Raw genomic sequence first — 53,235 nt, 5'->3', positions numbered from 1 at the left:
TTGTTGGTCTGCGTAAAGTAAACACTATAGGCTTAAGACAAGCTAACAAGTGTATGCAGCTCTCAGCTATAGCCTACAACCTCAAAAAATACCTCAAGTTCACTCAAAACCGGGTGAAAAATGGAGCAGGAATGTTCGCCTTGTTTTTTAAAGTTCACAATGACCTTAAATCAGGAGTATACGTCATTTTAAAAACACTTCATTCTTCTAATTTGCAAAGGATATAAAAACAAAAAACCTCCTAAAAGCGGTTTAAATAAGTGAGATTTTCTAAGAATTAAAGGCTTGTGCAACGGTTACCATTGTTGTGCAACGTTTTTTATTTTCTTTACCACGAATGAAAGTAATACATAAAACTTCCATCGTTTTTTAAATATAGTGTAAATCTTTCTCCTTCTGAATACATATGAGCAACAGTCGCAACAGAATTATATTCCATTGGATTTTCGGTAAAATGTAATTCGGTTAAATTTCTGTCCGACAGTCCAGTAATTGACTTCTGCCAAATTGTGTTTCCGTTTTTATCTTTACTCGCAAGTATTGTTTTATCATCAGCTTTTGAAACAACTAAAGTTCCAAATTCAGTTTCCTGGGTTTTGATTGGTTTTAATTCCGATTTTTCTGTGTAGTCAACTCCGTAAAAAGGTCCGTCATCAAAAGTTGCTGTCATTTTCGGCAAATAATCCACATTTTCGACTTGCGAATAGAAGTCAGCACGCAAAAAGTCAATCTTTTCAGCGATTGATTTTTTTAGAAATTCGGTTGAATCAATTTCTCTAATTTTTAAATAGATTTCTGAAATTTTATTGAAATAATTTGTGTCAATATTTTGATTGCAATTCGGATGATATTCAGCTAATTGGTAAACAATCATCGGAATTATAAAGTTAGTCTTAATTTCAGATTTGCCTCTGTCTTTGGCAAAATCCATTTTGGATAATCCTTCAAGTTCAGATTCTGGCCATTTTATAATTTCCATTTTGTCCAAACCAAAAAAGTCGAGATACTTTATTTCATAACAGTCTTGAGCATCTTGACCGAATAAAGTCAGATTTATAGCTAAAAATAATATTGTTAAAATTCGATTTTTCATTTTTTGGTCAAATGTTGCACAACGGTCTTGTATAACAAATGTAGCGGGTTAAAATGCGCTGATCTGTCCGTTGTGTTTTGGTTTGCTGTTTACTTTATTTGGCGGCGAAACAACTTAACCGCTATTTTTGGTATACGATGTTGGCTACAGTTTTTATGAAATCTCTAAGTCTAATTGGGTATTTTTCACTCTCTGTTTAGAGGTCAATCTCGATTTGTCATTTTTAATTCTTGATTTCATTTCTGAATTTGATATACTATCTTTTAACTCAACGTTAGATAATAAAGCTTCATAGACTGCATTTCGATTAGTTTCTTTACCTCCAACGTGGTAGAAATGTTCTTTTGTAGCTACATAACAATTTTCCCAAACAGAAAAAACATAATCATTAGTACGATATTTATTACTTAACCAAGTCGATAAAATGAATTTACAGTTTGATTTTTCCAATCCACTATTTAATAAAATTTCTTCTTCCTCTGTCCAACTATCAAAATAATCAACGTGTCTGCCGATATATGGTGGGTCAGAATAAACAAAATCGGTACTTTTTAATTCTGACAAAGTTGCTTTAAAATCTTGGTGTTTAAATTCATAATCTCCTTGCTCAATTATTTGTGAGATGTTTTCTACTTGGTTAGTTATTTTTGTAACCAATGCTTGTGCAAAACGATTTGGTTTTTTACAAAACGGAACATTGAAACCACCTTTTTTATTGAATCTCATCATTCCATTAAAACAAGAGCGACTTAAAAATAAAAAGTCTAATGGATTTCCTTTTTCATTGAAACGATTACGTACTGTATAGTAATACTCTCCATCTGTTTCTAATAGTTTTTGACCTTCTTTATTTAAAAAATTTCTTACAATATTGCTCGTAATTTCTTTGTTTTGAACTGCCTTATAAAACTTTATTAAGTGTGGATTGCTATCACAAAGTAATGACCTTTTTGGACGAACATTAAAAGCAACAACACCTGTTCCCATAAAAGGCTCAACCCAACGGTCAAATTCTACTTCATCAACGTTTGTAGAAATCCATTGAACAAGTTTTGTTTTAATTCCTTGTGATTTTATTGGTGGAACAAATGTTTTCATTTTTTACTTTTAATTTTTAAATTATTAATCTTATCGGTGGGTTCACCTCTATATTCAAGATACGATTTTAAATCTGTAATTTTCTTAATTTTATCATTTTTAGTTCTAACGGGTTTACCTTCTTTGTCTTTTTGGTCAATCTTATCGTAATCTATCCAATACTCATCGAACCATTTCTCACCTAAATTTACAAAAGTACCATTTCCATTTACTAAGCTTTCTATATGATTTATACTGCCTATATTAGCTGTATTCCCACTTCCACTTTTATCGCTTGCTATCAACCATTTTTCTTGAACAAAGAATATTAAATCTTTAATTACTGAGGATAATGTATCTATGTTATCTATTTCAACTATAACCGTCTCGTCTATATCTTCAATTTTTGCTCTTGTATAAATAATACCTAAACAAACGTGTGCGGTATAATCTCCATATGGGTACTGAACATTTTTTGTACTTGTCCTATCTCTAAAATATTTACCATGTGAACCAAGTGTAAATTTATTACAATATCCTTTCCTTCTAATTCGATATGTTGTTTTAATGTCAACAGCAAATTTAATAGACTCGTCTTCTTTGTTTACAAAAGATAAATCTGGATACCAATTTTGATGTTCGGCTAATACTATTTTATAACCTATGGAGTCGGCGAACTCCTTAAACTTAGGAAACAATTGTATCTCTAAAATCTTAGAAATTATTTTAGTGTCTGATGATATTGAATATATACTTTTATCAATATCTATAAAACCCTTTATTCTCCAATCTCCTGAATTATATGAAACATATTCAGTCAATGTTTTTGCAAACTCCTGTAAGTTTTTAATAAAATCTTCTTTTGTTTTTACCATTATCAATATTTTATGGCAATATAGTAATGTTATAATTAAACTAAAAGCGGAGTGTTAGCTTGGCTTTTATTATATTTATCAATCTAATCTTAAAACCAATTTATTATGACTTACGAAGAAGCTTTATCAATGAAAAACGCAATAGGAGGTAGTTATATTCATAACGGACGTAAATTTGTTCCAAGAGTAGCTCCATATAAAGAAAAAGATGATAACAAATTTATAGAAGCTATTAAAGATAGATACGTAAATGAAGAAGAAATGAAATCTTTTTCAAGTGACGGAAAATTTAAAGTTAGAGGTTTTTGTGTGATAACCTATCCTTACTCAATTTAAATCAGGAAGAGGAGGATTATTGTGGATACCTTTATTTAAAATAAATACACTTACTCTTGTTCTAGGTAACTCTGTTTCAATTCTCGGAGCTACGCAATATTTATTTTCAGTTTCTTCTATGAGTCGGTTTATTTTAGTCGCCAACTCTTTTTCCATTTGTTCATATTGTTCTTCTGTGTAAGAATCAACATCGTTTTGTAATAGATTGTTACATTTTGAATTTTCCATTTTAATTACTTTTTTAGTTTGTTAAAACGGTCTTGTTATACTTCTATTGGCTTTTTTAAATTGTTGCCAACGGTCTTGTATATTTGTCAGTTGTGGGAATTTAGGAAATAAAGATAGTAAAAGAACTGACTTTGACGCATGAGCGTCTGTGTCCGCAGGACACAAAACCACAATTGGAAATATACGTTGTTAGGCAAAGTATTATTTTTTATTTTCAAAATTTTGAATTATTGAAGATATTAAAATACCGCCCGTGGTTCCTGCTAAAAATCCCCATATTCCAATTGCGCCTCCAAGTCCTGCAATACCGATTCCTCCAGTACCAAAAATCACTAAACCGCCTATTGTACCTAAAAATCCTCCTACAAATAATTTTGTCGTAGCTGATTGCTGTGTCCATAAAATTGATTTGATTTTAGAAGATTTTTCACCATTTTCCAAATTAGAGTTTTGAATTTTGTTCACATATTTTAATAATTCAAGTATTTTTATTCTGTTTTTAGTAGAAAGCTTTAATAGAAAATTAATTCCTTTTATGATACTTTCATTAATAGATGATTTATCCGTTTTTAGATTTTTATTTACGGAAAAATCATCAGGATAAAAATTTCGATTGACCATTCCGACATCATCATCAAGGTTACAGTTAGTAATAATTTGAAATAACAAACCATACTCTTCCTTATTAATATCAATTTTACCTAATTTCATTAAATCGTAAATATTCCATAATTCTTTTTGAATTTCAGTTAATTCATTCTTTAACTCTATATTTTTTTGTCTAACTTTTTTGTATACCTCAATATCATTTTTATGTTTTTCTTTAAATTTTTCGTAGTTTTTTATTTCTCGATTATAATTCTCTAAATTTTGTTCATAAATTTTAATTTCATTTTTATAATTCATTAAATTCTTATAAAAAAAATAATATCGTGTTGATAATGACAATAAGACTGTAATTATAGTTATGTAGGTAAAATTTATTTCAGAGAATATTAATAGTATTATAAATACAGGAATTACCCAAAAAAGAATATTTTGTATTATTAAACCAACTTCAAAAAACTTTGGTCTTTTAGTAATGATGTTTTTTTTTAGTGGCGGATAGGGTTTTTTTGGGGGAATTGGAGGAATTTCAAAACGAATCTTCGATTTTATTAGTTCTGATTTTTTTTTGAGCTGATGTATTCTTAGGATAATTTCTTGTTTCATATTTTGCCTAACGGTTTTGTATAACAATCAGTTGCGGATTGTTTGAAAACTAAGATAGCTAAAATTACCGACTTTTATGCTTGCGCGGTTGTGTCCGCAGGACACGAAGCCGCAATTGTTGTTATACGTTGTTGGCGTTAGTTTTTTTATTTTAATTTGTCGATTTCCTCTTTAAGTTTAATCAACACTTCTTTTTGTTTTTCTATGTCCAAATCATTACAGATATAGTCACATAATTTTGACTTGTCTAATTCTCTTATTAAACTTTCAGCACCATACTTATCTGTTCTAGTTTTTTCTTTGTAAAACAATTCTTTGTCAAATCCTTCTGGCAATACAAGTAAATTCTCAATCCCAATTAAATAGAGATTATTATGTTCATTTTTTGGCATTTTTCGGATTTTTAAATCGTCAAATGTTTCTTCTGGCTTTTTTGTGTCACTATCGTAAAGTAAAACAACCTTACCTGTTAGCATATTTGGATTAGCTCTAAAAAATGTTTTTGCTTGGTTTAAAGCAGAATCTCCAGTGTTTTCAGCATTCCCATTCTCATTAATCCTACCAATCCACTTAAAATCAATGGAATTTTTATCTATTTCGAAAATCTCAACCGCCTTGTTATAATATTTCTCATCAGTTTCTCCTTCTAATAAAACATTGACCGTATCAGGTTTTAAAATATGAGTAACATTAAATGCATTTTTAATCTTTTCTTCAGGTGTCCAATTATAAAATTCGGGATTGTTAGATGTAACAATAATACCATCATCATTCCTTTTTAAAACAATTACTTTATCATTTAATCTATTTGAATTGTGAATAATAAAAGGTGAATGAGTTGCTATTATTATTTGTGAAGTTTGTTCCGTCTCGTTTGTAAAAAGTTTTTTAAAATATGTAAGTATTTTTAATTGCCAAGTTGGGTGAAGACTTATTTCTGGCTCATCAATTAAGATTAATGCCCCTTTTGAACTTTCCTTATCTTTTAATAGAAAACTACCTCTAAAAACTATTTGTTTTTCTCCAGAACTTAATTCATTTATAGTCATTTCCTTTTCTCCTTCGGAAAAAACTATTTCTTTTTGATTATTTCTGTTTTCAATTCTATTATATTTTTTTGATGGAAATATAGACTCAAAAGCATTAGAAAACCTTTTTGTCCTTATATCTATTTTAGTTTCATCTATAGGTTCACCAGTATTTTTTCTTGCCCATTCTGTAAACTCTAAAGCATCTTGACTTTGTATATCAATTAATAGTTGAGCAATCTCTGTTGATAATTTCGAGTTTGAACGCTCACTAACTTTCTTTTCATTATCTATACTTTTCGATGTTACATTCCTTATTTGTTCAGATTTGAAGTTAATTTCTACATCAGAAAAAATAGTTTTAAGAATTGGTCTAGTATCATTTTGAGTAAATAAATATCCTGGTAGATTTATAAAAGAGTTGTCGTCCCTTTGAGCTGTTATTTTAATTTGATCCCAATTGTTGATTATTGAATAGTCAAAAAGTAGTGTAATAATATTATTCTTTAAAGGTTGAGTGAAAAATTTTTTTGATAATTCACCTTCTTGAAGCATATTAATATCATCCTCAGATAATTCAATCTCGAATATTCTTTTTTCCTCTCTTTTAAGGTTGTCTGTATTGTAAATTGAAAAATCAAAAATTGTATTTAAAGTTACCGATTTTCCTGTTCCATTTTCACCTGCTAATATTATAGTATTTACTGTGTTTCCGTTTTTATCAATAAAATCTAGATTTATATTGCCTAAAATCGGATGATTTTCAAATTTTACTTTTCGTATTTTCATTTTTCAAATTAACGCCAACGTTTTTGTATAACAATCAGTTGCGGATTGTTTAGAAACTAAGATAGCTAAAATTACCGACTTTTCTGCTTGCGCGGTTGTGTCCGCAGGAGACAAAGCCGCAATTGTTGTTATACGTTGTTGCCCACAGTTTTTTATTCCACATTGTAATTTCCATTTGCCCATTTTATAGTCGGTTCAATCCATTCTTTTAAAGGTTTGAATAAAAATCCGTGTCCCAATCCTGTATTGAGTTCGATTTCTTTAAAGTGTTTTATTTCGCAATTCGAAATTTTCTTTCTTTCTAATGCAGAAACTCCAAATGGGTCGGACTTTTCGTAAATTGTTAAAATATTTCCGCAAAAATTAATTTCAGGTATATTTTGAATATCGCTACTCCTGAAGCTTGCAACAAACACAAAATTCAAGTTTGGGTTATTTGCTAACGTCGAAACGTATTGAGCGATATAACCACCTTTTGAAGTTCCAACAATTGTTATTTTTTGAGGTTCAACTCCTGTTTTAATTAAATTTACAATTTGATTTACAATTCCCACTGCGTAATCTCTTGCGTTAACATTACCGTTTCTTTTTTCGCTAATTACATTTAAACCACTTTTTTCAAATTCGCTAATAATTTCTTTGTATTCAGTTGTTCCGTATTCAGGATGCAGCTCATTCAAATCGTGCTCTTCTAAAAATCGGTTATGAAGGAAAAAAATAAATCGTTCATCATTTTCGTTTCCGCACGCAAATAAAGTTGAGTAAAAAAAAATTCCAATTAACAGACTTATTTTCATTGATTTACGATTTCTCTCAAATTGTGGGCAACGTGTTATATCCAAACAAATATAACGGTTTTATAATTAAAATTCGCCGGATAAACCAACTTTTTGCTTGTGGTTATCAGTTCCTCTTAGCTGATTTACAACACGATCTAGCGGACTCTGAATGTTCATCAAGTCACGCTGAGTTACGTGTGTGTAGATCATTGTAGTCTCCGGTTTGCTATGGCCGAGTAGCGTTTGTATATAGCGTAAATCAACACCGTCTTCCAGCATATGTGTCGCAAAAGAATGGCGTAAAGTATGCGGCGTTACTCGCTTTACAATACCTGCCTGTTTACACGATTTCTTTAAAAAACTCCGAATAGCTTCCGGGCTGTAAGCACCACCATGTTGGCCCTCAACAAAATACTTTTTTGGAGTATAAGTATTCAAATAATTGTAGATCAACGGCAATATACTTTCAGCTAAAATTACAGTGCGATCCTTTTTACCCTTACCAGACTTAATAAAAATTTGTTTTCGATCTACATCGATCTCCTGTAATTGCAAGCTCAACAACTCCCCAATACGCAATCCAGAACTATAAATTAATCCTAAAACCGCCCGATGCTTTAAGTTTTTAGTGACTTGTAAAATCCTAATTACTTCGTTTCTAGATAAAACCGTAGGTAAATTTCGAGTCTTCTTTGGGCGCAACATATTCAGATCCTTATCTCTAGGATCAATAGCAAAAAGATCAGAAAAATGTTTAATAGCACTCACACATTGCCGATGAGAACTAATAGAATAATTTCCTTTAGCGATCACCTGCTCTAAAAAAATTTCAAAATCACGATAGTTTAACTCCTCAACAGGCTTATCGGTATAATCTACCAGCATCAATACAAATTGATAGTAAGTTTTTACCGTACTTTCGCTATATCGTTTACCACGTAAGTAATGCACATATTTCCATAAATTCTTCTTATCTCCGGCACTCAATTTCTCACGATCAACACGGTAATAATTAGGCAACCTCTCCCGCTTAATGGGCTTTTGTATCTGTAATTTTTTATAATCTACAAAATAGCCTCGATCATTAAAAAAAGTAAACAAAACCTGTTTGTTTTCTAACGAATATGGTAAATAATAACAACTGTGCGTTTGCGTATATTTAATGTTGGGCAATAATTTTAAATCTTTAACAACCTCTACACGATAAATAAATTTAATCATGATCTGCAAGTTACCGCGATGTTCTAAAGGCGATAGATCTACTGTATTTCTGGTGGTTATCATAAATTAAATAATTTGGGCAAAACCCTCGCTAAAAAAGCTCAGGTCGGGCTTTCGCGAGTCGCTTTTTTAAATTCTTGCACTGCAGAAATTTAAAAAGAGCTCCAACAAACGCTCAATCCCTTTTGCATTTCTAAAACTGTTCGAGGATAAGTATTTCAAAATTAGAGAAATAAAACCATAAAAAAAAGCTCTGAATAGGGATTTTTCCATAAAATATGATTTTTTCCAATTTCCGCTATTGTAATTCTTCCACTAACTGAATTTGATTTCCGCATTCATCATTAAAAATCGCCATCTTTACATTTCCCATTTCAGAAGGCTTCAGGGTAAAAGAAACTCCTATTGTAACTAATCGATCAAATTCTGCAGCTAGATCTTCCACCAAAAATTGCGTGTAAGGTATGCCGGCTTCTAATAATGCATCTTGATAAACTTTAGAAGGTTCAAAAAGATTGGGAGCCGGTTTCAACAAAAGTTCCGGCCCGTCTTGCCAATCTTTAGCCACTAAAGTGATCCAGTAATTTCCGTTTCCAAGATCTTCATTCTTCTTTACCAAAAAACCTAATTTTTCAGTATAAAAAGCTAAAGCCTTCTGTTGATCTCGAACGGGATACTTATTAAGGTAACTTTCTTTTTTTTAAATTTTGTAATACTAATTAATACCAATCTAAAATTTCTACCTCAATTTCTGGATTGTTAGTGGTAACGATATTTTCAAACTGTTCTACATCGCTCATCCCATCTTTACCGCGGTAGTGATATGGGTAAACTTTTTTCGGTTTAAAATCTAATACAGCATCGGCTGCTGAATTTACAGGCATCGTGTAAGGTAAATTCATGCAAACAAAAGCCAAGTCGATATCTTTTAAGTTGCGCATTTCGGGTATGTCTTCGGTATCGCCAGAAACGTATATCTTTCGATCGTTCACATTAAATAAATAACCATTGCCGCGACCTTTTACGTGAAAATCTTTAGCTTCTTCACGCAAATTATACATTGGCATCGCTTTTACGTGAACCCCTAAAAAATCTTTTTCTTCATCATTACTCATCACAACTATGCGGTTACGTAATTCTTCCGGAAGTTGTTTGCGTACCGCTTTTGGGCAAACAATTTGTATTGCTGAATTCTCTTGGGTAAGCGCTAGTAAAGTTTCGGCATCCATATGATCGCCGTGAATATCAGTTACAAAAATAATATCGGGTTGGGGGAGTTTATTGTATTTTTCGGCTCCGCCAACAGGGTCAACATAAAAAATTCTGTTATTAAGCTTCATCGCAAACGAGGCGTGTTCTTCCGGCATTACTTTTATAGCATCTTCTTGGCTTTTTTCTATTTTCTCTGCTACGGCAGGAGAGATCTCTTGCTTATTTTCGTTTTCTTTAGCTTCTTGTTTGCAAGCAAATAGTGATACACTTAAAGCGCTTACTAAAAGTATTTTTTTCATATTTATAAATGGTTTGGTCGGTAAATCATTTTAATATCAGCTCGTTCATACGGAGCATTTTTTTCTAATTCAACTTCTTGAAAACCGAATTTACGATAGAGGTAAATGGCGTTTTCTAATTGTCGGCTAGAATACAGTACATATTCAAATTCTGGATGTTCTTTTACATATTGCTGAAAATACTTCAGCATAAATTGTCCTATTTTCTTTCCGCGTAGCTTTTCATCGACCGCCATTTTAGTGAGTTCTAACGTTTGCTCGTCGAGTTTAAGTAAAGCAAATGTCCCTACGATTTCTTCATCTAATTCAGCAAAGAAAATTTTACCTCCTTTGGCAATAATTTCTTCTTCACAGTTATAGAGTACGTCTTTGTCGTGAGGTTCTACTTTAAAAAATTTCTCTAACCAGGCTAAGTTTAGATCGGCAAATTGTTGGGCTAGAGGCGGGGTAAATTCTTTAATTTTTAAATTCATTTATTTTTCTTCTTCTCTTATAAAATCTGATACAAAATAACTTAAGGCTTTCCCGATCATCGTATTGTTTTCGGGAGAAGCTTCACATAAATGTAAGTATAAGACTTTTTGTTTTTTAGAAAGTTTGATGAAACTTCTAATCTCATTTACACCAAAACCACTTGGTGTCATCGCGCTGCTATCAAAGTTTTTAATGCTGTCGCAATCTATTTCTAAGCCAAATTGATTGCGTACAAAATCGGTGGCTTTTTTAAACTTGATGAGTTTTTCGATGGTCGTTAAATGTAAATAATCTTCTAGAAAAGAATATTTTATGTGCTTATCGGCATTCATATAATCAAAAATATACTGCGGCGTATAATTTTTATGAATCCCAACCATCGCATAACGATCTAAATATTCTTCTTCTTTTGCGTAACGAAAACCATTACCGCTATGTCTGTAATCGGTTTCACGCAAATCGGTATGTGCATCTACATTTAGAACATGAATTGAGCGATCTAAAGCTTTTGAAGTTCCTTTAATGTTACCATAAGCGTTATTGTGGCCGCCACCAATAATGACCGGTATTTTACCATAGCTAACGATCTTTTCTACCACCATAGCGACTTGCTCATCGATCTCTTGCACAATTTCACCCAATTCAAATTTAGTGTATGTGGCTAAAGATGCCTTCATAAACGAAGAGCAATTGATCTCGCCTAAAACCAAACAATTCTCAGGTTGGTTATATTTGTTTACCTGAATATTACAAAATGAATTTAAAAATGCACTCCAGGCTTTCGAAGTTCCCGGTTTACCAAAATTACCACGAACGCCAATATCTTCAGGAATACCGAAAATCACGTAGTCAACGTCGGTAGTTTCTAGTTCTTCAAAATTTTTGACAAACTGTAAAGCTTCTCCAAATTTGGTTTCACCTTTACGATGGTTAATATAATTGGTAATTCTATCTTTAGTATAAAAGTCGAAACTTTCCATCTTTGTTTTCGTATTAATTATTGAACTAATTTTCCGCCTAAAATCACCTGACTTATATGGTTATTACCAAAAGAATAAGGTAAAAAGCCGTAACTTGGTACTTGATCGGTAATAAGCAAGTTAGCAATTTTTCCTTTAGTAATACTACCGTGAGTTTTTTCGATACCCATTGCGTAAGCAGCGTTTAGCGTAGCAGCATTGATGGCTTCTTCAGGCGTCATTCCCATTTTTATACAAGCTAAAGAAACGACAAGATTCATATTTCCGTTAGGTGAACTTCCCGGATTATAATCGGTAGCCAAGGCTAAAGGCAAATCGGCATCGATCATTTTTCGAGCCGGAGCGTAAGGAATTTTTATAAACAGAGAACACGAGGGTAATGCTACCGGAATGGTATCGGTATTTTTTAATGCTTCGATGTCTTCGTCTTTCATCACTTCTAAATGATCTACAGAAAGTACGTTGTAATCAACACCGGTTTTTACGCCGCCGATCGAGTTGAATTGATTTACGTGAATTTTTCCGCGAAGGCCATATTTTTTACCGGCTTCTAAAACCTGCTCGGTATCGTGAATGTCAAAATAACCTTGTTCACAAAAAATATCGATAAAATCGGCTAAATTTTCTTCAGCAATTTTAGGAAGCATATCATTACAGATCTGGTCAATATAACCTTGCTTATTGTCTTTAAATTCTGCGGGTAGAGCGTGCGCACCTAAAAAAGTTGTTTTAATAAGGATAGGATGTGCTTTTTGAAGCTTTTTTGCCACACGCAACATTTTTATTTCTGCTTCTGGTGTTAAACCGTAACCCGATTTAATTTCAATAGCGCCGGTTCCCATTTTTATCACTTGCTCTAAGCGTTGTAAAGATTGTTGGTAAAGCTCTTCTTCGCTGGTGTTTTGTAATTGGCGAGCACTGTTTACAATTCCACCGCCTTTGGCAGCGATCTCCTCGTAAGTGAGTCCGTTAATTTTATCGACAAATTCTTGTTCGCGATGACCGGCATATACCAAATGTGTATGAGAGTCGACCCAAGAAGGAAGCACAAGTTTACCGGTGGCATCTATTTCTTGATCGGTTTCAATGTTCGGGAGTGTTCCCATCCCGCCAAAATTTTCAATTTTATCTTCGTTAATGAGTAGCCAGGCATTACTAAGCGTTGGTAAATAAGACATTTGCTTGCCTTTAAGCTTGGTGATATTTTGATCTCGAACCTGTACGAGCTGCTTAATGTTTTTGATAAGTGTTTTCATAAAAATAAAAATACATAATTGCGAATAATTTTTTCCGCTAAAAGAGATTTAAAACTCGTAAATAACTTTAAATTATAGGTTTTTGCTATTTCGATAATCAAAACTTATAGTGAAATAAAATTTAATAAGTAAGAATCGTTTTTAGAAGTAGATATTCGTCTTATTTTTGCAGTGAACAAAAACGAAATATTAACTTAAAAATAAAAACAACTATGTCTATTGTAGGTAAAAAATTTCCAGATTTAGAAGTAAACGCAATGAATGAAATGGGCGATACTTTTAAAATTAACGTTTTAGAAGAAGCTAAAAAAAATAACAAGAAAGTTGTTCTTTTCTGGTACCCAAAAGACTTTACTTATGTATGTCCAACAGAGCTTCACGCTTTTCAAGAAGCTTTACCAGAATTCGAAAAAAGAAACACAATTGTAATTGGTGCTTCTTGTGATACTGCAGAAGTTCATTTTGCGTGGTTAAACACTTCAAAAGATAATGGTGGTATCGAAGGTGTAACTTACCCAATCTTAGCAGATTCTAACAGAAACCTAAGTTCAAGATTAGGGATCTTAGACACAACCAACGAAAGATATGACGAAGAAACAGGAGCTTACACTGTAGATGGTGACAATGTTTCTTACCGTGCAACTTATTTAATCGATGAAGAAGGAACTGTATTTCACGAAGGTGTAAACCATATGCCATTAGGAAGAAATGTAAGTGAATTCATTAGAATGATCGATGCCTATACTCACGTGCAAAAACACGGAGAAGTTTGTCCTGCAAACTGGGAAGAAGGAAAAACTGCGATGAAAGCAGATAGAGAAGGAGTTTCTTCTTACTTAGCAGCAAACTAAGATTTTAAAAATTGCTAGAAAAAGAAAATTAATTTACCGGCAATTCATTTTGCCGGTAGATTTTAACCAACAAAACAAATAAGCTATGTTACAAGAATTAGAACAAGATAATTTAGGCGAAATCGTATCAGACAACGATACAGTAATCGTACAATATATGGCCGGATGGTGTGGAAACTGCCGTTTAATGAAGCCGAAATTTAAAAAAATGGCTTCAGAAAATGAAAATGCAAAATTTATTTTGGTAGATGCTGAAAAATATCCGGAATCAAGAAAATTAGCAAAGGTTGATAATTTACCAACTTTCGCAACTTTTAAAGGCGGAAGTTTTGTAAACCAAGTACAAACTAACAAATTAGAATCTTTAAAAGAATTAGTAGATGAAGTTACCAGTAATTAAACACTTACAGAAAAACAACGAGAAAGAAAAGCTGGAACACACTGTTGAGGTTCTAGAATCTTTTACCGAACACCGTTCTTGTACAGACGAAGATATGGATGTGATCGGTGAATTAATTACCAATATTTGTGGCGCCATAGAAGTTCACAATATGGTTGAAGAAGGAGTTCCAGAAAGAGACGCGGCCAATAACTTTGTGAAAAAAGTTTTAGGCTCTATAGATAAATAATTATCCATAATTATTAGATTGAAGAAGGTTGCCAGATGGCAACCTTTTTTTATGATAGCTTTAATAAGTTTTGCCGGCTTAATTTGTACTTTTAAAATAAAAATGGCAACCATAACTTTAAAAGGCGAAGCTTTTAACACCGTGGGAGAATTACCCAAAGAAGGCGATAAAGCTCCAGATTTTCAATTGCTCAATTCAAGCTTAGAAACCGTAAAACTTTCAGATTATAAAGGAAAGCGTTTAGTGCTCAATATCTTCCCTAGTATCGACACGAATGTTTGTGCAACCTCAGTGAGAAATTTTAATAAACGCGCCAAAGATCTAGAAAATACAGAAGTACTTTGTATTTCTCGCGATTTGCCTTTTGCGCAAAAACGCTTTACCGATGGTGAAAGCTTAAGTGAAGTAATTACACTTTCAGACTTTCAAACGCAACAATTTGGTAAAGATTATGGCCTTGAGATTGAAAACGGACCATTTAAAAATTTACTCTCTCGTGTGGTGATTGTTGTCGATGAAGAAGGAAAAGTTTTACATTCGCAACAAGTTATAGAAATTGCCGATGAACCCGATTATCTTTCGGCATTAAAAACACTTTTATAATGCAAAATTCCTTTCTGGGGAAACGAATAAAAGCCTGTGGTTACGCCTTAAAAGGAGCTTATATTCTTATAAAGACAGAACCTCCTATTCAGGTGCAAATCGTGATATCGATCATCATGGTCGCTCTGGGTTTTTATTTTGAAATAACCACTGCAGAATGGATTTTTCAGACTTTCGCGATGGGAATGGTATTAAGCCTGGAAGCTGCCAATACTGCGATCGAAGAAATTGCAGATTTTATTCATCCAGATTTTCATCACAAGATCGGACTCATAAAAGATATGGCTGCCGGAGCGGTATTTTTTGCCGCGGTAACCGCAGTGGTAGTCGGTTTTATAATTTATATACCTTATTTATTTTAGAAAACTTGTTGCTGTTTATAATTAAATGAGCGATAACTAAGTTTTGTTATCTTTAATTCAGTTGAATTTGTATTTTTGCTCCTTAGCGAGAACTAATTCATGGCAAAGAAGAAAAAGACCACATCTAAAACTAAACAAAAAGCAAGCACTAAATTTAAAAAGCCCAACCTAAATTTTAACCGAAAACAAAAGGTGATTTTAGGGAGTTTTTTAATTCTTTTTGGTATCGCATTGTTGGTGGCTTTTACTTCCTTTTTATTCAATTGGCAGGTCGATCAAAGTACGCTTAGTAACCTCTCAGACCGAAGTGTAGAAACCAAAAACTGGCTCAGTAAATTTGGAGCCGGCATTAGTAATTTCTTTATTTATAAAGGTTTTGGAATTGCCGCTTACAGCATTGCCGTTCTGGTAAGTTTAACCGGTTTTTATTTTTTCTTCGGAATGAATAAAAAGAACCTGAAAACTTTTTGGTTTTGGGGTGTTTTAGTAATGCTTTGGTTTTCTACTGTTCTTGGTTTTTTTGCTGAAAGTAATGCACTTTTAGGCGGAATGATTGGCTTTGAAACCAACGATTTTTTACAAGATTACTTAGGTTTTGCAGGAACGGTTTTACTATTAGCTTTTATTTTAATTGTGTATTTAGTAGCACGATTAAATGTAACGCCGGAGATGTTGGCAAAATATTTCCATAAAACGAAAAAAGAAGTTGCTGAAGATTTTGATGAAGCACAACAAGAATCTGCTACTGCAAGCAACACTACCGAAAATACTTCCGAAGAAATACAAGCACCAATTGTAAAAGAAAACGTGCAAACTTCAGCTTCAGAAGAAACAGAAGCAGAATTGGCGATTAAGTTTGAGCGTAAAGATGGGGAAGAGGAAGAAACTACTTCCGCAAAAAATTCAAATAAAATTGAAGAAGAACAAGATTCTTCTATCGATTTAAATACAGAAACTAATTCAACAGAAACATCAACGCCTTCAGAAAAAGAAAAGATCGTGATCAAGTCGAACGACGAGGAAGATGTTGCGATGGAAGTAGAAACGGCGGAAGAAGAAGAGGTAGAAGAAGATAGTCTAAGTAAGAAGATCGTAAAAGATTTTGGAGAGTTTGACCCAACTTTAGAACTTTCTAACTACAAATTCCCAACTATTGAATTATTAAAAGATTATAATGCCGGTGGTTCTAGTATTACGATCGATCAGCAAGAATTAGAAGAGAATAAAGACAATATTGTAAATACGCTAAAGAATTACAAAATTGAGATCGCGCAAATTAAAGCGACCGTCGGCCCAACGGTTACACTTTACGAAATTGTACCCGAAGCCGGAATTAGAATCTCCAAAATTAAAAATTTAGAAGACGATATTGCCCTTTCTTTAGCAGCTTTAGGTATTCGTATTATTGCGCCGATCCCGGGTCGTGGTACTATTGGTATCGAAGTGCCTAATAAAAACGCAAGTATCGTTTCGATGCGATCTGTAGTGGCATCTTCTAAATTTCAACACGCAGAAATGCAATTACCTATTGCTTTGGGTAAAACTATTTCTAACGAAACTTTTGTGGTCGATCTTGCTAAAATGCCTCACTTACTAATGGCAGGAGCAACCGGGCAAGGTAAATCTGTAGGTTTAAACTGTATTTTAACTTCGTTACTTTACCAAAAGCATCCGGCAGAAGTAAAGTTTGTATTGGTCGATCCAAAAAAAGTAGAACTTACGTTATTCAACAAAATAGAAAGACATTATTTAGCTAAACTTCCCGATAGTGAAGAGGCGATTATTACCGATAATACCAAGGTAATTAATACGCTAAATTCACTTTGTATTGAGATGGATCATCGTTACGACTTGCTGAAAGATGCAATGGTGAGAAACATAAAAGAATACAACGAGAAGTTTAAAGCAAGAAAATTGAATCCGGAAAACGGACATAAATTTTTACCGTACATCGTACTGGTTGTCGACGAGTTTGCCGACCTTATTATGACGGCAGGAAAAGAGGTAGAAACTCCGATCGCTCGTTTAGCGCAGTTGGCTCGTGCTATAGGTATTCATTTAATTATTGCAACGCAGCGACCTTCTGTAAATGTAATTACGGGGATGATCAAAGCTAACTTCCCGGCAAGAATCGCCTTTAGAGTAACTTCTAAGATCGATTCGAGAACGATTTTAGATAGTGGTGGCGCCGACCAGTTGATAGGTCGTGGAGATATGCTTTACACACAAGGTAACGATTTGGTACGTTTGCAATGTGCTTTTGTCGATACTCCAGAAGTTGAAAAAATCACCGATTTTATTGGTTCGCAAAAAGCCTATCCGGATGCTCATCAATTACCCGAGTACGAATCTGAAGATAGTGGCACAAGTCTTGATATAGATGTAGACGAACGTGATAAACTATTTAATCAAGCAGCAGAAGTGTTGGTGACTGCACAACAAGGATCAGCTTCACTTTTACAGCGAAAATTAAAAGTAGGTTACAACCGCGCCGGTAGATTGATCGATCAATTAGAAGCGGCCGGAATTGTAGGTCCGTTTGAAGGTAGTAAAGCAAGACAAGTTTTAGTGCCCGATTTAATTGCGTTAGAAGAACATTTAAATAATGAATAAAACAAGCATACAACAAATGAAAAAATTAACCTTTATACTCAGTTTTTTTGTAGCATTTAGCACCGTTTCTTTTGCTCAGAATTCAGAAAAAGCAAAAGCTTTGTTAGATGAGGTTTCTAAAAAGGTAAGAGCCTACGATAATATTGAAATTGAATTCTCTTACGTTTTAGAAAACACCACAGAAAATATCAAGCAGGAAACTCGTGGCGATGTGGCACTAAAAGATGAAAAGTACCGTCTAAACTTAATGGGGACCACGCGTTTATTTGATGGGAAAAAATTATACACCATTATTCCTGAAGATGAAGAAATTAATATTTCAACCTATAATCCAGAAGACAATACCGGTATTACTCCTTCAGAAATGCTTACGTTCTATGAAGATGGTTACACTTACAAATGGGATATTAAGCAGAACGTAAAAGGAAGAAAAATTCAGTACATCAAATTAACTCCTATCGACTCTAATGCTGAAGTAAAAGAGATTTTATTGGGTATCGATGTACAAACCAAACATATCTACAATTTAATACAGACGCAAGACAATGGCACTAAAGTGACTATTAAAGTAAACAGCTTTAAAACCAACCAGCCTATGTCTTCGATTCTGTTTTCATTTAACGAAGAAAAATACCAAGGTTATTATATTAATCGTTTAGATTAGTCTATTGAAGATTTTAGATCGCTACATATTTTCAACTTTTGTAAGAACGTTTTTAGCTGTATTCGTCATTCTGATGTTCATTTTTGTACTTCAGGGAATATGGTTACACATTTCAGAACTTGCCGGTAAAGACTTAGATTACGCTATTATCGGTAAGTTTTTATTATACCTTACCCCAAGTTTAATTCCGCTGGTATTACCCTTAACTATTTTGGTTTCTTCCATTATGGTTTTTGGTGGTTTTGCAGAGAATTATGAGTTTGCAGCTATGAAGTCTTCCGGGATCTCGCTCCAACGAGCAATGCGAAGTCTCATCTTTTTCATTTCATTTTTAAGTGTCGTTGCGTTATTTTTTGCTAATACGGTTATTCCTTGGGCAGAATTTAAGTTAATTAATTTACGTTACAACATTCGAGAATTAAAACCTTCGATGGCGATCGTAGAAGGCGCTTTTAATGAAATTGGTGATGTAAATATGAAGGTTGCTGAAAAATATGGCGATGAAGGCGATAAGTTTAGAGATGTGATCATTCATAAAAAAACGCCTAAGAAAATCGGTAATTTCACCGTGATCAAAGCTGAATCTGGTGAATTGATAAATACGGGAGACAAAGGCTTGGCATTGGTTTTATATAATGGTAATTATTATGATGAATTACAGCCAAAAGATTATAAAGAGCGACGTAAAAAACCTTACCTGAAGAGTTATTTTGAAAAGTACAATATCAATATCGATCTCTCTAGTTTTAATGATGTCGATTTAGGTGAAACTAAGTATAATTATTCTTATAAAATGCTCAATATCCCTGAGTTGAATGAATCCTTAGATTCACTTTCGGGAGATTTAAATCAAGACAAGCTTAATTTTTCTAACAATATTATTTCAAGAAGTGGAGCCAGAAGATTAGGCGATGGCGAAAAAGAAAAAGATACTTCAGCTTTAAAGAAATTAAACAAGCCTAAAAATTTAAGCAGTAGTAAGATAAAAAGTGTTCAGTCTAAAGATACAATTACTTACGAGGTAAATACGATTGAAGAGTTTTTTGATAGCTACGATCTACGTCAAAAACAACAAGTAACCAATATTGCGTTAGGAGCTGTTCGTGGTACATTATCGAACATTAAAGGCAAAGAAAGTATTTTAAAGAAAAAAGCCTCTCGTTTAAATAAAACAGAAATCCAGCTGCACGAAAAATATGCACTAGCTGTGGCGTGTTTTATATTGTTTTTTGTAGGTGCGCCATTAGGAGCAATTATTAGAAAAGGAGGTTTAGGTTTACCAATGGTAGTGGCGATTTTATTGTTTTTAACTTATCATTTTGTGGGTATTTTTGCCAAGAATAGTGCAGAAGATGGTACTATTAGTCCGTTTGTAGCCACTTGGCTTTCAACTTTTATTATGTTCCCATTAAGTATTTATTTAACCTATCGTGCAACTACCGATCAAGGATTTATCAATACCGATGTAATTACAGAACCTATCAAGAAGTTCTTCTCAAAAATTGCCGGTATAAAAAAGAAAGACACAGAATAGATTGTGTACCTTTGCAGCAAGAAAATTTATAAGAAATGTCTGCAGATATAACTACTGAAAATAAAATACAATTAAATACCATTCCTGAAGCGATCGAAGACATTCGTGAAGGGAAAGTGGTGATCGTGGTCGATGATGAAGATCGCGAAAATGAAGGTGATTTTGTGGCAGCTGCTGAAAAAGTGACTCCAGAAATGATCAACTTTATGGCAACTCACGGCCGCGGATTAATTTGCGCGCCACTTACCGAATCGCGTTGTGAAGAATTGCAATTAGATATGATGGTTGGTAATAATACCGACGTGATGGAAACTGCATTTACCGTTTCTATCGACTTAAAAGGTTACGGTTGTACCACGGGTATTTCAGCATCAGATCGATCAAAAACGGTTAAAGCTTTAACCGACGATTCTATTAAGCCTTACGAATTAGGGCGTCCCGGTCATATTTTTCCTCTAAAGGCAAAAGAAGGTGGCGTTTTAAGAAGAACCGGTCACACTGAAGCAGCGATCGATTTTGCTAGATTAGCAGGACTTTCACCGGCCGGAGTGATTGTTGAAATTATGAATGAAGACGGAACAATGGCACGTTTACCTCAATTGGTTGAAGTAGCAAAACGTTTCGACTTAAAAGTAGTTTCTATTGAAGATTTGGTGGCTTATCGAATGCAACACGATTCGTTAATCGAGAAGAAAGAAGATTTCGATATCAACACTCGTTTTGGGACTTATCGTTTAAGAGCTTACAAACAAACGACGAATGATCAAATTCATATTGCTTTAACCAAAGGAAGTTGGACGACAGAAGAATCGGTGATGGTTCGGGTAAATTCAACTTTAGTGAACAACGATATTTTAGGTACGTTAACTAATGATGCCGATAAGAAATTAGACGATATGTTTAAGGCCTTACATAAAGAAGAAAAAGGCGCGATCGTATTTATTAATCAAGAAGTTTCAAGTTTAAATCTTTTAAATCGTTTACGCGGATTAAAAGAGAATCAGGAAAACGGAGAAATTAAAGCGCCGCGTTTAGCGATGGATAATAAAGATTTCGGGATCGGAGCGCAAATTTTACACGATCTTGGGATCCATAAAATAAAATTACTTTCAAACTCTCAACAAAAAAAGAGAGTCGGGATGATCGGCTACGGCTTAGAAATCACCGAATATTTAAGTTATTAAAATAAAAAAGCCTCTCGATTGAGAGGTTTTTTTAAAAATTTACAAAAGCGATTTACTCTTTTATTTCTATAACTGTTTCCCTCAACGGTCTTCTTACTTTTTCAAAATCTGCAAAAATGTCGTCTTCGGCGCGGTAACCGACCGGTAATATTAAAACTGATTTTAAGTTTTTTTCTTTCAGCTTTAAGATTTCATCATATTTTTCAGCATCAAAACCTTCCATAGGGCAAGCATCGATTTTTTCCTCAGCACAAACCGTAAGCAAATTTCCTAATGCCAAATAAGCCTGATTTATGGCCCATTGTTCTTGTTCTTGTTGAGGTTTAGCTCCAAAATCTTTCAGTAAAAATTCTCGAAATGGCTTTAAAATCTCTTCCGGAGTATTTCTTATATTTTTAGTCAATTCAAAATATCGATTGATAAATTCAGCATCAATATTTTTTTCAATACAAATTACCAGTAGGTGTGAAGCAGTCACGATTTGTTGTTGCTGAAAACTATGAGGTAAAAGTTGTTCTTGTAATTCTTTATGCTTAATTACTACCAATTGCAGCGGCTGCAAACCGTAAGATGTTGCGGTTAGATTAAAACATTGTTTTAAAACATCAATTTGTTCAGGAGATAATTGTTTGCTAGCATCAAACTTTTTAGTTGCGTATCGCCATTGTAAAGAGGTAAGACTGCTCATAAAATATTCTTCGTTAAGGATTGCAAATATACGTAAGCCTGTTTCGATGAAAGAAGACTTGTGGTAGAATCATAAAACTTTTTTAAATCTATTTGTAGTCATGTTTTTATGGTGCAACTTGCATTAAATTAGATAAAGATTGATGAAATTAATTTGCTCCGCCATTCTGTTTATTTTTCTACTGAATATTTCTCAAGTAAAAGCACAAGACTCTTTACAAAACCATTATCGGCATCAATTAAATTTTGGGACCGATAACGACTTTTTTGCTGTACTTACCAATAAAGATCGGTCGTATACCTTTGGGGTGAATGCCGCGTATCGATTTGCTCCGGAACAAGAGAATTTTATTTCGAAAATCTTTCCGCAGAAAAAAGCTTTTTTGCACGATATTTCTATTCATTTAGAAGCATATACGCCAAATTACGATTTTGAAACGGGTATCCCGACCGGCGATCGACCGTTTGCGGGATGGAGTTATGCAACTTTTGCAACGCGATATATTTTTGAAAATTCATTTTTCACCCTAAAAACTGATATTGGGGTTTTAGGTGAAATTTCTAAAGCAGGAACAGTTCAAGATTGGTTTCATAGTAACATATCAGGCGACACGGTTTTACAAGGTTGGGAAAATCAAATCCCGAATATGTTAGGCGTAAATTTAAAGGCGAATTACTATAAAAGTATTGTTAATAAAAATTGGTATGATTTCTTCGGAAGTGGTGAAGTTTCTTTAGGGAATGTTCGCTCTTATGTGATCCCAAAATTGTATATGCGTGTAGGAAGATTTTATGACCTGGGGAAAACTGCTTCCTTGAATAATTCGATATTTCAGCCGAAAGATGCTGTTGAATATTATGTGCAAGCTTCTGCAGGGTTTAAGTATATTGCCAACGATGCAACTTTACAAGGTAACATTTTTAGCGATACTCCCGATGCACGAACCTTAGATGATATTGATCATTCAACATTTCACGCAAATGTTGGAGGTTATGCAGCCTATCATCGTTTTAATTTAGGAGTGGTTTATCACTTTAATAGCGGGGAGATTGATACAATTAAAACGCATAGCTATGTTTCTGTAAATCTTGATTATAAATTTTAATCATTCCTTAATCTTGCATCCAATTCTTGTTGCTTACCTTTGCACTCTTAATAAGAAAGCAAATGAGAAAAATTTTTACCCTACTATTACTTTTAGCGATTACCTCTTTAAAAGCTCAAGTAGTTATTAATGAGCTAGATTCTGATACCGATGGTGTTGATGATCTAGAGTTTGTAGAATTAAAAACCGATAATCCTTATACATCTTTAGACGGTTATGTATTAGTGTTTTTTAACGGTTCGACAAGCGGTAACGATAGCAGTTATTATACGATAGATTTAGATGGTTTTACATCTGATATTAATGGATTGTTTGTTATAGGAAGTATGGGAGTTTCTCCTGTTCCTCAATATTTTATTTCAGATAACACGATTCAAAATGGTGCCGATGCGGTCGCAATTTATCAAGGTGACGATTTCGATTTTCCTGAAGGTACACAAGCGACAACCATCAATTTAATTGACGCTTTGGTTTACGATACCAACGATGCAGACGATACCGGTTTAATGAATTTATTAGGAGTTTCAGTTCAAATAAATGAAGATGAAAACAACAATAAAGATTTTGAATCGATACAACGTAATAATGACGGAACTTACTTTGTTGGTGCACCAACTCCTAGACAATTAAACGATGGAAGCGGAGTAATTTTAAATGGTGTTTCGATAAACGTAAATGCAACTGAATATAATGAAGGCGATACTTTCCCGATACAATTTACCACTCAGCAAAATGTTACAGGAAGCGACTTAACCATTACTTTTAGTTTGAGCAACGGAGGTTTTGATGCTTCAGATTTTTCAGGAAGTACGAGTGTAACTATTCCTCAAGGTCAAAATTCAGCAACAACAAACATTACCATTATCGACGATAATGATGATGAAGGTGATGAAGAGTTGATCATTGCGATGGATCCGTTACCAAATGAGTATGTTGAGTTAAACAACAACATTTTAATTCGAGTAGTCGATAACGATTATACAGTAGCTGCTTGGGGAACTCCTGTAAACCCAACTTATACTGAAGTTGAAAGTAGCGCTCCGGTAGGTTATTATAACTCATTAGATGGAGAATCTGGTCAAGGATTGCGTGATGCTCTGCAAGCTATTATTGCTGAAGAAGGAGTCGTGCGCGCTCAAACTTATACCGATGTTTACGATATTTTAGAAGAGGCAGATCAAAACCCGGCTAACAGCAATGAAGTTTGGTTGGTGTACACCGAGCAAGGTCGCCCAAAATTAGACAGACAAACTTCTTCAGACAATACCAGTACTTGGAATAGAGAACATACGTACCCGAGATCTCGCGGAGGTTTTTACAGCATCGAAGAAGATGACATTGCCGATGGTATTAATGTATATTGGAATACCACTGCAGATTCTTTACGCCACGGAAATTCTGACGTTCACGCTTTACGCGCTGTAGATGGTCCTGAGAATAGTTCTCGAGGAAATCAGTTTTACGGTCCAACTGAATATACCGGCCCTGCGAATACGCAAGGAAGTTTTAGAGGTGATGTAGCAAGAAGTATTTTGTATATGGCGATTCGCTACAATGATCTAGACGTTGTAAATGGTTACCCTGATGGAAATGTAGGAGAATTCGGAGATTTAGCTACTTTATTACAATGGCACCAAAACGATCCGCCAGACGATTTCGAAATGAATAGAAATAATGTAATTTACAATTGGCAGATGAATAGAAATCCGTTTATCGACCAACCGGAATTGGTAGATTACATTTGGGGATTACAAGCCGGCCAGACTTGGGATCAAGAACTTTCAACACAAGAAAATAAATTTACCGAAATTAAGATTTTCCCAAACCCAACTGCTGCTGAATTAAATATTGTAGGAGTAAACGGTGATTATCAAATTGAAATATTTTCAATTTTAGGAAATAAAGTTTACAGCAAAAAAGCTACAGGAAACATAACCATTAACCCAGAATTATCTTCTGGAGTTTATTTGGTGAAGATCAATACTACAACAAGTAGCAAAGTACAAAAAGTGATTGTGAGGTAAGCTTTCTAATCCTATATAAATCAAAAACCTTCATTGCAAAATGAAGGTTTTTTTATGCTTAAAATTTATGAAATATTTTCATTTCTCAATTCAATTTTAAATTACATTTACCCGGTTTTTTAATAATGTAAATGAACAAATATATTGTCGTAGACAATCCCAAATCCTGGAAGTTTCTAGCAGAAAACATTCAGGTAGTTTCGGCTCAAGAATACCTTACTAATGCAGATTTTGCGAGCCAGAAAAACCTTCGGGTGTTTAATCTTTGTAAAGATTATTCGTATCAATCTAAAGGCTATTATGTTTCGCTTTTAGCAGAAGCACGCGGACATTCTCCAATTCCGAACAGCAAAAATCTCGTCGATTTACGAGCGCCAAAATTGGTGAAAGTAATTTCAGAAGAATTTGAAGATTTAATTCAGCAAAGTTTAAAAAGTATTAAATCTCGAGAGTTTGTTTTGAGTATTTATTTTGGGCAAAACGTGGCTCAAAAATATAAAGAACTGAGCGCAACTTTTTTTAAGAATTTTCAGATTCCGTTTTTACGAGTAAAATTCAACTTTACTCATAAATGGAATATTCAACATATTCGTGCGATTGCTTATGCTGAAATTCCACAGGAACATAAAACGAGCGTCGAGCAATTTGCACTTCAATATTTTGCTAAAAAACGCTACGATACGGCAAAACCTTCTAAGTTTTTGTACGATTTGGCAATTTTGGTAAACGAAAACGATCCTGCGCCGCCAAGTAATGCTAAAGCTTTAAAAAAGTTTATAGACATTGCTGAAAAGAATAACTTTTATGTAGAAATGGTCTCGCCGAAAGATCTTTCACGGCTTTCGGCTTTCGATGCATTATTTATTCGTCAAAGTACAGAAGTAAATAACGAAGCTTACGCTTTTGCCCGAAAAGCCCAGCAAGAAAATATAGCGATTATCGATTACCCCGATGCTATTTTAAAATGCTGTAATAAAGTATTTATGGCAGAAGCTTTGCAAAATGCTCATATTGCTTCCCCTAAAACTAAAATCGTACATCAAGAAAATATACAGCAAGTCTTGGAAGAAATTAAGTTGCCGTGTGTGTTAAAAAGTCCCGATTCTACCTTTTCATTTGGAGTGAAAAAAGCTCAGACTAAAACTGAATATCTAGACTTGGTGAAAGAAATGCTGAAAACTTCAGATTTAATTATCGCACAAGAATTTACGCCTTCAGATTACGATTGGCGGATTGGTATTTTAGACGGAAAACCTTTTTATGCTTGCCGATATTATATGGCAAAAGGGCATTGGCAAATTTACAATTGGGCAGCAGAAGATAAAGAAGACCAAGATGGTAATGCCGATTGTTTGGCGATAGAAAATGTACCGCAAAACATAATTGATGCCGCGGTAAAATCTGCTAAAATTATGGGATTGGGATTGTACGGAATCGATATTAAAGAAGTTAACGGACAGCCGTTGGTGATCGAAATTAACGATAACCCCAACATCGATTATGGAGTAGAAGATGTGTATTATGGCGATGAAGTTTACCAACAAATTATTAAAGCTTTACTCAAACGAGTAGAAGAGAAGTAAGATGAAAAAATACCATCTTTTTGATGTTTTCGGGATCGAGTTAGAATACATGCTTGTGAACAAAAAAGACTTAAAAATCGCTCCGCAAGTAGATGAGTTGTTGCTGTTGAAGCAGGGTGAAATCACTTCTGATGTTGAAAACGGAGAAATCGCTTGGAGTAACGAATTAGTTGCGCACGTCGTCGAACTAAAAACCAACGGACCTGCGAAAGATCTCAAAAAACTAAGCGATCAATTTCATCAAAATATAGTTGAAATTAACGAGTTGCTCGCCGCAAAAGAATTACAATTATTACCAACGGCGTCTCACCCAATGATGAATCCGTTAACAGATACTCAACTTTGGAAACATAGCTTTTCTGAAGTTTATGCGCTTTATAACCGAATTTTTAATTGCAAAGGTCACGGTTGGGCAAACGTGCAAAGTATGCACATAAATTTGCCATTTTATGAGGATTTAGAGTTTGAAAAATTACATGCTGCGATTCGGGTTTTGTTGCCTTTGTTACCGGCTTTAGCAGCGAGTTCGCCGATTTTTGAAAGTAAGTTGACGGGTTTTAAAGATAGCCGAATGCAAGTCTATAAAACCAACCAAAAAGAAATACCGGTATTGGCCGGGAAAGTGATTCCGGAGCGGGTTTTTAGTAAAGCAGCCTATTATAAGGAAATTTTCGAACCAATTAATCAAGCGATTCAACCTTACGATACCGAGAAAATTTTAGAGCATCACTTTTTAAATTCTCGTGGAGCTATTGCTCGTTTCGATCGAAATGCGATTGAAATTCGAGTGTTAGATTTGCAGGAATGCCCAAAAGCAGATTTAGCGATCGCAATGTTTGTGGTCGAAGTTCTAAAATGGATGATCGATCTTTTAGATCTCGAAAAATTAAAGCTTTTACACGAAGATGAATTATTTAAAATTTTAAATGAAACCATTCGTTCTGCGGAAGAAGCAAATATTGAACATATTGAATTTTTATCGGTTTTTGGTTTCACTGAAAAGAACTATACCGCTCAAGAAATTTGGAAATTGTTCTTTGAAAAAGTAGCTGAAAAATTGAATGAAGAAACCCGACAAACTCTTCAAGTGATTTTAAAGAACGGTTCGCTTTCTATGAGAATTTTAAAAGCTTTAGGTGAAAACTTTTCAGAAGAAAATATGGTAAAGGTTTATCAAAAACTAGCGGATTGTTTACATAAAAATAAACTGTTTGTAAGTTGAAATTACTTATTACTTGTGAACACGGCGGAAATGAAATTCCGCCGGCGTATCACGCTTTTTTTCAACATCAACAACAAGCATTAAATTCTCATCGTGGTTACGATCAAGGAACTTTAGATCTGTTTGAAGAAGTGAAATTTTTAGCCGATTTTAGTCTTAAATCTGAAGTTAGCCGATTGCTTGTCGAGTTGAACAGATCTTTGCATCATCGGCAATTATTTTCTGAGGTATCCAAAGAATTTTCAGCAGAAAAAAAAGAAGAAATACTTCAGCAATATTATTTTCCTTATCGAAATTCAGTAGAAAAGCAGATAGAAACTTGGGTTCGTTTCCAAGAAAAAGTGATTCATTTGTCGCTTCATTCATTTACTCCCATATTCAACGGAATAGAACGAAATGCTGACGTTGGGATTTTGTATAACTCTTCAAAAACGAACGAGAAAAATTTCAGCAAAAACTTTAAACTTCAGCTTCAACAGGAATTGCCGGGATTTAAGATAAGATTCAATTATCCATATTTAGGGAAAGCTGATGGATTGACGACTTACCTTCGGAAGAAATTTCCAGCAAATTACACGGGAATTGAGTTAGAAATTAATCAGAAATACGTTGTAGAGAATCAGTTTTCAGCAGCAATAAAACAAGCTATTGCTTGTGTGCTTGAGCGACTTCGGGAAAATGAGCATTCAATGTTTTAGTCACTTCTTCAACTTCTCCGGCTTGCATATTTTCAATCGTCATTTGGTCTACGCGATAACGCACCAAGCGTAAAGTTGGGAAGCCAACAGCAGCGGTCATTTTCTTTACTTGGCGATATTTGCCTTCAGTAATAGTGATCGAAACCCAAGAGGTTGGTCCGTGACGTTCATCTCTAATTTTTTTAGCACGTTCAGGTAAAGTTGGCGGTTCAATTTTTTGAGCTTTACACGGTTGTGTAGTGTATTTTTTTCCTTGAATGCCAATTTCTACGCCTAGTTGTAATGCTTCAATTGCTTCATTGGTAATTAAACCATCAACTTGTACATAATATTCTTTTTCAACAGAAGTGCTCAAAATCGCAAAACTCATTTTACCATCGGTACTTAATAAAAGTAAACCTTCAGAATCTTCATCTAATCTTCCGATCGACATGGTTTCTTCAGGGAAATCGTACAATTCTCCCAGCATTTTTTTCTTCTTGGCTTTTTGCTGATTGGTGATAAACTGACTCAGATATCCGTAGGGTTTATACAATTTAAAATGGCGGTGCATAATTGTTGTTGCTGTTTGGAGAATGATACTTCAATTTCTGAAAATTTCCAAATATGAATACAAAAACTACTTTTAAAATTAATCGGAACTATCTTTTTAAACTTTAGAAAGTGACGAGATGTAATTTGATTTGTAATATTCTGTTGGACGTTTACCTACAATTTTGGTGAATGTATTGCTGAAGCTTGGTAAAGATGCATAACCGACCATCAAGGCAATTTCTGCAATGGTATATTTTCCTTCAATAATATATTCGATCGCCGTGAAAATGCGGAGTAAGGTGTAGTATCGAATAAAGGAAATATTCATATCTTTTTTAAAAAGACGATGCAGTGTACGTTCGCTAATAGAGAATTGTTGGGCAATTTCTGCAATGCTTCGATTTTTACTTAAATCTTTCCGAAGTAAATGGGTAACTCTCTTTAAACGTTCGTCACGAGCAACCGGTAAATTAAGTAAAACGGGTGTGTTTGAGATCTGCGGAAGTAAAACCTTAAAAGCCACTGCGATCGGGAATTTCTCTTGGTCTTGTGGTAGTATATCGCCATTCCAACTTTCAGTAAACAATAAGAGTTGTAATAGCATATCGTTTACCGGATAAATACCTGGCTGAAAATAAAAGGCTTTGTCATTTTTCTGTACCGGGAAGTAAAGGTTACGCATTACCACTTTTGGAGAACTCGGGAAAATGGCGTGTTCAACTCCGGGCGGGATCCACATAAAATGTCGCGCCGGAAGATAAAATTCTTCCAACTCATTCTTAACATACACCAAGCCGCCTTCGGTATATAAAAATTGCGCTTTTTGGTGCGAATGCGATTCAATAGAAACTTCGCCCATCGGGTTGTGGTAACAGTAGATGCTTCCTGGTTCTTTATCTACTTCGGTGAGGTAATATTTTGGCTGAATTTGGTTGATAGAAAGCTTTTGTCTTGTTTCAATAACTTATTGGCTGTTTGCGATAATAATTGATTATCAACTTTATATAAATTGCTATGAAATAATTAATAATTCATATTATACTCCTTTAAAAATCTATGATTCGATACTTAAAGAGGTGTAATTTATAGCAAATACATAATAAATTATGAGAGATGATCGATTATTATATGCTGCCTATAAAAGTAAAGTTTTTAGTGCAGATAAAGCCGCAAATTTAATAAATAATCACGATGTAGTTGGCGTTAGTGGTTTTACAAAAGCCGGTGATAGTAAAGCCGTTTTACCAACCTTTGCAGAACGCGCCGGAGAAGAAAATATAGAAATTACTTTGATTAGCGGAGCATCATTAGGTTATGATACAGATGGTAGTTTGGCCAAAAATAAAGCCTTGTATAAGCGAATGCCTTTTCAGGTAGATGCTACTTTAAGAAATGAAATTAACCAAGAAAACATTTTGTACATCGATCAGCATTTAAGTGAAACTGCCGAGCAATTACAAAACGGACACCTGCCTAAAATAGATATTGCTATTGTCGAAGCGGTTGGTGTGACAGAAGAAGGCCATATTATCCCAACGACTTCTGTAGGAAATTCTGCTACCTTTTTAGCAATGGCAGATCGAATAATTATTGAGATTAATGAATCGGTTCCCTTAGCTTTTAAAGGAATTCACGATATTAAAGTTCAAAAGGCAGTTCCGCATCGTGAGATTTTACCAATTACCAGCTGTGATAGTCGAGTAGGAGATCCTTTTATAAAAATAGACCCTAATAAAGTTGAAGCTATTGTTTTTACTCAAAAACCCGATGCGCCGGCAACTATTGCAGCACCCGATAAGAAAACGATTTCGATAGCAGAACATTTAATGAAGTTTTTTGAAGATGAAGTCGAAGCAGGTCGTTTAGGTAAAAGTTTACTTCCGTTACAAGCAGGAATCGGTAAAATTGCTAATGCCGTGCTAGCCGGATTTTTAAATAGCCCTTTTGAAAATCTTTCTATGTATTCTGAAGTTTTACAGGATAGTACCTTTCAGTTAATCGATTCCGGTAAAATGAATTTTGCTTCAGCTTCATCAATCACCGTTTCAGAAGAATGTTACGATAAGCTCATTGAAAATTTTGAAGATTATAAAGATAAAATTGTTTTACGACCACAAAATATAAGTAATGCTGCTGAGGTAATTAGACGTTTAGGCGTTATTGCGATTAATACTGCTATTGAGTTTGACATCTACGGAAATGTAAACTCTACGCATCTTACAGGAACACGAATGATGAACGGTATTGGTGGTTCTGGAGATTTTGCTAGAAATGCGTATTTAAGCGTGTTTGTTTGTCCTTCAATTTCTAAAGGCGGAAGTATCTCTCACGTCGTTCCTATGGTTTCTCATACCGATCATACAGAACACGATGTCGATATTTTAGTGACTGATCAAGGATTAGCAGATTTGCGAAATTTAGCTCCTATTGAAAGAGCACAAAAAATTATAGATAATTGTGTGCATCCCGATTACCGTGAGCAAATGCAAAGCTATTTTGATCAAGCAAAACTACAAAAAGGGCATACGCCTCATATTTTGCAAAATGCTTTTAGCTGGCACACAAATTTAAATGAAAATGGAACGATGATGATAAAACAAAATTCGACAAACCTATATTGTGGGAAGGTGTGAGGTTTTTAAGTGGTGTCGATTATTTTAGAATTTCGGCACCTCTTTGATAATCTGAAGGTCTCTTGCCAATTACTTTATAAAAAGTATTACTAAAAGTGGGAATACTAGAATATCCAACTTTTGAAGCTATTTCGCTAATGCTATATTTCTTTTGAGATAAGTAATCTATAGCTTTATACATTCTAATAATGGTGAAAAATTTGATGAATGATATATTGGTATCTTTTTTAAATAAACGGTGAAGAGATCTTTCATTAATATCAAATCTTTGTGCTAGATCTGATAGCATAATATTTTGATCAAGATTGTCGTCTAAAAACTGAGTGATTTCTTTTAGTTTTTGATCTTTAACTTTTGGTATGGTAAAGTTAATTGGTGTTTTAGAGAAATCTGGCAGCAAAACCTTAATCGCTTGAACGATCGGGTAAAGTTTTCTGTTAGATTCTTCAATATCACCTCGCCAGTCTTTAGTATGCAACAGCAACTGTAATAATAAATCTGTAGCAGGATAAACACCCATCGTGCTGTAATAATCTTTCTCATCCTCTTTTATAGGAATGTAAAGTGTTCTCATAAGTACCGTTTTTGAGTTCGAGTAGATCCCGTGAATTTCTCCTGCCGGAATCCAAACATAGTGATTACCCGGTACAAAAAACGTTTTCTTGTTGGCTTCAACTTGAATCGTGCCACCTTCTACGTACATAAGCTGTCCTTTCTTATGTGAATGTTTAAAAAAGGTAGACTGTTCTTCGACGTTATGCAAATCGTGATAGCAATAAATGCTCTCAGGATTTTCGTCTACTAATGCTAAAAATTGTTCTTGATTATTTATCACTTAATTGTGTCTAAAATTAATAATTACCTATTTTTTGTATAATTTTAATCAAACATTAACTAAATATAGATAATTTTAAGATTTTAAATATAGGGGTTATACAACTTTTTTTCAGTTAAAGCATTAAATAGGTAATTTTAAATAAGTATCAATATAATTTTTTTGAGAAAACTGGTGAAATTTTTAATTTTTGGGTTTAGGGGTATTTAATTTTCTGTATTACAATATAATAACTAAAAAATCCTCTTCGTATATGAAGAGGATTTTTAGAGTAGATTATTTATTAATCTTATTTTCTTTTGATAACCTTTTCAGCAGCATTTTTAATGGCGTTGGCGTTTAAACCGTATTTTTCCATTAATTGTGCCGGAGTTCCGCTTTCACCAAATGTGTCTTTAGTCGCAATAAATTCTTGCGGTACAGGTTTATTTTCAGCTAAAACTCGAGCAACACTTTCACCTAAACCTCCTAAAAAGTTATGCTCTTCAGCAGTTACCAAACATCCTGTTTTTGCTACTGAAGCTAAAATAGCTTCATCATCTAAAGGTTTAATGGTGTGAATGTTAATTACTTCAGCAGAAATCCCTTTTGCCTCTAATTCTTCAGCAGCTAAAAGAGCTTCCCATACTAAATGTCCGGTTGCAACGATAGTTACATCATTACCTTCTGTAAGCTGAACGGCTTTTCCGATTTCAAATTTTTGATCTTCAGGAGTGAAGTTAGCTACTTTTGGTCTTCCAAAACGTAAATAAACCGGTCCGTCGTGTTCTGCAATCGCAATGGTTGCGGCTTTGGTTTGGTTGAAGTCGCAAGTATTAATTACCGTCATACCCGGTAACATCTTCATTAAACCAATGTCTTCTAAAATTTGGTGAGTTGCCCCATCTTCTCCTAAGGTTAAACCTGCGTGAGATGCACAAATCTTTACATTTTTACCAGAATAAGCAACACTTTGTCTTATTTGGTCGTAAACACGCCCGGTAGAAAAGTTAGCAAAGGTTCCTGTAAACGGAATTTTACCTCCAATGGTCATTCCGGCAGCCATCCCGATCATATTTGCTTCTGCGATACCAACTTGAAAAAATCGCTCTGGATGATTTGCTTTAAACTCATCCATCTTTAAAGATCCGGTAAGGTCGGCGCAAAGAGCAACTACATTTTCATTCGTCTTGCCCAGCTCTGCTAAACCTGCTCCAAAACCTGATCTTGTATCTTTTTTTCCTGTATCTGTATAATTTTTCATCTTATTTTGATTCTGAATTAATAATGGTTGAAATTGATTTCTAGTAATCTCCTAAAGTTTCAGGATTTTGTTTTAATCCTGTTGCTAATTGCTCATCGTTAGGAGCTTTACCGTGCCAAGCGTGGGTATGCATCATAAAATCTACGCCGTTACCCATTACGGTTTTTAGCAATATACAAACTGGTTTACCTTTACCGGTCAATGCTTTCGCTTCTTCTAAACCTTTAATAATTTCAACTATATTATTTCCTTTTTCAATTTCTAAAACTTCCCAACCAAAAGCTAAGAACTTGTCTTTTACATTACCCATTGGTAAAACGTCGTCGGTAGAACCATCGATTTGCTGACCATTTAAATCTACGGTCGCAATTAAATTATCTACTTTGTGACCGGCAGCATACATAATTGCTTCCCAGTTTTGACCTTCTTGTAATTCACCATCACCGTGTAACGAGTAAACGATATGTGAATCTTTATTGAGTTTTTTAGCTTCAGCAGCGCCAATAGCAACCGACATTCCTTGACCTAAAGATCCCGATGCAATTCTAACACCCGGTAAACCTTCGTGAGTTGTTGGGTGACCTTGTAAACGAGAATCGATGTGTCTAAAAGTAGCTAATTCTTCCACCGGAAAAAATCCGCTACGAGCAAGAACACTATAAAAAACCGGAGAAATGTGACCGTTAGATAAGAAGAATAAATCTTCATTTAAACCATCCATCGTGAAGTCTGTGCTGTACTCCATAACTTCTTGGTAAAGGGCTACAAAAAATTCTGCGCAACCTAAAGAACCTCCCGGGTGACCCGAGTTTACTTTATGTACTTGTCTAAGAATATCTCTTCTTACTTGCGTAACAAAATCTTCTAACTGTTGTGTGTTGTGTGGCATCGTTATAAAAGTGTTGTTTCAATTTCTGCAAAAGTAAGTCTATTTAAAAGCCTATAAAAGAAAATACGATTCAATTATTAACTTTTTATTGTGAATAATTCAAAATTGAATTTTGTAGCTGAAGAAAATTTAATTCAGCATTAAAAATATTCGGCATTTATTTTAGATAGTTATCTTTGCCGCATATTTGATATTATGAAATTTGATCTTTTAACTACCGATATTAATAGTAAAGCTCGTGCAGGTGAAATTACTACCGATCATGGGAAAATAGAAACTCCTATTTTTATGCCGGTAGGAACCATTGCTACCGTAAAAGGAGTACACCAAAGAGAATTGAAAGAAGAAATAGATCCTGATATTATCTTAGGGAACACCTACCATTTATATCTACGTCCACAAACCGATATTTTAAGAAAAGCAGGCGGGATTCATAAATTTATGAATTGGGACCGTAATATTTTAACCGATAGTGGTGGTTACCAAGTATATTCGCTTTCTGCCAACCGAAAGATTAAAGAAGAAGGGGTAAAGTTTAAATCGCATATCGACGGTTCGTATCACTTTTTTACACCAGAGAATGTGATGGAAATTCAGCGTACGATTGGAGCCGATATTATTATGGCTTTTGATGAATGTACACCTTATCCGTGTGATTACAGGTATGCTAAAAGATCGATGCATATGACGCACCGATGGTTAGATAGATGTATCAGACATTTTGAAAAAACTCCGCCACTTTACGGGTATGAGCAAACGCTTTTCCCGATCGTGCAGGGAAGTACCTATAAAGATCTAAGAAAACAATCGGCAGAATATATTGCAAATGCAGGAGCTGCCGGTAATGCCATTGGAGGTTTATCTGTAGGTGAACCTGCGGAAGAAATGTATGCGATGACAGAAGTGGTTACAGAAATTCTTCCGGAAGAAAAACCACGTTATTTAATGGGCGTAGGAACACCTATTAATATTTTAGAAAATATTGCGCTTGGTGTCGATATGTTCGATTGCGTAATGCCTACCAGAAACGGTCGTAACGGAATGCTTTTTACCGCACACGGAACGATAAACATTAAAAACAAAAAGTGGGAAGACGATTTTTCTCCGCTTGATGAAATGGACATTACTTGGGTAGATACCGAATATTCTAAAGCCTATGTACGACATTTATTTACCGTAAATGAAATGCTTGGCAGGCAAATTGCTACAATACATAACTTAGGATTTTATCTTTGGTTGGTTCGTGAAGCCAGAAAACATATTTTAGCAGGAGATTTTAGAGCTTGGAAAGATAAAATGGTAAAACAAATGGATAAACGATTGTAAGTTGAAAATTTTAGATTGGTACATACTTAAGCGCTATTTAGGAACATTTATCATGCTTTTGCTGTTATTTATTCCTATTGGGATTACCGTAAATCTTGCTGAAAAGATCGATAAGATTCTAGAAAATGAAGTTCCGTTTATAGAAGTCGTTTATTATTATATCGATTTTACGATCTACTTTGCCAATCTGTTATTTCCTTTGTTTTTATTCCTATCGGTGATTTGGTTCACTTCAAAACTAGCCAATAATACAGAGGTCATTGCATTTTTAAGTTCTGGAGTTTCTTTTTATCGATTTTTGAGGCCTTATTTTATTGGCGCAACCATCGTATGTTTTGGAGCTTTAATTTTAAGTATGTATTTAGCGCCGCAAGCCAGCGCCGGATTTAACGATTTTAAATACAAATATTTGAAGCGCGGTTCTGAGGCTCAAGAAACCAAAGACGTTTATCGTCAAATAAATGATAATGAATTTATTTATGCGACTAACTTTCAGCCGAAACAAAAATCTGCTCGAAATTTTACTTTAGAACATTTTGAAGGGAACGAGTTGAAATTTAAAATAAGTGCCGATCGTTTAAATTTTAACGAAGATTCTACCACGTATACATTAACTCGCTACGAGAAACGTATCATCGGAGAAAAAAACGATGAGCTGATTAGTGAGACGAAGTTTGATACCATTTTACCATTCGAGATCGATGCACTAACACCGGTTTCTTACATTGCTGAAACTTTAAATTACCAAGAATTGAACGAATTTATCAAGCAGGAAAAACGTAGAGGTTCAGGAAATATTAATATTTATCAGGTAGTCGCTTACAAACGATGGAGTATTCCTGTTTCTGCATATATTTTAACAATTATTGCTGTTTCTGTTTCGGCGATGAAACGTAGAGGCGGTATGGGAGTGAACCTTGCGGTAGGTATCGCTATTGCCTTTACATATGTATTTATGGATAAAGTTTTTGGGACCATTGCAGAGAAATCTACATTTTCTCCATTAATAGCTGTATGGTTTCCAAATATCGTCTTTGGCATCTTAGCATTTTTCTTACTTAGAAAAGCAAAAAGGTAAATTCTTGATAATTTACTTATTTATATTGTAGATTTTCAATTTGCAATCTTATAAGTTTTATATCTTTGTAAGCTAAAATTATAAAAAGCCTCATTCATATTATGGAATATTTAGATTTTGAGTTGCCCATTAAAGAGCTTCAAGAGCAATATGAAAAAGCTTGTGCAATAGGAAAGGATAGTGAAGTAGATGTTAGCACAACTTGCAAGCAAATTGAAAAAAAGCTAAAAGATACTAAAAAAGATATCTATAAAAACCTTACTGCTTGGCAACGAGTTCAGTTGTCAAGACACCCTAATAGACCTTATACGTTAGATTACATCAACGCACTTTGCGATGGTAATTTCTTAGAATTACACGGTGATCGTAATGTAAAAGATGATAAAGCGATGGTTGGTGGTTTAGGTAAAATTGGTGATCAAAGTTTTATGATTATTGGTCAGCAAAAAGGGTATAATACCAAAACGCGCCAATACAGAAATTTCGGGATGGCAAACCCTGAAGGTTATCGTAAAGCACTTCGTTTAATGAAGTCTGCAGAAAAATTTGGTTTACCAGTACTTACCTTTATCGATACTCCGGGAGCTTATCCTGGTTTAGAGGCTGAAGAACGTGGACAAGGAGAAGCAATTGCGAGAAATATTTTAGAAATGACTCGTTTAAAAACGTCGATCTTTGTAGTAGTAATTGGTGAAGGAGCCAGTGGTGGTGCTTTAGGGATTGGAGTAGGAGATAAAGTAATGATGCTAGAAAATTCTTGGTATTCTGTAATCTCACCAGAAAACTGTTCTTCTATCTTATGGAGAAGCTGGGATCATAAAGAACAAGCGGCAGAGGCTTTAAAATTAACTGCTAAAGACGCAAAGAAATTAGAAGTAATCGACTCGATTATAAAAGAACCAGTTGGTGGTGCACATAGCGATCGTGAGCAAATGTTCAGTACGCTAAAAAAAGTAGTTTTAGAATCTTTTGAAGAATTAAAAAACTTATCACCAGAAGAATTGATTAAAACCAGAATGGAAAAATATTCTAATATGGGAGTCTTTAAAGGCTAATCACTTCTATTTAAAACTTCTTGAAAAAATCCGGATGTTAAATCTGGATTTTTTTATACTTATTAACAGCAAATTTAAGTTATTAACACACAGATTGTTCATAAACAGTGAATTATCTGGGCGGGCATAATCTGCTCTTGTCTTAACATTTTTTTTACATTCGTAATATGGAGAAAGTACAGGTGCAAAAACAAAATTATTATAATCAGGGAAATGTAATTAACCTTGAAAAAGGTAAAATACCTCCGCAAGCGGTTGATTTAGAAGAGGTTGTGCTTGGAGCGATGATGATCGATAAAAAAGGGGTAGATGAGGTTGTGGATATTTTACACCCCGATGCTTTTTATAAAGAAGCGCACCAGCACATTTTCGATGCGATCTTTAAACTCTTTAAAGATGGTTCGCCAATCGACTTATTAACGGTTTCTAACCAATTGAAGAAAGACGGAAAGTTAGAAGCTTGTGGCGGTGATTATTACATCATTCAGTTAACTCAAAAAGTATCTTCTTCTGCGCATATCGAATTTCACGCGAGAATTATTCTTCAGAAATACATTCAGCGTAGTTTAATTAAAATTTCAAATGAAATTATTGAAGACTCTTACGATGAGTCGACCGATGTTTTCGATTTATTAGATAAAGCAGAATCTAAATTATACGAAGTTACCCAAGGAAATATCAAGCGATCTTCAGAAACTGCTCAAAGTTTGGTAACTCAAGCCTTAGCTAAAATTGAAGAAATCTCTAATAAAGAAGGTTTAAGTGGTATTCCTTCAGGGTTTGAGCGTTTAGACAAACTTACTTCGGGTTGGCAGCCTAGTGATTTAATTATTGTGGCAGCAAGACCGGGTATGGGTAAAACCGCATTAACACTTTCGATGGCGAGAAATATAGCGGTAGATCAAAATGTACCGGTAGCCTTTTTCTCGTTAGAGATGTCGTCGGTACAGTTAATTACGCGTTTAATTTCTTCTGAAACTGGTTTATCTTCAGAAAAATTAAGAACCGGTAAACTGGAAACACACGAGTGGGAACAGCTCAACGTAAAAGTAAAAGATCTAGAAAAAGCACCACTTTTTATCGATGATACGCCATCGCTTTCTATTTTCGATCTTAGAGCGAAAGCAAGACGTTTGGCCTCGCAACACGGTATTCGATTAATTGTAATTGATTATTTGCAGTTAATGACAGCAGCAACAGGTGCTAAAGGTGGTAACCGTGAACAAGAAATTTCTACGATCTCGAGAAACTTAAAAGCTTTAGCGAAAGAATTGAGCGTTCCGGTAATCGCACTTTCACAGCTTTCTCGTGCGGTAGAAACGCGTGGTGGGAGTAAACGACCTTTACTTTCCGATCTTCGTGAATCTGGAGCGATCGAGCAGGATGCCGATATTGTATCGTTTATTTACCGACCGGAGTATTATAAAATTGAAGAATGGGATGATGAAGAACGTTCACCAACCGATGGTCAAGCTGAGTTTATTGTAGCAAAACACAGGAATGGTGGTTTAGAAAATATTAGATTGAAATTCGAAGGTCACTTAGGTAAATTCAGTAACCTTGAAACTTTTGATTCTCCGTTTGAATTTCATTCAAAAATGAATGACGGTGAAGAAGAAAATCCGTTTAGTACGCCGCCAAATTTCCCTTCAGCAGATGAAGCATTTGGTAGTCCAAGTGGTCCGCCACCAGACGATGATAATGAAGTGCCTTTCTAATTCTTAAAGATTTAGAATTGATTGGAATAAAATTTGTTTATTTTTAGGTTGAATTGATTTTGGTATATAAACTGAAACAATTCAACCTTTTTAATTGAAATTCATTTATGAAAAAATACCTCCTTATACTTTTTCTGTTTTTTATTCCATTCCAACAGTATGCTTCTTATGTTTTAATTCCGATGGATGCCGAATCGCAAACTGATCATTTAAAAGCCTACGGAATTACCTATTGGGTACTCAATAAGCAGCAAAAAGTAAAATGGTTACTTAATTATCGTGGCGGTTCTTTTTTAATGCCCGATACAGAAGAATTAAAGAAAGAATGTAAAATTCGAGGAGTTTCTTTTGAAGTATTGAGTGACGCTAAAACGCAAACTATTTTAGATGAAATTTCGAGTCCGTCACAAAATCAAGATGCGGTAATTTTAGAAAAAGCACCTAGAATTGCAGTTTATACCCCAAAAGGAAATGCGCCTTGGGACGATGCGGTCACGATGGTGTTAACTTATGCTGAAATTCCTTACGATAAAATTTACGATACCGAAGTTTTAGATAATAAACTTTTACTATACGATTGGTTGCATTTACATCACGAAGATTTTACTGGCCAATACGGTAAATTCTACAGAGCTTATCGAGCAGCACCTTGGTATATTGAAGAAAAAAGAGCCGCAGAAGAACTCGCTGCAGAATTAGGTTACGATAAAGTTTCTGAAGAAAAATTAGCCGTCGCTCAAAAAATTAGAGATTACGTGATCGGTGGTGGTTTTATGTTTGCAATGTGTAGCGCGACCGATAGTTTTGATATTGCGCTTTCTGCTGGTGGTGTAGATATTTGTGAGCCAATGTTTGATGGCGATGCGAGTGAAGCGGCTTACCAAAGTAAAATAGATTACAGCAAAACTTTTGCGTTTACAGATTATACTTTAGAGCGAAGCCCGATGGTTTACGAGTTTTCATCGATCGATATGACTACGCAGCGAAGAATACCCAAAGAAACCGATTATTTTTCATTGATGAATTATTCAGCAAAATGGGATCCTATTCCAACGATGCTTTGCCAAAATCATACTTCTTTGGTGAAAGGTTTTATGGGGCAAACTACTTCGTTTAAAAGATCTGAAATTAAGCCTACCGTTTTGGTAATGGGAGAAAATAAAATCAACGGAGAAGCCCGTTACATTCACGGTATAAAAGGCAAAGGTTTTTTTACATTCTACGGTGGCCACGATCCCGAAGATTATCAGCATAAAGTAGGCGATCCAAAAACCGAACTTTCTTTGCATCCAAATTCACCCGGTTACCGACTTATTTTGAATAATGTTCTATTCCCGGCGGCGAGAAAGAAAAAGCAAAAAACCTAATTTATCGAGGTGGTTTATAAAAATCTTCAGACGGGATCACGATAATTTCTACCCGTCTGTTTTTTTGTCTACCTATGGCAGTTTTATTGGTCGCAATTGGTTGAGTTTCACCTTGTGATTTTACTTTAAACTCATAATTTTCAGCTTTCTCTTTTAAATGCTGAAGTAAATATTCTTCAACACTTTTAGCACGATTTAAACCTAATTCTTGATTGTATTCGTGAGAAGCTTGCGCATCGGTATGACCTTCAATAATCACTTCGGCTTCAGGAATTTTATGGAGCCCGATTAAGAAATTATCGAGGGTAGAAAGCGCTTTACTTTTAAGTTGAAATTTATCTAGATCAAACAATAAATTAGCATCGATATTTACTTTTAAAACGCCGCCAATCGTTCCGATAGCATCAATATCTGCACCGGCGGTCGGGCCATCGCAAAACGAACCTAAATCTTTCAATTTAATATAATAGTAAATGTCTTTGGTTTTACCTTTTTCTACGGAAGCAATATCGACATAACTCGAACCCCCGGAAGTATCTTGCACGTAAATCCAGTTTTTACCATCCTTTGAAATATAGACTTCAAAAGCTTCAACAGAAGGACCTACTTCAAAAAAATATAGATCGGGACCATCGATATCGATAAAACCATTGTTTTTAAACTCCACCACTAATTCGCCTCCGCAACCTAAAGATAGATAGGTTTTGTCGGGATATTTCACGTAATCGGGAGCTCCTAAAGCGTGATCGGTATTAGTGTAAGCTTTTTCAGCTTTTGGATCTCCTTCTTTAAAATAAGTCACTTTATCGACAAAAGAAATATCACCTAACGGAAGAAAAACTTCATCAGATTTGCCAATGCGATAAAACTTTTGAAAGTCGATATGCGTGAAATCTACTTGTTGCGCAGCAATACATTGAATGATGAAAAAAGAAATAAAAAAGGCAAGAAGTTTCATTGACGTTGAATAAATTTTAAATTTAAGCAAATTCAAGAAAAATAAAGATGAAAGTGATTCAAAAAGAAATTCGGCTTCAACCTAAATCAAGAGGTTTTCATCTCATTACTTCAGAAATTGAAGCAGAATTACCTGAGTTAAAAGAAATTTCCGCAGGAATTTTAAAAGTGTTTATTAAGCATACATCTGCCGGCTTAACCATAAATGAAAATGCCGACCCAACTGTTCGTGACGATTTTGAAAGCCATATCGATAAAATGGTTCCCGAAAATATGCCTTATTACAAACATACCTATGAAGGTGCAGACGATATGCCTGCACATATTAAATCTTCATTAATGGGAAGCAGTATAGAAATACCGGTAACCAACGGCCATTTAAATTTAGGGACGTGGCAAGGGATTTATTTGGGTGAATTTAGAAATCACGGCGGTGCTAGAAAACTTGTCTTAACACTTATGGGAGAATAACTTTTTCTAAAATACTTTCTACGCCTAATTCATCATTACTTTTGGTACTGTAATTTGCCGTCTTTTTTACATTAGGATGGGAATTAGCCATGGCGAAACTAAAATCTGCCAGTTGAAGCATTTCTAAATCATTATTATAATCGCCAAACACCATCGTTTGAGATTTATCGACCCCAAGTTGATCTTGAAGTTTTTGTAGCGCATTACCTTTATGTGTTTCTAAACCCGATAGGTCTACCCAATGCTCACCAGAGACTTTCACTTTAAATTTATGTTCAAAATTTTGTGCAGAAGGGTAGATGTGCTTTTCAGCATCGGTTGGGTGGTAAACCGCAATTTTAAAAAAGTCATCATCTTCAACATGTAAAAGGTCATCAACTTGGGTGTATTCTACATAAAACTCTTTAAAGAATTCGATAAAATCTTGGTCTTTACTTTCGATGTAAGCTCTTTTCTTTCCGCAGATCACCATTTCTGCCTGATCGATCTCACGAATGGTTTTGATGATTTCTTGTACTTCGTTTAGGGGAAGTGTGTACGTATTTAAAACCTTTTCAGCTTTTAGCGTGATCCCGCCGTTTTCAGCAATTACATAGATTTCATCTTTAATAGGAGATAGTTTTTCTTTGATACTGAATAATTGCCTACCGCTAGCTGCAACAAAATGAATATTTCTCTTTTTTAACTCTTCATAAATTTCAAAAAATCGAGGACTTACTTCATTTTTAGAATTGAGTAAAGTGCCGTCCATATCGGTAACAACGAGTTTAACTTGAGAAAAATTCATAGGTTGAGGTTTTAGTGGTTAAATTAAAAATCCGGTTCAAAATTTTTGAACCGGATTTTTGATATAAGTGAGATAATTGGTTTGTTGTATTTATTTTACTTTCTCTACGATGGCTTTAAAAGCTTCCGGGTGATTCATTGCTAAATCCGCAAGAACTTTACGGTTTAACTCAATCTCGTTAGCTTTTACTTTACCCATAAACTGAGAGTAAGACATTCCGTTTAAACGAGCTGCTGCGTTAATACGAGCAATCCATAATGAACGGAAATTTCTTTTTTTAGCTTTACGGTCTCTATAGCTATACAACATTGCTTTTTCAACCGCATTTTTGGCTACAGTCCAAACGTTTTTACGACGTCCGAAGTAACCTTTGGCTTGCTTCATTACTTTTTTTCTTCTAGCTCTTGAAGCAACAGAATTTACTGATCTTGGCATAATTTATTATTTTTTGTAGCAGGCGTCCATCGTTACAATGGCACTTTAATTGAGCCCGACTCCAGGGTTTAAAATTTAATTGAACCGGTTAAACCGTGATTACTTTAAACGTAATTGTAGTTTAACATTATTTTCATCAGCCTCATGTACTAATGTACTATGGGTTAATGCAAGCTTACGCTTTTTAGACTTCTTGGTTAAGATGTGACTTTTAAACGCGTGCTTTCTTTTAATTTTACCAGTACCAGTTAACTTGAAACGTTTTTTGGCACTAGATTTAGTTTTCATTTTAGGCATTGTTATCCTTATTTTAATTATCTCGACTTATATTATCTTCAACAGAAATAACTGTTATTTTGTTTTTTTAGGAGCCATAAACATGGTCATACGCTTTCCTTCTAACTTAGGCATTTGCTCTACTTTACCAAACTCTTCTAAATCTTGAGCAAGACGAAGTAATAAAATTTCACCTTTATCTTTAAATACAATAGAACGCCCTTTAAAGAAAACGTAAGCCTTAAGTTTAGCGCCTTCTTCTAAGAATTTTTGTGCGTGATTCTTTTTGAATTCGTAATCGTGATCGTCTGTATTAGGACCAAAACGAATTTCTTTAATCACTACCTTAGTAGCTTTGGCTTTGATGGCTTTTTCTCTCTTCTTTTGCTCGTAAAGAAACTTCTTGTACTCCATTGCCTTTACAACAGGAGGGTTTGCGTTTGGTGAAATTTCTACCAAATCTAACCCAAGTTCTTCAGCGATGGCAAGAGCTTTCTTAATAGGGTAAACATCCATTTCGACGTTATCACCTACTAAACGAACTTCTTTCGCACGAATTTTATCATTAATTCTATGCGGATCTTCCTTAATTTGTCTTAACGGACCTCTCGATTTTTTTCTACGTATTGCTATGACTATATAATTTTAAATTAAACTTCAAATGATTTTAGAGATGAATTTACTTCTGCATTGATCAATTCAGCAAACTGCTCAACTGTCATTGCTCCTAAATCCTCTCCACCGTGTTTACGTACAGAAACCGTGCCGTCTTTCTCTTCTTGTTCACCAACTATTAGCATATACGGCAATTTATTCATTTCTGCCTCACGGATCTTTTTACCCATGGTCTCGCTGCGATTATCAGCAAGGCCGCGAATTTCGTGATTTTCTAACAAATTTAAAACTTTTTTGGTATAATTTTCATATTTCTCACTCAAAGACAGAACGATAGCTTGTTCTGGCATGAGCCATAATGGAAAATTACCACCGGTATGTTCTAATAAAATAGCGACAAAACGCTCCATACTTCCAAATGGTGCTCGGTGAATCATGACCGGGCGGTGAAGATCGTTGTCACTACCTTTGTAAGTTAAATCGAAACGCTCCGGTAAATTATAATCTACCTGAATGGTACCTAACTGCCAGCTTCTTCCTAAGGCATCTTTAACCATAAAGTCTAACTTAGGGCCGTAAAAGGCAGCTTCACCTGTCTCGATGACATAGTTTAAACCTTTTTCTTTGGCAGCATTGATAATTGCATTTTCTGCTTTTACCCAATTTTCTTCTTCACCGATATATTTTTCTTTATTCTCAGGATCTCTTAATGAAACTTGAGCCGTAAAGTTTTCGAAACCTAATGAACCAAAAACGTACAGTACCAAATCGATCACTTTCTTAAATTCTTCATCTAATTGATCTGGCGTACAGAAAATATGCGCATCATCTTGTGTAAAGCCTCTTACACGAGTTAAACCGTGTAACTCACCGCTTTGCTCGTAACGATACACTGTACCAAATTCGGCAAAACGTTTTGGTAAATCACGGTAACTCCACGATTGTGAATTAAAAATTTCACAGTGGTGAGGGCAGTTCATCGGTTTTAATAAAAACTCTTCGTCTTCACTCGGTGTTTTTATAGGCTGAAAGCTGTCTTCACCATATTTTGCGTAGTGACCGGAAGTTACGTACAATTCTTTCTGACCAATGTGTGGAGAAACTACTTGCTCGTAACCGGCTTTTTGTTGTGCTTTTTTCAAGAAGTTTTCTAAACGCTCACGTAAAGCGGCTCCTTTTGGTAACCAAAGTGGTAAACCTTGACCTACTTTTTGAGAGAACGTAAATAATTGTAACTCTTTCCCTAATTTACGGTGATCACGTTTTTTTGCTTCTTCTAAAAGTTCTAAATATTCTTTTAATTCTTTTTGCTTCGGGAACGATACTCCGTAAACACGAGTTAATTGTGGGTTATGCTCATCACCGCGCCAATAGGCTCCGGCAATGTTCATTAATTTTACCGCTTTTATGATTCCGGTGTTTGGAATGTGGCCACCACGACATAGATCGGTAAACGTATCGTGATCGCAAAAAGTAATATCTCCGTCGGTAAGATTTTCAATTAATTCAATCTTAAACGGATTGTTTTCTTTTTTATAGAAATCTAAAGCCTCCTGTTTAGAAACTTCACGCATCTTAAACTCGTGTTTACCACGTGCGATCTCTAACATTTTATCTTCAATTTTCTTGAAGTCGTTTTCAGAAACTTTATGCTCTCCAAAATCTACATCGTAATAAAAACCATTATCGATCGCCGGACCAATAGTTAATTTTGCACCCGGATACAAGTCTTGAATCGCTTGCGCCATCACGTGAGAAGTACTATGCCAAAACGCTTTTTTACCTTCATCATCTCTCCAGGTAAAAAGTACTAAAGAACCATCGGTGGTTAGCTTGGTTTTTGTCTCTACGGTCGTACCGTTATATTTTGCAGAAATTACATTTCTGGCTAAACCTTCGCTAATACTTTTGGCGACATCAAGTACAGTTGTGCCGCTTTCAAATTCTTTAATACTGCCGTCAGGCAAAGTTACGTTGATCATTGATTTTGTTTTAAAGCTGCAAAGATAAAAGTATAATTGTTCTTTACAATAGCTATTTACAGGGTTTAAGATAAATTTATCGCCCGATTTTTATAGCATTTTCCGGCACGTCGAAATTGGCTTGATCTGCCGATAAATAATTGAGTTTAGAAATTTCTGCATCGCCAATCGGTTCGCCGTAAATGCCTTGTTCTTCATTCCAATTATAAAATTTCCAGTATTTGGCAACGGGAACACTTTTTACCGTGAAATAACGATCGTAAACAATGGCATGCGGATTTTCTTCTGCCGTGGCTATATCTTTACCAAAGGTTACAATATATGCCGCTGCTTTGAGCAAATGTGTTCTTTTATCTGCATAAATTACATACCAATCGTCGGGCGCATCACCTACATTATTTTCAAAAGTAAGTTTAGCAGAATGATAAGCTGTGCTATCTAATTTCAAATCTTTTTTTTCTTGCCATTTAGTGCCTTCATCGGTTAGTTTAAAAGGCATCGCAAAAAAGTAAGACCAAGTAAACATATCGAAACAAGCGCCGTCGTAATTATTTTCTTCAGGATATAAAAAAACTTCTTCGCCATTAAAAATTAAGGTCGTGCCATCTTCTTTTTCAATTTTAATTTTGGTTGAATTGGTGAGCATTGTTACTCTTCCTTTTAAACGTTCTTTCCCACCAAAATTAATAGCGATATCGAATGCAACTGCTTCATTATTAAAAAAATCTTGTTGATGATGTGTAGTTGAAATCGTTTCAGCTAAATTGAGTGCAGGATTTACTTCTTTTTCTTCTGTTGAAGTTTTTTCGATTTCTTCGGAAGTATTTTTAGGTTCATTTTTGCAGCTGATGAAAGCTAAAACAAAGAGTAGGAGGTAAAGGTTTTTCATAAATTTTTCGTTTTATTTTAAAAGGTTGAAAAAAATAGCTCCTATAACTGTAGATAAAGCTATTCCGACAATGGTTTTTACTTTTGAGCCTTGAATATGCAGATGAAGCATCAATGCGAGTTGGTGAGGTTTAACTTCTGTAAAAGTTTTAAATTCGTAAATACCTTTATCTATCCAAGCACTTTTATTATTAAGTTTTACCAAAAATTTATTGTTTTCGTCAACTAATTTTGTTCCTCCTTCCCAACTGGAAATTCCTCTAATTTTAAAATTGGAAATATTAGATTTAAAATTCATAAAGGGTTTAGATCTTTCAAAATCATCTATCTTTTTTTCATTTTTTAAAACTTCAACCTTATTTTTGCTAAGTTTGAATTGGTAATTCTCATCGAGAGAGGAAAATCTTATTTCATTATCGTTTACAATTTTTAGCTTACCGATTTCTTCAGAATATTGATTGCTGATAATATATGCATCCTCAGTATAAGTTGCTGTAAAACTTTGCATAAGTATTTAGGTTTTCACAAATATAAAAAAACCGCCTTAGGTATCTAAGGCGGTTTTTATGATTTCAACGATTTAAAACCTTATTTAATCATCTCAAAGCTTCGTTTTACAAAGTTGGTTAACTCTTCACCTTTCAATAGGTTTTGAGAAAGTCGAGCTAAGTCTAACGATTGTTTAATGATGCGTTCTTGTTCAGCTTCTTCTTTGCCTACTAAACTCGAGATCAAATCGTTGTTGGTATTGACTACAAGATTATACATTTCTGGCATATTACCCATACCAAACATACCGCCACCACCGGTTTGTTGCATTTCTTTCATACGACGCATAAACTCAGGTTGGGTAATAATTAGCGGAGCCGCATTACTATCCATCGCTTCTAATTGTACAGTGTACTTTTCTTTAGGAACAACTTTTTCAAAATCGGCTTTTAATTTTTCTTGCTCTTCTTCAGAAAGTTTAGAAGTTTTATCTTCATCTTTCTTTATTAAATTATCTACGTGATCGCTATCTACACGAACAAAAGAGATATTTTCTTTAGAGCTTTCTAATTTCTGAATTAAATGCGGAACGATTGGCGTATCTAATAACAATACTTGATAACCTTTTTCTTTTGCAGCAGAAATATAACTGTGTTGTTCATCTTTGTTAGAAGCATAAAGAATCACCATTTTCCCATCTTTATCGGTTTGGTTGTCTTTAATTTTTTCTTCTAATTCTTCGTAAGTGAAATATTCTCCATCAACGGTTGGGTAAAGCGTAAACTTCTGAGCTTTTTCAAAGAATTTATCTTCGGTAAGCATTCCGTATTCGATCACTACTTTAATATCGTCCCATTTCTTTTCGAAATCTTCACGATTGTTATTGAATAAAGATTTTAATTTATCGGCAACTTTACGCGTAATGTAACTTGAAATTTTCTTTACCGCTCCATCGGCTTGTAAGTAAGAACGAGAAACGTTTAATGGGATATCCGGTGAATCGATAACTCCTTTCAGCATCGTTAAAAATTCAGGAACAATACCTTCTACATTATCGGTTACGAAAACTTGGTTTTGGTATAACTGAATTTTATCTTTTTGCATCGCCATATCGTTGCTCAACTTCGGGAAGTATAAAATACCGGTCAAGTTAAACGGATAATCTACATTTAAATGAATGTGGAATAATGGCTCTTCAAATTGCATTGGGTACAACTCACGATAGAAGTTTTTGTAATCTTCTTCTTCTAGATCGGTAGGTTGCTTCGTCCAAGCCGGCTCTGGATTGTTGATGATATTATCAACCGTAACTTTTTTTGCCTCTTCATCTTCCGGAGCGTCTTCTGCCTTAGGAAGTTCTTTTTCTTTGGTACCAAATTTAATTGGTATCGGCATAAATTTGTTGTACTTCGTAAGTAGTTCAGAAATTCTGTTGTCTTCTAAAAACTCTTTTTCATCATCATTTATGTGAAGAATAATTTCTGTACCTCTTTCTGTTTTGTCTGCTTCTTCTAAAGAAAAATCGGTCGTACCTTCACAAATCCAGTGTGCTGCCGGTTCATCTTTGTAAGATTTGGTAATAATTTCAACCTTATTGGCGACCATAAACGCCGAGTAGAAACCAAGACCAAAATGACCGATAATTCCGCTATCTTTTGCAGAATCTTTATATTTTTCTAGAAATTCTTCCGCACCAGAAAAAGCAACTTCATTAATATATTTTTCAACCTCTTCTTTGGTCATCCCAATTCCTTGGTCAATAATATGAAGGGTTTGTTTGTCTTTATCTGCTTTTACTTCGATCACGGGATTACCGTATTCTACAGAAGCTTCACCAATACTAGTAAGGTGTTTTAATTTTAAAGTCGCATCGGTAGCGTTAGAAATTAACTCTCTTAAGAAAATCTCGTGGTCGCTGTAAAGAAACTTCTTTATCAGCGGGAAAATATTTTCTACCGAAACATTAATCTTTCCTGTTGCCATATCTATTGTAAATTTTATTAATAGTTGTTGGCTTACAGAAAGTCAAAAAAAATACCATTAAACAGAAAATGACAAACTGACAGCGATTAAGAATAGATTGTCATTTGGTGAGAGTTATTAGTGAAGGTTTAATGAACTATAAAGCAAAAAGTTCCTTCCCTTTCGAGGGAAGGTGGCTTATGAAGCGATAGCGTAATAAGTCGGAAGGGTGATTTTTAATCTGAATCAGAATTTATTTAAAAATAAATACTTAAGAGTAACCTTTCCTTTAGTTCTCTTTTAGCCTTGTAGATCTTTATGACTGATGATTAAATACCTACAAGGTTTCCAAAACCTTGCAGGAAAATAATTCGAGAAATTTTAATAGAAGTATTTTGAAATTCAGTTACTTAAATATTGAAATAGGAATGAAAGTTGCTCTATATTCAGTAGAATTATTTAACAAATATTTTGTTTAAGTTTTTAATCAATAAATTAAACAAAGTTGTAAATTTGAAGAAAGAATTGAATTATGGCGACAACGAAGAAAACAACAACAACTAAAAAATCTACCGTAAAATTAACTAAAGAGCGAGTGATCTCTCTCTATATGGATTATGTTTTAGAAAATGAAACGACTCCAAAAACGGTTTATAAATTTTGTAAAGAAAATAAAATGACCGAGGAAGAATTTTATCAGTTCTTCGGAAGTTTTGAAGGTTTACAAGAGGAAATCTGGACTACTTTTTACCAAAAAAGTGTCGATCTAATGCATAAATCTCCGGAAGTTGAGCAGTTTGAAAGCAGAGAAAAGTTACTTACGTTTTACTTTACCTTTTTCGAAATGCTAACTGCCAATAGAAGTTATGTGTTATTTACGTTGAAAGAACATCGCGAGCCACTGAAAAATTTGAGTCAGTTAAAAGGTCTTCGCAAAAAAGTAGTTGGTTTTGCAAAAGGCTTGATTGAAGACGATAATAAAGAGAAAAACGTAAAATTATTTCAACGTAACGAGCGAATTTTTTCTGAAGCAGCTTGGTTGCAAACCTTATTTCTACTGAAATTTTGGATGGATGATAATTCTCCTCAATTTGAAAAAACCGATGTAGCGATAGAAAAGTCTGTCAATACCGTTTTTGATGTGTTCGACAACACACCTTTGGAACGTGTACTCGATTTCGGAAAGTTTTTATTTAAAGAAAAGATGGCGTAATGAAATCGATAGACAAAATACCCACGGGTAAAATTGGGCGAACTTCTGAGCTGGTAAAAACCGGCGTAAAAATAGGAGGGAACTACCTTAAATATTACGGTAAAAAAGCCTTCAATAAAGAACTTACGCGCGACGAGCTCGATAAAGATAATGCTGAAGATATTTACGACGGTCTCAAAAACCTAAAGGGAAGCGCGCTAAAAGTTGCGCAAATGCTCTCGATGGAAAAGAGTTTGCTGCCAAGCGCTTATGTAGAAAAATTTAGCTTGGCGCAATTTAGCGTTCCGCCACTTTCGGCGCCTTTAGTAAGAAAAACTTTTAAAAATTACCAAGATGCGTATCCAGAAGATTTGTACGATACTTTTACGCCAAACTCTGTAAATGCCGCGAGTATCGGTCAAGTACACCAAGCGACAAAAGATGGGAAAAAACTTGCTGTGAAAATTCAATATCCCGGTGTGGCCGATAGCATTAGTTCAGATTTGGCAATGGTAAAACCTGTAGCGATCAAAATGTTCAATTTACAGGGAAAAGATTCTGAAAAATATTTTAAAGAAGTAGAAGGAAAGTTGCTCGAAGAAACCGATTATAAATTGGAAGTCGAGCAAAGTAAATTTATTTCTGAAGCTTGTTCGAAAATTGAGCATTTACGCTTTCCGAAGTATTACGAAGAACTTTCGAGCGAACGCATTATCACCATGGATTGGATGCAAGGTGAGCATTTAAGCGATTTTGTAAAGAAAGATTTTAGTAAAGAAGAAGGCGACCAACTTGGGCAAGCTTTATGGGATTTTTATATGTTTCAAATGCACGAGTTAAAAGCCGTTCACGCCGATCCGCATCCCGGTAATTTCTTGATTGATAAAGATAGAAATTTAATAGCCATCGATTTTGGATGTATTAAAAAAGTACCGGAAGAGTTTTACAAACCTTATTTCGAATTGGCGGTACCGGAAAATATAAACAATCGAAAATTTTTCTTGGCAAAACTTTCTGAATTAGAAATTCTCAGACCCGACGATACCGAAAAAGAAATCGATTATTTTTCGAATCTTTTCTACGAGATGTTAAGCTTATTTACGAGTCCGTTTCACGGGGAGACTTTCGATTTTTCAGATGAAAGTTTTTGGAGTAAAATCACTGAACTAAGTGAAAAGTATAGTAAAGACACCGAGCTTCGAAAAATGAATGGTAACCGCGGAAGTAAACATTTTCTTTACATTAATAGAACCTTTTTCGGATTATATAATTTGCTTCACGATTTAAAAGCAGAAGTGAAGATCAATAATTTTAAGAAATATATCGATTAAATAGCGTTCATAATTTGATTGAGAAAAGCAGGTCTTAGTAATAAAGCTTGCTTTTTTTGTTGAAGTTGAAATAGAAGTTGAAACTGTTCGCGTTTCGTAATTCCGGACTTGCTCCGGAATCACATCACAGATAATGAAAGTCTAGTTTTCTTTTTTCATTTTTTTATAAATGAGTTTAAATAGATAGAAGAGAGAAACGATTATACCTAAATATAAAATAACTAAAAAAGTTTGCCACAATATTAATCCGACTTCAGGTTTAATTAATTCCATAAATAAAATTTTCATTGAAGTTAATGAAAATTTTTCAATTGCTATTTTTCAACTTGTGATGTAAACTTAAAAAACTGAATTTAGAATTATTTTCTCTTCCGTCATTCCGGACTTGATCCGGAATCACATCCTGCGAAGAATGGAGGATAACTTTTCAAAAGTTTTAATTTGAAAACTTTGCATTGAATCTAAAAAATAAAATCTTCCTAACTCCTAACTCCTAACTCCTAACTCCTAACTCCTAACTCCTAACTCCTAACTCCTAACTCCTAACTCCTAA

53 protein-coding genes are annotated in these 53,235 nt (G+C 34.5%); 25 read left to right on the top strand and 28 right to left on the bottom strand.

The genetic code is table 11. The features are described 5' to 3' along the window. A partial coding sequence (locus G551_RS16725; RefSeq protein WP_205618358.1) for a hypothetical protein occupies positions 1 to 227 on the top strand: 227 nt, incomplete at its 5' end. Positions 228 to 328: 101 nt separating this feature from the next. On the opposite strand, the gene G551_RS0110915 is transcribed toward G551_RS16725, so the two are convergent. The 3 genes from G551_RS0110915 to G551_RS0110905 form a co-directional block, all read right to left on the bottom strand. Beyond that, complete coding sequence (locus G551_RS0110915; RefSeq protein WP_027885614.1) at positions 329 to 1,093, bottom strand: hypothetical protein; 765 nt, start codon at positions 1,091 to 1,093, stop codon at positions 329 to 331. A gap of 153 nt (positions 1,094 to 1,246) precedes the next feature. Continuing rightward, a complete protein-coding gene (locus G551_RS0110910) occupies positions 1,247 to 2,191 on the bottom strand; it encodes a DNA adenine methylase (protein ID WP_027885613.1) in 945 nt (314 codons plus the stop codon). Next, positions 2,188 to 3,045: a type II restriction endonuclease gene (locus tag G551_RS0110905; protein ID WP_027885612.1), complete on the bottom strand. Its 858-nt coding sequence runs from the start codon at positions 3,043 to 3,045 to the stop codon at positions 2,188 to 2,190. Before G551_RS0110905 ends, G551_RS0110910 begins: the two co-directional genes overlap by 4 nt. Positions 3,046 to 3,150: 105 nt before the next feature. Between G551_RS0110905 and G551_RS0110900 the strand changes: the two genes are divergently transcribed. Beyond that, on the top strand, positions 3,151 to 3,381 hold the full coding sequence (locus G551_RS0110900) for a hypothetical protein (RefSeq protein WP_027885611.1): 231 nt from the start codon (positions 3,151 to 3,153) through the stop codon (positions 3,379 to 3,381). On the opposite strand, the gene G551_RS0110895 is transcribed toward G551_RS0110900, so the two are convergent. The 10 genes from G551_RS0110895 to hutI all read right to left on the bottom strand — a co-directional run bounded on the left by G551_RS0110895 (position 3,373) and on the right by hutI (position 12,859). Then, a complete protein-coding gene (locus G551_RS0110895) occupies positions 3,373 to 3,609 on the bottom strand; it encodes a hypothetical protein (protein WP_027885610.1) in 237 nt (78 codons plus the stop codon). The two genes, G551_RS0110900 and G551_RS0110895, sit on opposite strands and share 9 nt — an antisense overlap. A 201-nt stretch (positions 3,610 to 3,810) precedes the next feature. Next, a complete protein-coding gene (locus G551_RS0110890; protein WP_156876783.1) occupies positions 3,811 to 4,821 on the bottom strand; it encodes a THO complex subunit 7 family protein in 1,011 nt (336 codons plus the stop codon). Positions 4,822 to 4,967: 146 nt separating this feature from the next. Then, a complete protein-coding gene (locus G551_RS0110885; RefSeq protein ID WP_027885608.1) occupies positions 4,968 to 6,638 on the bottom strand; it encodes an AAA family ATPase in 1,671 nt (556 codons plus the stop codon). Between the two features lie 152 nt (positions 6,639 to 6,790). Next, positions 6,791 to 7,435, bottom strand: a complete 645-nt coding sequence (locus G551_RS0110875; protein WP_027885606.1) for a hypothetical protein — start codon at positions 7,433 to 7,435, stop codon at positions 6,791 to 6,793. Positions 7,436 to 7,501: 66 nt separating this feature from the next. Further along, the gene (xerA, locus tag G551_RS0110870) at positions 7,502 to 8,701 is read right to left on the bottom strand and encodes a site-specific tyrosine recombinase/integron integrase (RefSeq protein WP_027885605.1); all 1,200 of its coding nucleotides are present in this window, start codon (positions 8,699 to 8,701) and stop codon (positions 7,502 to 7,504) included. A gap of 235 nt (positions 8,702 to 8,936) precedes the next feature. Continuing rightward, positions 8,937 to 9,257 carry a VOC family protein gene (locus G551_RS15725; protein WP_051191372.1) on the bottom strand — a complete coding sequence of 107 codons (321 nt, stop codon included), beginning with the start codon at positions 9,255 to 9,257 and terminating at the stop codon, positions 8,937 to 8,939. Between the two features lie 100 nt (positions 9,258 to 9,357). Continuing rightward, positions 9,358 to 10,149, bottom strand: a complete 792-nt coding sequence (locus G551_RS0110860; protein ID WP_027885604.1) for an MBL fold metallo-hydrolase — start codon at positions 10,147 to 10,149, stop codon at positions 9,358 to 9,360. A 2-nt stretch (positions 10,150 to 10,151) separates the two neighbouring features. Continuing rightward, positions 10,152 to 10,622 carry a GNAT family N-acetyltransferase gene (locus G551_RS0110855; protein WP_027885603.1) on the bottom strand — a complete coding sequence of 157 codons (471 nt, stop codon included), beginning with the start codon at positions 10,620 to 10,622 and terminating at the stop codon, positions 10,152 to 10,154. After that, positions 10,623 to 11,603 (bottom strand): formimidoylglutamase, encoded by a 981-nt coding sequence (locus tag G551_RS0110850; RefSeq protein ID WP_027885602.1) that lies wholly within the window; start codon positions 11,601 to 11,603, stop codon positions 10,623 to 10,625. A 17-nt stretch (positions 11,604 to 11,620) separates the two neighbouring features. Next, positions 11,621 to 12,859, bottom strand: coding sequence for an imidazolonepropionase (hutI, locus tag G551_RS0110845; protein ID WP_027885601.1), 1,239 nt, complete (start codon positions 12,857 to 12,859; stop codon positions 11,621 to 11,623). A 212-nt stretch (positions 12,860 to 13,071) separates the two neighbouring features. On the opposite strand from hutI, the gene G551_RS0110840 reads away from it, so the two are divergent. The 9 genes from G551_RS0110840 (at position 13,072) to ribB (ending at position 21,299) form a co-directional block, all read left to right on the top strand. Continuing rightward, complete coding sequence (locus G551_RS0110840; RefSeq protein ID WP_027885600.1) at positions 13,072 to 13,710, top strand: peroxiredoxin; 639 nt, start codon at positions 13,072 to 13,074, stop codon at positions 13,708 to 13,710. 85 nt (positions 13,711 to 13,795) lie between these two features. Beyond that, positions 13,796 to 14,110 carry a thioredoxin family protein gene (locus G551_RS0110835; protein ID WP_027885599.1) on the top strand — a complete coding sequence of 105 codons (315 nt, stop codon included), beginning with the start codon at positions 13,796 to 13,798 and terminating at the stop codon, positions 14,108 to 14,110. Then, a complete protein-coding gene (locus G551_RS0110830) occupies positions 14,091 to 14,339 on the top strand; it encodes a DUF6952 family protein (protein ID WP_027885598.1) in 249 nt (82 codons plus the stop codon). Before G551_RS0110835 ends, G551_RS0110830 begins: the two co-directional genes overlap by 20 nt. A gap of 102 nt (positions 14,340 to 14,441) precedes the next feature. Further along, positions 14,442 to 14,942, top strand: a complete 501-nt coding sequence (gene tpx, locus G551_RS0110825; protein ID WP_027885597.1) for a thiol peroxidase — start codon at positions 14,442 to 14,444, stop codon at positions 14,940 to 14,942. Then, the gene (locus tag G551_RS0110820) at positions 14,942 to 15,304 is read left to right on the top strand and encodes a diacylglycerol kinase (RefSeq protein WP_027885596.1); all 363 of its coding nucleotides are present in this window, start codon (positions 14,942 to 14,944) and stop codon (positions 15,302 to 15,304) included. Before tpx ends, G551_RS0110820 begins: the two co-directional genes overlap by 1 nt. A gap of 99 nt (positions 15,305 to 15,403) precedes the next feature. After that, positions 15,404 to 17,917: a DNA translocase FtsK gene (locus G551_RS0110815; protein WP_027885595.1), complete on the top strand. Its 2,514-nt coding sequence runs from the start codon at positions 15,404 to 15,406 to the stop codon at positions 17,915 to 17,917. Positions 17,918 to 17,933: 16 nt separating this feature from the next. Continuing rightward, positions 17,934 to 18,581 (top strand): LolA family protein, encoded by a 648-nt coding sequence (locus G551_RS0110810; RefSeq protein ID WP_027885594.1) that lies wholly within the window; start codon positions 17,934 to 17,936, stop codon positions 18,579 to 18,581. A 4-nt stretch (positions 18,582 to 18,585) separates the two neighbouring features. Continuing rightward, positions 18,586 to 20,115 carry an LptF/LptG family permease gene (locus G551_RS0110805; RefSeq protein ID WP_027885593.1) on the top strand — a complete coding sequence of 510 codons (1,530 nt, stop codon included), beginning with the start codon at positions 18,586 to 18,588 and terminating at the stop codon, positions 20,113 to 20,115. A 35-nt stretch (positions 20,116 to 20,150) separates the two neighbouring features. Further along, complete coding sequence (ribB, locus tag G551_RS0110800) at positions 20,151 to 21,299, top strand: 3,4-dihydroxy-2-butanone-4-phosphate synthase (protein WP_027885592.1); 1,149 nt, start codon at positions 20,151 to 20,153, stop codon at positions 21,297 to 21,299. Between the two features lie 52 nt (positions 21,300 to 21,351). Here ribB and G551_RS0110795 read toward each other — a convergent pair whose 3' ends face one another. Beyond that, the gene (locus tag G551_RS0110795; RefSeq protein ID WP_027885591.1) at positions 21,352 to 21,987 is read right to left on the bottom strand and encodes an NAD(P)H-dependent oxidoreductase; all 636 of its coding nucleotides are present in this window, start codon (positions 21,985 to 21,987) and stop codon (positions 21,352 to 21,354) included. A 142-nt stretch (positions 21,988 to 22,129) separates the two neighbouring features. Here G551_RS0110795 and G551_RS0110790 point away from each other — a divergent pair, with 142 nt between their 5' ends. The 5 genes from G551_RS0110790 to G551_RS0110770 all read left to right on the top strand — a co-directional run bounded on the left by G551_RS0110790 (position 22,130) and on the right by G551_RS0110770 (position 28,619). Continuing rightward, positions 22,130 to 23,092, top strand: a complete 963-nt coding sequence (locus tag G551_RS0110790) for a lipid A deacylase LpxR family protein (protein WP_027885590.1) — start codon at positions 22,130 to 22,132, stop codon at positions 23,090 to 23,092. A 62-nt stretch (positions 23,093 to 23,154) separates the two neighbouring features. Continuing rightward, a complete protein-coding gene (locus G551_RS0110785; RefSeq protein WP_027885589.1) occupies positions 23,155 to 25,116 on the top strand; it encodes an endonuclease in 1,962 nt (653 codons plus the stop codon). A 131-nt stretch (positions 25,117 to 25,247) separates the two neighbouring features. Then, a complete protein-coding gene (locus tag G551_RS0110780) occupies positions 25,248 to 26,699 on the top strand; it encodes a RimK family protein (protein WP_027885588.1) in 1,452 nt (483 codons plus the stop codon). A gap of 1 nt (position 26,700) precedes the next feature. Further along, entirely contained in the window at positions 26,701 to 27,921 is a 1,221-nt protein-coding gene (locus G551_RS0110775; RefSeq protein ID WP_027885587.1) for a glutamate-cysteine ligase family protein, read from the top strand. Then, positions 27,918 to 28,619, top strand: a complete 702-nt coding sequence (locus G551_RS0110770; RefSeq protein WP_027885586.1) for an N-formylglutamate amidohydrolase — start codon at positions 27,918 to 27,920, stop codon at positions 28,617 to 28,619. Before G551_RS0110775 ends, G551_RS0110770 begins: the two co-directional genes overlap by 4 nt. Here G551_RS0110770 and G551_RS15720 read toward each other — a convergent pair. Together G551_RS15720 and G551_RS0110760 are read right to left on the bottom strand one after the other, a co-directional pair. Next, positions 28,567 to 29,172, bottom strand: a complete 606-nt coding sequence (locus G551_RS15720) for a pseudouridine synthase (protein WP_051191371.1) — start codon at positions 29,170 to 29,172, stop codon at positions 28,567 to 28,569. The two genes, G551_RS0110770 and G551_RS15720, sit on opposite strands and share 53 nt — an antisense overlap. A 96-nt stretch (positions 29,173 to 29,268) precedes the next feature. Then, the gene (locus tag G551_RS0110760) at positions 29,269 to 30,033 is read right to left on the bottom strand and encodes an AraC family transcriptional regulator (protein WP_262492864.1); all 765 of its coding nucleotides are present in this window, start codon (positions 30,031 to 30,033) and stop codon (positions 29,269 to 29,271) included. Positions 30,034 to 30,259: 226 nt separating this feature from the next. Here G551_RS0110760 and G551_RS0110755 point away from each other — a divergent pair, with 226 nt between their 5' ends. Beyond that, positions 30,260 to 31,786: a succinate CoA transferase gene (locus G551_RS0110755; protein ID WP_027885584.1), complete on the top strand. Its 1,527-nt coding sequence runs from the start codon at positions 30,260 to 30,262 to the stop codon at positions 31,784 to 31,786. Between the two features lie 19 nt (positions 31,787 to 31,805). Here the strand turns inward: G551_RS0110755 and G551_RS0110750 are convergent, their stop codons facing one another. The 3 genes from G551_RS0110750 to G551_RS0110740 all read right to left on the bottom strand — a co-directional run bounded on the left by G551_RS0110750 (position 31,806) and on the right by G551_RS0110740 (position 34,753). After that, positions 31,806 to 32,621, bottom strand: coding sequence for an AraC family transcriptional regulator (locus G551_RS0110750; RefSeq protein WP_027885583.1), 816 nt, complete (start codon positions 32,619 to 32,621; stop codon positions 31,806 to 31,808). Between the two features lie 289 nt (positions 32,622 to 32,910). Then, complete coding sequence (locus G551_RS0110745; RefSeq protein WP_027885582.1) at positions 32,911 to 33,864, bottom strand: transketolase family protein; 954 nt, start codon at positions 33,862 to 33,864, stop codon at positions 32,911 to 32,913. A 40-nt stretch (positions 33,865 to 33,904) separates the two neighbouring features. Further along, positions 33,905 to 34,753: a transketolase gene (locus G551_RS0110740; protein WP_027885581.1), complete on the bottom strand. Its 849-nt coding sequence runs from the start codon at positions 34,751 to 34,753 to the stop codon at positions 33,905 to 33,907. 195 nt (positions 34,754 to 34,948) lie between these two features. Between G551_RS0110740 and tgt the strand changes: the two genes are divergently transcribed. The 5 genes from tgt to G551_RS0110715 all read left to right on the top strand — a co-directional run bounded on the left by tgt (position 34,949) and on the right by G551_RS0110715 (position 41,297). Next, positions 34,949 to 36,079, top strand: coding sequence for a tRNA guanosine(34) transglycosylase Tgt (gene tgt, locus G551_RS0110735; RefSeq protein WP_027885580.1), 1,131 nt, complete (start codon positions 34,949 to 34,951; stop codon positions 36,077 to 36,079). A 1-nt stretch (position 36,080) separates the two neighbouring features. Beyond that, a complete protein-coding gene (locus tag G551_RS0110730; RefSeq protein WP_027885579.1) occupies positions 36,081 to 37,157 on the top strand; it encodes an LptF/LptG family permease in 1,077 nt (358 codons plus the stop codon). Positions 37,158 to 37,258: 101 nt separating this feature from the next. Beyond that, positions 37,259 to 38,212, top strand: a complete 954-nt coding sequence (locus tag G551_RS0110725) for an acetyl-CoA carboxylase carboxyltransferase subunit alpha (RefSeq protein ID WP_027885578.1) — start codon at positions 37,259 to 37,261, stop codon at positions 38,210 to 38,212. A 167-nt stretch (positions 38,213 to 38,379) separates the two neighbouring features. After that, positions 38,380 to 39,930 (top strand): replicative DNA helicase, encoded by a 1,551-nt coding sequence (gene dnaB / locus G551_RS0110720; protein WP_027885577.1) that lies wholly within the window; start codon positions 38,380 to 38,382, stop codon positions 39,928 to 39,930. A gap of 107 nt (positions 39,931 to 40,037) precedes the next feature. Then, complete coding sequence (locus G551_RS0110715; RefSeq protein WP_027885576.1) at positions 40,038 to 41,297, top strand: hypothetical protein; 1,260 nt, start codon at positions 40,038 to 40,040, stop codon at positions 41,295 to 41,297. Between the two features lies 1 nt (position 41,298). On the opposite strand, the gene G551_RS16240 is transcribed toward G551_RS0110715, so the two are convergent. Next, on the bottom strand, positions 41,299 to 42,255 hold the full coding sequence (locus G551_RS16240; protein ID WP_051191370.1) for an OmpA family protein: 957 nt from the start codon (positions 42,253 to 42,255) through the stop codon (positions 41,299 to 41,301). A gap of 47 nt (positions 42,256 to 42,302) precedes the next feature. Between G551_RS16240 and G551_RS0110705 the strand changes: the two genes are divergently transcribed. Then, positions 42,303 to 42,725, top strand: a complete 423-nt coding sequence (locus tag G551_RS0110705; protein WP_027885575.1) for a secondary thiamine-phosphate synthase enzyme YjbQ — start codon at positions 42,303 to 42,305, stop codon at positions 42,723 to 42,725. Here the strand turns inward: G551_RS0110705 and G551_RS0110700 are convergent. The 8 genes from G551_RS0110700 to htpG form a co-directional block, all read right to left on the bottom strand. Then, positions 42,712 to 43,512, bottom strand: coding sequence for an HAD family hydrolase (locus tag G551_RS0110700; protein ID WP_027885574.1), 801 nt, complete (start codon positions 43,510 to 43,512; stop codon positions 42,712 to 42,714). The genes G551_RS0110705 and G551_RS0110700 overlap by 14 nt on opposite strands. A 90-nt stretch (positions 43,513 to 43,602) precedes the next feature. Further along, positions 43,603 to 43,947: a 50S ribosomal protein L20 gene (gene rplT / locus G551_RS0110695; RefSeq protein WP_027885573.1), complete on the bottom strand. Its 345-nt coding sequence runs from the start codon at positions 43,945 to 43,947 to the stop codon at positions 43,603 to 43,605. A gap of 99 nt (positions 43,948 to 44,046) precedes the next feature. Continuing rightward, on the bottom strand, positions 44,047 to 44,244 hold the full coding sequence (gene rpmI / locus G551_RS0110690) for a 50S ribosomal protein L35 (protein ID WP_027885572.1): 198 nt from the start codon (positions 44,242 to 44,244) through the stop codon (positions 44,047 to 44,049). Between the two features lie 54 nt (positions 44,245 to 44,298). Continuing rightward, positions 44,299 to 44,814: a translation initiation factor IF-3 gene (gene infC / locus G551_RS0110685; protein ID WP_262492863.1), complete on the bottom strand. Its 516-nt coding sequence runs from the start codon at positions 44,812 to 44,814 to the stop codon at positions 44,299 to 44,301. Between the two features lie 59 nt (positions 44,815 to 44,873). Then, positions 44,874 to 46,820, bottom strand: a complete 1,947-nt coding sequence (thrS, locus tag G551_RS0110680; protein ID WP_027885570.1) for a threonine--tRNA ligase — start codon at positions 46,818 to 46,820, stop codon at positions 44,874 to 44,876. A gap of 76 nt (positions 46,821 to 46,896) precedes the next feature. Further along, a complete protein-coding gene (locus G551_RS0110675; RefSeq protein ID WP_027885569.1) occupies positions 46,897 to 47,709 on the bottom strand; it encodes a DUF6503 family protein in 813 nt (270 codons plus the stop codon). A gap of 12 nt (positions 47,710 to 47,721) precedes the next feature. Further along, positions 47,722 to 48,216 carry a hypothetical protein gene (locus tag G551_RS0110670; RefSeq protein WP_027885568.1) on the bottom strand — a complete coding sequence of 165 codons (495 nt, stop codon included), beginning with the start codon at positions 48,214 to 48,216 and terminating at the stop codon, positions 47,722 to 47,724. Between the two features lie 80 nt (positions 48,217 to 48,296). Continuing rightward, positions 48,297 to 50,180 (bottom strand): molecular chaperone HtpG, encoded by a 1,884-nt coding sequence (gene htpG / locus G551_RS0110665; RefSeq protein ID WP_027885567.1) that lies wholly within the window; start codon positions 50,178 to 50,180, stop codon positions 48,297 to 48,299. A 511-nt stretch (positions 50,181 to 50,691) separates the two neighbouring features. Here htpG and G551_RS0110660 point away from each other — a divergent pair. Both G551_RS0110660 and G551_RS0110655 read left to right on the top strand, forming a co-directional pair. Further along, positions 50,692 to 51,372, top strand: a complete 681-nt coding sequence (locus tag G551_RS0110660) for a TetR family transcriptional regulator C-terminal domain-containing protein (protein ID WP_027885566.1) — start codon at positions 50,692 to 50,694, stop codon at positions 51,370 to 51,372. Continuing rightward, complete coding sequence (locus G551_RS0110655) at positions 51,372 to 52,682, top strand: ABC1 kinase family protein (RefSeq protein WP_027885565.1); 1,311 nt, start codon at positions 51,372 to 51,374, stop codon at positions 52,680 to 52,682. Before G551_RS0110660 ends, G551_RS0110655 begins: the two co-directional genes overlap by 1 nt. The last annotated feature ends 553 nt before the right edge of the window (positions 52,683 to 53,235 follow it).

This window comes from Mesonia mobilis DSM 19841, assembly GCF_000423405.1.
GTDB classification, from domain to species: Bacteria; Bacteroidota; Bacteroidia; order Flavobacteriales; family Flavobacteriaceae; genus Mesonia; species Mesonia mobilis.
Note: the sequence above shows the minus strand (reverse complement) of the source record. Positions and strands in the feature narration are given on the sequence as shown.

Bases quoted from the DNA above. Each gene is read 5' to 3' on its own strand.
- G551_RS0110820 (WP_027885596.1), top strand. From the start codon at position 14,942: ATGCAAAATTCCTTTCTGGGGAAACGAATAAAAGCCTGTGGTTACGCC.
- G551_RS0110675 (WP_027885569.1), bottom strand. From the start codon at position 47,709: ATGAAAAACCTTTACCTCCTACTCTTTGTTTTAGCTTTCATCAGCTGC.
- G551_RS0110740 (WP_027885581.1), bottom strand. From the start codon at position 34,753: ATGCCACACAACACACAACAGTTAGAAGATTTTGTTACGCAAGTAAGA.
- G551_RS16240 (WP_051191370.1), bottom strand. From the start codon at position 42,255: ATGAAACTTCTTGCCTTTTTTATTTCTTTTTTCATCATTCAATGTATT.
- G551_RS0110875 (WP_027885606.1), bottom strand. From the start codon at position 7,435: ATGAAAATAAGTCTGTTAATTGGAATTTTTTTTTACTCAACTTTATTT.
- G551_RS0110715 (WP_027885576.1), top strand. From the start codon at position 40,038: ATGAAAAAATACCTCCTTATACTTTTTCTGTTTTTTATTCCATTCCAA.
- G551_RS0110840 (WP_027885600.1), top strand. From the start codon at position 13,072: ATGTCTATTGTAGGTAAAAAATTTCCAGATTTAGAAGTAAACGCAATG.
- G551_RS0110755 (WP_027885584.1), top strand. From the start codon at position 30,260: ATGAGAGATGATCGATTATTATATGCTGCCTATAAAAGTAAAGTTTTT.
- G551_RS0110725 (WP_027885578.1), top strand. From the start codon at position 37,259: ATGGAATATTTAGATTTTGAGTTGCCCATTAAAGAGCTTCAAGAGCAA.
- ribB (WP_027885592.1), top strand. From the start codon at position 20,151: ATGTCTGCAGATATAACTACTGAAAATAAAATACAATTAAATACCATT.
- G551_RS0110910 (WP_027885613.1), bottom strand. From the start codon at position 2,191: ATGAAAACATTTGTTCCACCAATAAAATCACAAGGAATTAAAACAAAA.
- G551_RS0110890 (WP_156876783.1), bottom strand. From the start codon at position 4,821: ATGAAACAAGAAATTATCCTAAGAATACATCAGCTCAAAAAAAAATCA.
- tpx (WP_027885597.1), top strand. From the start codon at position 14,442: ATGGCAACCATAACTTTAAAAGGCGAAGCTTTTAACACCGTGGGAGAA.
- G551_RS0110655 (WP_027885565.1), top strand. From the start codon at position 51,372: ATGAAATCGATAGACAAAATACCCACGGGTAAAATTGGGCGAACTTCT.
- G551_RS0110785 (WP_027885589.1), top strand. From the start codon at position 23,155: ATGAGAAAAATTTTTACCCTACTATTACTTTTAGCGATTACCTCTTTA.
- G551_RS0110835 (WP_027885599.1), top strand. From the start codon at position 13,796: ATGTTACAAGAATTAGAACAAGATAATTTAGGCGAAATCGTATCAGAC.
- thrS (WP_027885570.1), bottom strand. From the start codon at position 46,820: ATGATCAACGTAACTTTGCCTGACGGCAGTATTAAAGAATTTGAAAGC.
- G551_RS0110915 (WP_027885614.1), bottom strand. From the start codon at position 1,093: ATGAAAAATCGAATTTTAACAATATTATTTTTAGCTATAAATCTGACT.
- xerA (WP_027885605.1), bottom strand. From the start codon at position 8,701: ATGATAACCACCAGAAATACAGTAGATCTATCGCCTTTAGAACATCGC.
- G551_RS0110815 (WP_027885595.1), top strand. From the start codon at position 15,404: ATGGCAAAGAAGAAAAAGACCACATCTAAAACTAAACAAAAAGCAAGC.
- rplT (WP_027885573.1), bottom strand. From the start codon at position 43,947: ATGCCAAGATCAGTAAATTCTGTTGCTTCAAGAGCTAGAAGAAAAAAA.
- G551_RS0110780 (WP_027885588.1), top strand. From the start codon at position 25,248: ATGAACAAATATATTGTCGTAGACAATCCCAAATCCTGGAAGTTTCTA.
- G551_RS15720 (WP_051191371.1), bottom strand. From the start codon at position 29,172: ATGCACCGCCATTTTAAATTGTATAAACCCTACGGATATCTGAGTCAG.
- G551_RS0110670 (WP_027885568.1), bottom strand. From the start codon at position 48,216: ATGCAAAGTTTTACAGCAACTTATACTGAGGATGCATATATTATCAGC.
- dnaB (WP_027885577.1), top strand. From the start codon at position 38,380: ATGGAGAAAGTACAGGTGCAAAAACAAAATTATTATAATCAGGGAAAT.
- G551_RS0110855 (WP_027885603.1), bottom strand. From the start codon at position 10,622: ATGAATTTAAAAATTAAAGAATTTACCCCGCCTCTAGCCCAACAATTT.
- G551_RS0110850 (WP_027885602.1), bottom strand. From the start codon at position 11,603: ATGGAAAGTTTCGACTTTTATACTAAAGATAGAATTACCAATTATATT.
- tgt (WP_027885580.1), top strand. From the start codon at position 34,949: ATGAAATTTGATCTTTTAACTACCGATATTAATAGTAAAGCTCGTGCA.
- G551_RS0110885 (WP_027885608.1), bottom strand. From the start codon at position 6,638: ATGAAAATACGAAAAGTAAAATTTGAAAATCATCCGATTTTAGGCAAT.
- hutI (WP_027885601.1), bottom strand. From the start codon at position 12,859: ATGAAAACACTTATCAAAAACATTAAGCAGCTCGTACAGGTTCGAGAT.
- G551_RS0110705 (WP_027885575.1), top strand. From the start codon at position 42,303: ATGAAAGTGATTCAAAAAGAAATTCGGCTTCAACCTAAATCAAGAGGT.
- G551_RS0110745 (WP_027885582.1), bottom strand. From the start codon at position 33,864: ATGAAAAATTATACAGATACAGGAAAAAAAGATACAAGATCAGGTTTT.
- G551_RS0110660 (WP_027885566.1), top strand. From the start codon at position 50,692: ATGGCGACAACGAAGAAAACAACAACAACTAAAAAATCTACCGTAAAA.
- G551_RS0110790 (WP_027885590.1), top strand. From the start codon at position 22,130: ATGAAATTAATTTGCTCCGCCATTCTGTTTATTTTTCTACTGAATATT.
- G551_RS0110775 (WP_027885587.1), top strand. From the start codon at position 26,701: ATGAAAAAATACCATCTTTTTGATGTTTTCGGGATCGAGTTAGAATAC.
- G551_RS0110900 (WP_027885611.1), top strand. From the start codon at position 3,151: ATGACTTACGAAGAAGCTTTATCAATGAAAAACGCAATAGGAGGTAGT.
- G551_RS0110700 (WP_027885574.1), bottom strand. From the start codon at position 43,512: ATGAATTTTTCTCAAGTTAAACTCGTTGTTACCGATATGGACGGCACT.
- G551_RS0110860 (WP_027885604.1), bottom strand. From the start codon at position 10,149: ATGAAAAAAATACTTTTAGTAAGCGCTTTAAGTGTATCACTATTTGCT.
- G551_RS0110905 (WP_027885612.1), bottom strand. From the start codon at position 3,045: ATGGTAAAAACAAAAGAAGATTTTATTAAAAACTTACAGGAGTTTGCA.
- G551_RS0110810 (WP_027885594.1), top strand. From the start codon at position 17,934: ATGAAAAAATTAACCTTTATACTCAGTTTTTTTGTAGCATTTAGCACC.
- G551_RS0110895 (WP_027885610.1), bottom strand. From the start codon at position 3,609: ATGGAAAATTCAAAATGTAACAATCTATTACAAAACGATGTTGATTCT.
- G551_RS0110830 (WP_027885598.1), top strand. From the start codon at position 14,091: ATGAAGTTACCAGTAATTAAACACTTACAGAAAAACAACGAGAAAGAA.
- G551_RS0110795 (WP_027885591.1), bottom strand. From the start codon at position 21,987: ATGAGCAGTCTTACCTCTTTACAATGGCGATACGCAACTAAAAAGTTT.
- rpmI (WP_027885572.1), bottom strand. From the start codon at position 44,244: ATGCCTAAAATGAAAACTAAATCTAGTGCCAAAAAACGTTTCAAGTTA.
- htpG (WP_027885567.1), bottom strand. From the start codon at position 50,180: ATGGCAACAGGAAAGATTAATGTTTCGGTAGAAAATATTTTCCCGCTG.